Source organism: Microbispora amethystogenes (assembly GCF_016863015.1).
Classification (GTDB): Bacteria; Actinomycetota; Actinomycetes; order Streptosporangiales; family Streptosporangiaceae; genus Microbispora; species Microbispora amethystogenes.
On the sequence record NZ_BOOB01000064.1, the window covers coordinates 1 to 57,671 of the forward strand.

Annotated in this window: 45 protein-coding genes; 14 read left to right on the top strand and 31 right to left on the bottom strand. The window is 72.8% G+C overall.

Going from position 1 to position 57,671, the window contains the following annotated elements:
- Window positions 1-287: 287 nt before the first annotated feature.
- The 5 genes from Mam01_RS33580 to Mam01_RS33600 all read left to right on the top strand — a co-directional run bounded on the left by Mam01_RS33580 (window position 288) and on the right by Mam01_RS33600 (window position 5,778).
- A complete protein-coding gene (locus Mam01_RS33580) occupies window positions 288-1,199 on the top strand; it encodes an SDR family oxidoreductase (RefSeq protein WP_204289196.1) in 912 nt (303 codons plus the stop codon).
- 138 nt (window positions 1,200-1,337) lie between these two features.
- A complete protein-coding gene (locus tag Mam01_RS33585) occupies window positions 1,338-2,411 on the top strand; it encodes a GNAT family N-acetyltransferase (protein WP_204289197.1) in 1,074 nt (357 codons plus the stop codon).
- Window positions 2,411-3,682, top strand: a complete 1,272-nt coding sequence (locus Mam01_RS33590) for an MFS transporter (RefSeq protein WP_204289198.1) — start codon at window positions 2,411-2,413, stop codon at window positions 3,680-3,682. The genes Mam01_RS33585 and Mam01_RS33590 overlap by 1 nt, the downstream gene beginning before the upstream one ends.
- 61 nt (window positions 3,683-3,743) lie before the next feature.
- A complete protein-coding gene (locus Mam01_RS33595) occupies window positions 3,744-4,760 on the top strand; it encodes an aspartyl/asparaginyl beta-hydroxylase domain-containing protein (RefSeq protein ID WP_204289199.1) in 1,017 nt (338 codons plus the stop codon).
- A gap of 67 nt (window positions 4,761-4,827) precedes the next feature.
- Window positions 4,828-5,778 carry a GNAT family N-acetyltransferase gene (locus Mam01_RS33600; RefSeq protein WP_204289200.1) on the top strand — a complete coding sequence of 317 codons (951 nt, stop codon included), beginning with the start codon at window positions 4,828-4,830 and terminating at the stop codon, window positions 5,776-5,778.
- A gap of 27 nt (window positions 5,779-5,805) precedes the next feature.
- On the opposite strand, the gene Mam01_RS33605 is transcribed toward Mam01_RS33600, so the two are convergent.
- The 6 genes from Mam01_RS33605 to Mam01_RS33630 all read right to left on the bottom strand — a co-directional run bounded on the left by Mam01_RS33605 (window position 5,806) and on the right by Mam01_RS33630 (window position 11,887).
- Complete coding sequence (locus tag Mam01_RS33605) at window positions 5,806-6,582, bottom strand: cyclase family protein (RefSeq protein ID WP_204289201.1); 777 nt, start codon at window positions 6,580-6,582, stop codon at window positions 5,806-5,808.
- Between the two features lies 1 nt (window position 6,583).
- Window positions 6,584-6,991 (bottom strand): Rieske (2Fe-2S) protein, encoded by a 408-nt coding sequence (locus Mam01_RS33610; RefSeq protein ID WP_204289202.1) that lies wholly within the window; start codon window positions 6,989-6,991, stop codon window positions 6,584-6,586.
- A gap of 67 nt (window positions 6,992-7,058) precedes the next feature.
- The gene (locus Mam01_RS33615; RefSeq protein ID WP_204289203.1) at window positions 7,059-8,666 is read right to left on the bottom strand and encodes an FAD-dependent monooxygenase; all 1,608 of its coding nucleotides are present in this window, start codon (window positions 8,664-8,666) and stop codon (window positions 7,059-7,061) included.
- Window positions 8,663-10,018, bottom strand: a complete 1,356-nt coding sequence (locus Mam01_RS33620; RefSeq protein WP_204289204.1) for a tryptophan 2,3-dioxygenase — start codon at window positions 10,016-10,018, stop codon at window positions 8,663-8,665. The genes Mam01_RS33615 and Mam01_RS33620 overlap by 4 nt, the downstream gene beginning before the upstream one ends.
- Window positions 9,984-11,183, bottom strand: a complete 1,200-nt coding sequence (locus Mam01_RS33625) for an aminotransferase class V-fold PLP-dependent enzyme (RefSeq protein WP_204289205.1) — start codon at window positions 11,181-11,183, stop codon at window positions 9,984-9,986. The genes Mam01_RS33620 and Mam01_RS33625 overlap by 35 nt, the downstream gene beginning before the upstream one ends.
- A complete protein-coding gene (locus tag Mam01_RS33630) occupies window positions 11,180-11,887 on the bottom strand; it encodes a tryptophan 2,3-dioxygenase family protein (RefSeq protein ID WP_275409125.1) in 708 nt (235 codons plus the stop codon). Before Mam01_RS33630 ends, Mam01_RS33625 begins: the two co-directional genes overlap by 4 nt.
- Before the next feature lie 180 nt (window positions 11,888-12,067).
- On the opposite strand from Mam01_RS33630, the gene Mam01_RS33635 reads away from it, so the two are divergent.
- From Mam01_RS33635 to Mam01_RS33645, 3 genes are all read left to right on the top strand, one after another.
- Window positions 12,068-13,576: an alpha/beta hydrolase family protein gene (locus Mam01_RS33635; RefSeq protein ID WP_204289207.1), complete on the top strand. Its 1,509-nt coding sequence runs from the start codon at window positions 12,068-12,070 to the stop codon at window positions 13,574-13,576.
- Between the two features lie 228 nt (window positions 13,577-13,804).
- Window positions 13,805-16,540, top strand: coding sequence for an alpha/beta fold hydrolase (locus Mam01_RS33640; RefSeq protein ID WP_204289208.1), 2,736 nt, complete (start codon window positions 13,805-13,807; stop codon window positions 16,538-16,540).
- A 13-nt stretch (window positions 16,541-16,553) separates the two neighbouring features.
- Window positions 16,554-17,540: an ABC transporter permease gene (locus Mam01_RS33645; protein WP_204289209.1), complete on the top strand. Its 987-nt coding sequence runs from the start codon at window positions 16,554-16,556 to the stop codon at window positions 17,538-17,540.
- 166 nt (window positions 17,541-17,706) lie between these two features.
- On the opposite strand, the gene Mam01_RS33650 is transcribed toward Mam01_RS33645, so the two are convergent.
- Window positions 17,707-18,342 (bottom strand): flavin reductase family protein, encoded by a 636-nt coding sequence (locus Mam01_RS33650; RefSeq protein WP_204289210.1) that lies wholly within the window; start codon window positions 18,340-18,342, stop codon window positions 17,707-17,709.
- 387 nt (window positions 18,343-18,729) lie between these two features.
- On the opposite strand from Mam01_RS33650, the gene Mam01_RS33655 reads away from it, so the two are divergent.
- Window positions 18,730-19,833, top strand: a complete 1,104-nt coding sequence (locus tag Mam01_RS33655; protein WP_239101823.1) for a glycerophosphodiester phosphodiesterase — start codon at window positions 18,730-18,732, stop codon at window positions 19,831-19,833.
- Between the two features lie 393 nt (window positions 19,834-20,226).
- Here Mam01_RS33655 and Mam01_RS33660 read toward each other — a convergent pair whose 3' ends face one another.
- Entirely contained in the window at window positions 20,227-20,991 is a 765-nt protein-coding gene (locus Mam01_RS33660) for a methyltransferase domain-containing protein (RefSeq protein WP_204289211.1), read from the bottom strand.
- Window positions 20,992-21,522: 531 nt separating this feature from the next.
- Here Mam01_RS33660 and Mam01_RS33665 point away from each other — a divergent pair.
- Window positions 21,523-23,436: a helix-turn-helix domain-containing protein gene (locus Mam01_RS33665; RefSeq protein WP_204289212.1), complete on the top strand. Its 1,914-nt coding sequence runs from the start codon at window positions 21,523-21,525 to the stop codon at window positions 23,434-23,436.
- Here the strand turns inward: Mam01_RS33665 and Mam01_RS33670 are convergent.
- Complete coding sequence (locus Mam01_RS33670; protein WP_204289213.1) at window positions 23,380-24,738, bottom strand: IS701 family transposase; 1,359 nt, start codon at window positions 24,736-24,738, stop codon at window positions 23,380-23,382. The genes Mam01_RS33665 and Mam01_RS33670 overlap by 57 nt on opposite strands.
- 614 nt (window positions 24,739-25,352) lie before the next feature.
- Here Mam01_RS33670 and Mam01_RS33675 point away from each other — a divergent pair.
- Window positions 25,353-25,700 carry a chorismate mutase gene (locus tag Mam01_RS33675; RefSeq protein ID WP_204289214.1) on the top strand — a complete coding sequence of 116 codons (348 nt, stop codon included), beginning with the start codon at window positions 25,353-25,355 and terminating at the stop codon, window positions 25,698-25,700.
- Between the two features lie 52 nt (window positions 25,701-25,752).
- The gene (locus Mam01_RS33680; protein ID WP_204289215.1) at window positions 25,753-27,747 is read left to right on the top strand and encodes an AfsR/SARP family transcriptional regulator; all 1,995 of its coding nucleotides are present in this window, start codon (window positions 25,753-25,755) and stop codon (window positions 27,745-27,747) included.
- 60 nt (window positions 27,748-27,807) lie between these two features.
- Here the strand turns inward: Mam01_RS33680 and Mam01_RS33685 are convergent, their stop codons facing one another.
- The 14 genes from Mam01_RS33685 to Mam01_RS37815 form a co-directional block, all read right to left on the bottom strand.
- Window positions 27,808-28,218: an MmcQ/YjbR family DNA-binding protein gene (locus Mam01_RS33685; protein ID WP_204289216.1), complete on the bottom strand. Its 411-nt coding sequence runs from the start codon at window positions 28,216-28,218 to the stop codon at window positions 27,808-27,810.
- Entirely contained in the window at window positions 28,215-29,318 is a 1,104-nt protein-coding gene (locus tag Mam01_RS33690; protein ID WP_204289217.1) for a [LysW]-lysine hydrolase, read from the bottom strand. Before Mam01_RS33690 ends, Mam01_RS33685 begins: the two co-directional genes overlap by 4 nt.
- The gene (locus tag Mam01_RS33695) at window positions 29,315-30,142 is read right to left on the bottom strand and encodes a [LysW]-aminoadipate kinase (protein WP_204289218.1); all 828 of its coding nucleotides are present in this window, start codon (window positions 30,140-30,142) and stop codon (window positions 29,315-29,317) included. The genes Mam01_RS33690 and Mam01_RS33695 overlap by 4 nt, the downstream gene beginning before the upstream one ends.
- A 19-nt stretch (window positions 30,143-30,161) precedes the next feature.
- The gene (argC, locus tag Mam01_RS33700) at window positions 30,162-31,184 is read right to left on the bottom strand and encodes an N-acetyl-gamma-glutamyl-phosphate reductase (RefSeq protein WP_150929954.1); all 1,023 of its coding nucleotides are present in this window, start codon (window positions 31,182-31,184) and stop codon (window positions 30,162-30,164) included.
- A complete protein-coding gene (gene lysX, locus Mam01_RS33705) occupies window positions 31,181-32,050 on the bottom strand; it encodes a lysine biosynthesis protein LysX (protein WP_204289219.1) in 870 nt (289 codons plus the stop codon). The genes argC and lysX overlap by 4 nt, the downstream gene beginning before the upstream one ends.
- A gap of 3 nt (window positions 32,051-32,053) precedes the next feature.
- Window positions 32,054-32,230 carry a lysine biosynthesis protein LysW gene (locus Mam01_RS33710; protein ID WP_150929950.1) on the bottom strand — a complete coding sequence of 59 codons (177 nt, stop codon included), beginning with the start codon at window positions 32,228-32,230 and terminating at the stop codon, window positions 32,054-32,056.
- Window positions 32,227-33,240, bottom strand: coding sequence for a transketolase family protein (locus tag Mam01_RS33715; protein WP_204289220.1), 1,014 nt, complete (start codon window positions 33,238-33,240; stop codon window positions 32,227-32,229). The genes Mam01_RS33710 and Mam01_RS33715 overlap by 4 nt, the downstream gene beginning before the upstream one ends.
- The gene (locus Mam01_RS33720) at window positions 33,237-34,088 is read right to left on the bottom strand and encodes a transketolase (protein WP_204289221.1); all 852 of its coding nucleotides are present in this window, start codon (window positions 34,086-34,088) and stop codon (window positions 33,237-33,239) included. The genes Mam01_RS33715 and Mam01_RS33720 overlap by 4 nt, the downstream gene beginning before the upstream one ends.
- Complete coding sequence (locus Mam01_RS33725) at window positions 34,085-35,443, bottom strand: DegT/DnrJ/EryC1/StrS family aminotransferase (RefSeq protein WP_204289222.1); 1,359 nt, start codon at window positions 35,441-35,443, stop codon at window positions 34,085-34,087. The genes Mam01_RS33720 and Mam01_RS33725 overlap by 4 nt, the downstream gene beginning before the upstream one ends.
- Before the next feature lie 163 nt (window positions 35,444-35,606).
- Window positions 35,607-36,689 carry a thiopeptide maturation pyridine synthase gene (locus Mam01_RS33730; RefSeq protein ID WP_204289223.1) on the bottom strand — a complete coding sequence of 361 codons (1,083 nt, stop codon included), beginning with the start codon at window positions 36,687-36,689 and terminating at the stop codon, window positions 35,607-35,609.
- Complete coding sequence (locus tag Mam01_RS33735) at window positions 36,686-37,672, bottom strand: lantibiotic dehydratase C-terminal domain-containing protein (RefSeq protein ID WP_204289224.1); 987 nt, start codon at window positions 37,670-37,672, stop codon at window positions 36,686-36,688. Before Mam01_RS33735 ends, Mam01_RS33730 begins: the two co-directional genes overlap by 4 nt.
- Window positions 37,665-40,166: a lantibiotic dehydratase gene (locus Mam01_RS33740; RefSeq protein WP_204289225.1), complete on the bottom strand. Its 2,502-nt coding sequence runs from the start codon at window positions 40,164-40,166 to the stop codon at window positions 37,665-37,667. Before Mam01_RS33740 ends, Mam01_RS33735 begins: the two co-directional genes overlap by 8 nt.
- A 12-nt stretch (window positions 40,167-40,178) precedes the next feature.
- Window positions 40,179-40,355 carry a hypothetical protein gene (locus tag Mam01_RS33745; RefSeq protein WP_204289226.1) on the bottom strand — a complete coding sequence of 59 codons (177 nt, stop codon included), beginning with the start codon at window positions 40,353-40,355 and terminating at the stop codon, window positions 40,179-40,181.
- 169 nt (window positions 40,356-40,524) lie between these two features.
- Entirely contained in the window at window positions 40,525-40,770 is a 246-nt protein-coding gene (locus Mam01_RS37815; RefSeq protein WP_373868741.1) for a transposase, read from the bottom strand.
- Window positions 40,771-40,998: 228 nt separating this feature from the next.
- Here Mam01_RS37815 and Mam01_RS33755 point away from each other — a divergent pair, with 228 nt between their 5' ends.
- Window positions 40,999-42,195, top strand: coding sequence for an RNA-guided endonuclease InsQ/TnpB family protein (locus Mam01_RS33755; protein WP_204289228.1), 1,197 nt, complete (start codon window positions 40,999-41,001; stop codon window positions 42,193-42,195).
- The gene (locus tag Mam01_RS33760) at window positions 42,192-42,620 is read left to right on the top strand and encodes a TauD/TfdA dioxygenase family protein (RefSeq protein WP_204289229.1); all 429 of its coding nucleotides are present in this window, start codon (window positions 42,192-42,194) and stop codon (window positions 42,618-42,620) included. The genes Mam01_RS33755 and Mam01_RS33760 overlap by 4 nt, the downstream gene beginning before the upstream one ends.
- A gap of 27 nt (window positions 42,621-42,647) precedes the next feature.
- On the opposite strand, the gene mdlC is transcribed toward Mam01_RS33760, so the two are convergent.
- The 8 genes from mdlC to Mam01_RS33800 are packed head-to-tail and all read right to left on the bottom strand — an operon-like array spanning window position 42,648 to window position 57,485.
- On the bottom strand, window positions 42,648-44,306 hold the full coding sequence (gene mdlC / locus Mam01_RS33765; protein ID WP_204289230.1) for a benzoylformate decarboxylase: 1,659 nt from the start codon (window positions 44,304-44,306) through the stop codon (window positions 42,648-42,650).
- A 20-nt stretch (window positions 44,307-44,326) separates the two neighbouring features.
- Window positions 44,327-45,208 carry a prephenate dehydrogenase dimerization domain-containing protein gene (locus tag Mam01_RS33770; RefSeq protein WP_204289231.1) on the bottom strand — a complete coding sequence of 294 codons (882 nt, stop codon included), beginning with the start codon at window positions 45,206-45,208 and terminating at the stop codon, window positions 44,327-44,329.
- On the bottom strand, window positions 45,205-47,673 hold the full coding sequence (locus tag Mam01_RS33775) for an amino acid adenylation domain-containing protein (protein WP_204289232.1): 2,469 nt from the start codon (window positions 47,671-47,673) through the stop codon (window positions 45,205-45,207). The genes Mam01_RS33770 and Mam01_RS33775 overlap by 4 nt, the downstream gene beginning before the upstream one ends.
- Window positions 47,670-48,788, bottom strand: a complete 1,119-nt coding sequence (gene gntD, locus Mam01_RS33780; RefSeq protein WP_204289233.1) for a guanitoxin biosynthesis L-enduracididine beta-hydroxylase GntD — start codon at window positions 48,786-48,788, stop codon at window positions 47,670-47,672. The genes Mam01_RS33775 and gntD overlap by 4 nt, the downstream gene beginning before the upstream one ends.
- Window positions 48,789-48,814: 26 nt before the next feature.
- Window positions 48,815-53,275, bottom strand: a complete 4,461-nt coding sequence (locus tag Mam01_RS33785) for a non-ribosomal peptide synthetase family protein (RefSeq protein WP_204289234.1) — start codon at window positions 53,273-53,275, stop codon at window positions 48,815-48,817.
- A 35-nt stretch (window positions 53,276-53,310) separates the two neighbouring features.
- Window positions 53,311-53,511, bottom strand: a complete 201-nt coding sequence (locus Mam01_RS33790; protein ID WP_150929924.1) for an MbtH family protein — start codon at window positions 53,509-53,511, stop codon at window positions 53,311-53,313.
- 36 nt (window positions 53,512-53,547) lie between these two features.
- Window positions 53,548-56,706 (bottom strand): condensation domain-containing protein, encoded by a 3,159-nt coding sequence (locus Mam01_RS33795; RefSeq protein WP_204289235.1) that lies wholly within the window; start codon window positions 56,704-56,706, stop codon window positions 53,548-53,550.
- A complete protein-coding gene (locus Mam01_RS33800; protein WP_204289236.1) occupies window positions 56,703-57,485 on the bottom strand; it encodes a thioesterase II family protein in 783 nt (260 codons plus the stop codon). The genes Mam01_RS33795 and Mam01_RS33800 overlap by 4 nt, the downstream gene beginning before the upstream one ends.
- Between the last annotated feature and the right edge of the window lie 186 nt (window positions 57,486-57,671).

Genomic DNA, 57,671 nt, shown 5'->3' on the forward strand with positions numbered 1-57,671 from the left:
CCACGAGGCGCACGCCGACGTGAACGCGGCCAAGAACATTCTCAGGGCAGGGCTTGCCCTTCGCGACGCTGCGGAGGCGGCTTAGCGAGAAGCCGCTACCTTCAGGGAGCGGAGGAGTCACGAGGCCGAGGCTGACAGGTGCGCGCGTTGGTGGCCAATCGCCGAGACCACCCCGAGATCGGCCGGAGTCGCAGGTGAGAGGGCGTGCGGCGGGCGCCTGAACCGGACCTGACAGACTAGGGGTCATTCCCCCGTGCCCCGGCCGCCCACGTCGTACGGTGTGCTCCATGACGGGTTCCTTGACGGGCAAGGTCGCGCTGGTCGCCGGAGCGACCCGGGGCGCGGGCAGGGGAATAGCGGTCGAGCTGGGCGCCGCGGGCGCGACCGTCTACTGCACCGGACGGTCGAGCGAGTCCGGCCGCTCGGAGATGGACCGGCCGGAGACCATCGAGGAGACCGCGGCCCTGGTGGACGCGGCCGGCGGCCACGGCATCCCGGTGCGGGTGGACCACCTCGTGCCCGAGGAGGTGCGGGCGCTGGTCGCCCGGATCGAGAAGGAGCAGGGCGCCCTGCACGTCCTGGTCAACGACATCTGGGGCGCGACCAAGATGGAGTGGGACAAGCCGGTCTGGGAGTCGGACCTGGAGTACGGCCTCCACCAGCTCCGCCTGGCCGTGGACACCCACGCGATCACCAGCCACTTCGCGCTGCCTCTGCTGATCAAGAACCCGGGCGGCCTGGTGGTGGAGGTGACCGACGGCACCGACGAGTACAACGCCGCCAACTACCGGGTCTCCTTCTTCTACGACGTGGCCAAGGGCGCGGTCAGCCGCATCGCCTTCGCCCTGGCGCACGAGCTGGAGTCGTTCGGCTGCACGGCCGTGCTGCTCACCCCCGGATGGCTGCGCTCGGAGTTCATGCTGGAGCAGTTCGGCGTGAGCGAGGAGAACTGGCGCGACGCCACGAAGTTCTCCCCGCACTTCGCCATCTCCGAGACCCCCGCGTACGTGGGACGCGCTGTCGCGGCCCTCGCCGGCGACCCCGAGGTGGCGCGCTGGAACGGCCAGTCCCTCTCCAGCGGGCAGCTCGCGCGGGTCTACGACTTCACCGACGTCGACGGCAGTCAACCGGACGCGTGGCGCTATCTGGTCGAGGTGCAGGACCGCGGCCTGCCGGCCGACACGACGGGATACCGCTGAGCCGGCCGCGTGGAACGCGGGGAACGGCGGCGGCGAGATCGGGGTGAGAGCCCCTCTCGTTAGCGTGTGGCGGCGCTCCGACTCGCGGGCGTCGCCGTGGAAGACCGAACACGGCGGGGCTGAGGAGGAAGAACCGGTATGACGACGCTGACCGATGTCGCCTCCGGCTGGTCGCTGTCCGACCACGTGCCGGACCAGGTGATCGCGAGCTGCCTCTACGACACACAGGGCTGGCTGCGCGAGTGGGAGAACAATCCCATCGAGCACCGCGTGCGCCACGCCTACGTCCACACCCGGCCGGAGGGCGAGGACGGCTCGTCCGTGCTGCCGCTCTACCTCACCACCCAGTCGCCCTTCTGGCACGGGTACGAGGTGCAGGTCGGCCTGGTGGGCAGGTTCGGCAACCCGATCGTCTTCGCCGGGTCGACGTACTCGATGTACAGCAAGCGCGGGCGGGTGCCCGCCGAACTCATCCGCGGCGCGTACGACACCGCGATGGAGTGGATCGCGGACGGCGACGCGGAGACGCTGGTCGTGCCCAACCTCACCAAGGAGGGCGTGGCCGACTGGGTCGCCACCGTGGGCCCGCCGACCGGCCGGGTGCTGCTGGAGCGCACCTACTCCTGCGAGATGTCGCGCGACTACGAGGCCCACGTGCACGAGCGCCTGCCGAACAAGATCCGGCGGGACGTCGCGCGGCGGCTGCGCCGGGCGCACGAGCGCGGGCTGCGCGTCGAGATGGTCGAGGGTGACGCGGCGCACGACCTGGTTCCGGCGGCCTTCCCGCTGACGGTCGACACGAGCGACAAGAACGACTGGCCGGCGCTGTTCGACCAGGAGGCGCTGCACTCCATGCTGCGCGTGCCCGGGGCGATGATGCTCACCGCGAAGCTCGGCGACCGGCTCGTCGGCGCGTTCTTCGGGTTCCGCCGCGGCGACGAGGTCACGTACATGTGCGGCGGGGTCGAATACGCGACGCTGAACGAATACAGCACCTACATCGCGCTGATGTACGGCGGCACCCGGTGGGCCTACGAGAACGGGATGCGCCGCATCGAGTGGGGCCGGGACAACTACCGCTTCAAGGAGCGGCACGGCCTGACCGGGACCAACCTGTACGCCCTGGTCTACACGCCGCGGCCGCAGCCCGACCTCAGCGTGGACATCGCGCACATGCACTGGGTGCTGTTCGACTACATCGAGGCGCATTGATGTCACCTGCCCGGAGGCGTGCCGCGCTGCTGTTGATCGCGGTCATGAGCGTCAACGCCTCCTACACCGTGCTCATCCCGTTCGTGCCCGAGCTCCAGCAGCGCGCGGGAGCCGACCCGACGGTGATCGCGCTGACGTTCGCCCTGTTCGCCGCGGCCAAGACGCTGTCCCAGCCGCTCGGCGGGCTGTGGGTGGACCGCTGGCGGCCGGGGCACGTCGCGTTCGTCGCCCAGCTCGTCGCCGCCGTCGGCATCGTGATCACGGCGGTGGCCCGCGACCCGCAGACGCTGCTGGCGGGCCGCGTCTGCTGGGGGCTGGGGGAGGGGCTCGTGACGCCCGCCCTCTACGCGGGAATGGGCCTGCTGTGCCGCCGGTACGGCCTGTCGACCAGCCGGCTGATCGGCAACTTCGGCACCGCCGCGATGGCGGGCTTCCTCATCGGGCCGCTGGTCACCGGTGTGGCCGCGCCGCTGGGGCTGGAGGCGTTGTTCTTCGCGGGCGCGGCGGTCACGGCGGTGACCGCGTTCGGGCTGTTCCAGGCGATTCCCCGGTCCGGCGAGGAGGAGCCCGAGGAGGCCGAGGCGGACGCCGCGCCGGCCGCTGACGGCGCGGGCGCGGGCTCGGCGGGCCCCTGGTGGATGTGGGTGCTCGCGCTGGGCGCGCTGGACCTGTTCGCCAACGTGATCTACTCGGCCTTCGAGCCGATGCTGCCGCTCTACCTGAGCGCCGGCCGGGACGGCTCGGCACGCGGCACCATCTCGGTGGTCTTCGCCGTCGGCCTGGCCACCTTCGCCCTGTTCACCTGGGCACTCGGCCGCTACACCGAGCGGCTGCGGCTGATGACCCTGATCCGCGCCGGCATGGCGGCCATGGCCCTCGGCCTGGCGGGCCTGACCCTGAGCGCGGAGGTGGCGCCGGTCGCGGCGTCGTTCGTCCTGTGCATGGCCGGTTCCGCGGTGCTCTACCTGACCGCACGGCGGGGCCTCATCGAGCTGCGCTCCGCGATGAGCCGTCAGGGGAAGGCGTTCGGGCTGTTCGGTTTCATCGGCGACTCCGGCAACGTGATCGGCCCGATCATCGGTGTCGCGCTGTTCGGCTGGACCGGCGCCACCTCCTTCCTGCTGCTCGGCGTGCTCTGCGTGGTCGCGCTGGTGGGGCTGGCCGTGGCGTCCGGGCGGTTCCGCGGCGCGCGGGCGACCGATGCCACCGGGACCACCGAAACCGCCGAGGCGCAGGTGGAGGCGCAGGAGACCTCGCCAAGACCGTCCTGATATCGGCTCGGGTGACAGTGATCGTCAGACTTGTCGAGCAGAATGCGGAGAGATCGAACTCATGAGCGTCACGCACCAGCAGGTCATGGAGCCCATCGTCTGCGGGCATCCCGCGGCGGCCCGGTTGCTGCCCTCCTTCGACGTCGCGCGGCTTCTCGAGGATCTGGACCGCCTGGACGACCACCAGTGGGCGTTGCAGCAGACCTTCACCTCCGCCGGGCTGGCCGAGCGCGCCCCCTATGACTGGCGCGCGCTGCCGCTCCGCAGCCCGACGGGCCGTCCCGAGCGCACCGACCCCGGCGGCGCGGGCCTGGACGAGTTCGCCGACACGCCCTGGCTCGCCCAGGCCCCCTACTTCGCCGAGATCCTGGCGTCGATCCCGGCCCCCCTGCGCTGCGTGCGACTGCTCGCGCTCGGGCCGGGCGCCGTCGGCGAGGTCCACTTCGACACCAAGGTCGGCTTCCCGTGGGGCAACCTGCGGCTGCACGTGCCGATCACGACCAACCCCGGCGCCGCCCTGATCATCGAAGGGGTGGAGCACCGGTGGCAGCCCGGCACGTTCTGGTTCGGCGACTTCGGCCGGTGGCACCAGGTGCTCAACACCGGCCAGGACAAGCGCATCCACATGATCGTCGACACGCTGATCACACCGGAGACGCTGAGCCTGTTCCCGCCGGACTTCCTCGACACGCTGTCCGCCGACGAGGTGCTCTACGCCCGTCCCGCCGTGCCGCTGGAGGACCCCGAGCGCTACCACTGCGCGTTCGAGATCCCCGCGTCGTTCGCCGACTGGGAGGAGGCGGAGGGACAGTTCCTGCTGCCCCAGCCGAAGCTCGCGGCGACCATCGAGAGCGATGCCGACGGGAACCGCCTGGTCCTGACGCTGGACGGCGAGCCGACGTTCGGCCTCGTCCACGTCGGCGAGGGCGAGTTCCGCTTCACCGGATGGACGGAGGAGCGCACCCTCCAGGTCGTGCCCGGCGGCGCGGCGCCGGCCGTCGTCCTGCGGACCCGCAGGGGCACCGCCGAGCGCCGGCTGGAGATCCCCGCCACCCGGCGGATCCCGTCCGCGGCGTGAACCGTCGTCCCGTCCCGCCGGGCGGCGCGGCCCGGCGGGACGGTCACGACCGGCCGAGGAGGAGACAGTGAAGATCGAGACGGTGAACGGCCTGACCATCGGGCTGGTCGACGCGGACGAAGCCGAGAGCGGCGGATGGGAGCGCCACCGGGGCGAGCTGGACCTGGTCCGGGTCGTGGGCCCGCCCCCGGAGTCGTGGCCGCGGCTGCGCGCCGCGGGCTTCGCCGTCCACCCCTCGTGGATCACCTGGATGGCCCCGGTCGCCGCGTCGGAGGAGGAGTTCCTGAGCCGGCTGTCGGTGCAGGAACGGCGCAACGTGCGCCTCGGGCTGCGCTACGCGGCCGGCCGTGACGTCCGGATGGACGTGGCCGACCCGGTGGACGACCTCGTCTTCGACGACTTCCTCAAGCTGTACGAGCCGCACATCGGCGGCATGCGGCACGGCGTGCCGTACGCGAGCATGGAGCGCGAGGAGATCCTCGGCATGCGCGAGGACTACTTCGCCGTGCAGGCGTTCGAGGACGGCACGCTCGTGGGCTGCTGCATGTGCCGCAAGCGCGCCGACGCCTCGACCGTGGTGATCCGGTTCGTGACCACGACCCAGGACAGCCGGCAGCACCGCATCGTCCGCGCCATGTACATGCGGGTGTTCGCCAAGGCCCGCGAGATGGGCTACCAGAGCGTCTCGCTGGGCACCGACCCCGCGCTCTACGGCCACATCGCCAAGCCGGGGCTGTTCCGCTTCAAGAGCCGGCTGGGCTTCACCCCGATCCCGGCGCGGTTGTTCGGCACCATGGACGACCCCGACGAGGCCACCCGGGTGCTCCGCCTCGACACGCTCACCGAGCCGTCGTTGCTGATCTCGTACGCCCCGGACGCCGGAAGCGAGGAGATCACCTTCGACACCCCGCTCCACCTGGACGTGCTGACCGGCGAGGACACCGACGACCCGGAGGCGGACCTGGGGCCGTACCGGGCGCCGTTCCTCACCGGCCTCGGCGTGGTGCGGATCGGCTGAGTCCCGGCCCGGCCCCTGGCCGGGGTGTCAGGCCGAGCCCGGATGCTCCACCAGGGCGAGCGCCCTGGTGGGGCTGCCCGAGCCGCCCACGATGGGCAGCGGCCCCACCATCAGCACGGCGCCGGTGGGCGGCAGCAGGGAGAGGTTGCGCAACTGCGTGAGGCCGTACTTCCCCGCGCCGTGGAAGTACCAGTGACACGGGTAGGGCCGGTCGGCGAACTCGCCCGCGAGGCCGGCGTCGGTGCCCACGGTCTCCACGCCGATGCCGATGACCGGGGTCCGCTCGGCCAGCCAGCGCGCGCACTCCGGCGCGACGCCGGGGGTGTGCCCCTCGTTCAGGAACCGCGCCGGGTCCTCACGGCGGGCGTCCCAGCCGGTGCGGTAGAGCAGCCAGCCGCCCTCCGGAAGCTCGCCGTGGCTCTCCTGCCAGCGCTCGACGTGCTCGCGGCGCAGCAGGAAGTCGGGGTCGGCCGCCGCCTCCGCGGTGAAGTCGAGCACGACGGCCGGCCCCACGAGACGCCCGGGCGGCACCTCCGACACGTCGTGGGTGCCCTTGCCCGACAGCCAGTGCACGGGCGCGTCGAAGTGCGTGCCCGTGTGCTCCGACAGGCGGATGTTGTTCCAGTAGACGGTGGGCCCGGCGGCGTCGTAGTCGCTGATGACCTCGCGGGAGAACGGCCACGGCTGGCCGCGCTCCGGTGGAAGCTGGATGATCGGCGTCTGCTCGGAGAGCGGAGCGGTCAGGTCGACGACCTCGACGACGCCGCGGCGCATCGCGTGGACGAGGTCGGTGAGCAGGCCCACGTCAGGCCACCATGATCTCGTCGCCGGAGACCTTCAGCTTGAAGGCGGGCAGCGGCTGGTCGGCCGGGCCGAAGGTGACCGAGCCGTCGCTGATGGCGAACCTGCTGATGTGGCAGGGGCAGACGATCTCGCCGTCCGACACCTCGTCCACCCGGCAGCCCCGGTGGGTGCACAGCGCGGAGAACGCCTTGAAGGTGCCGGCCTCCGGCTGCGTCACCACGACGTCGAGGTCGGAGAGCACGTGGCCGCCGCCGACGGGCACGTCCGCGGTCCGGCCGAGGGAGGTGCCGCTCGGCGGCGCGTCCGCCGTACGGGCGACCTCGCACCCGGAGAGCGCGGCGGTCGCGGCGGCCGCGGCGGCCGCGCCCGTCCCCGCGAGTACGGCGCGTCGGCTGTAGGTGGGGCTCATCGGTTACCTCCGGAGAAGACTCCCGCCTCCGGCGGGGAGGGATCGGATCGTGATGAGAGGAGGGCGGTCAGCCCTTCGCGAGCGAGAGCTCCCCGGCGGACGCCGAGGCACGTAGAGCGGACGCGAACCGCTCGCCGGACACGCCGGTGGCGGACAGATGGCCGTCGGGCCGGGCCAGCCACCACACCGGCCGGTCCAGCCCGCCGTACGTGCTGGGCAGCGCCTGCCCGGCGGCCCGGACGAGGGTGGTCCCGGCGGGCGCCGCGGCGGCGGGGGCGTCCGGGGGGACCACGATCACGAGGCGGGCGGGAAGGTCCCACGGGCGCGACCGCGCGGCCTCGACCACCGGCAGCGCCTCGGCCACGCCGGGCGCGAAGACCAGGCCGGTGAAGCCCGCGCCGAGAAGCCGGCGCAGCCGGGTCGGCACGCCGTCCACGGTGACCTCGCCGTCGGGCGCGAACGCTCCCAGCAGCGGATGTCCCCGCTCGACGATGGGGGAGTCGGTGTAGGTGTGGGGCTCGGCCATCTTGCCGCTGTTGACGTGGCGGCGCGCGAGGCCGAGGATGCGCGACAGCCGCAGCAGCGCAGCGCGGGCCCAGCGCCTGGCCAGGTTGGGCGGCACCATGAAGCGGATGGTCGCCTCGGTGACCCGCAGGTTCTCCAGCGCGGCGGCGTACCGCTCGGTGTGGTAGCTGTCCAGCAGTTCCTCGCCGCCGCGGCCCGACAGGACGAGCGCGAGCTTCCAGGCGAGGTTGTCGGCGTCCTGGATGCCGCTGTTCATGCCGCGCGAGCCGTACGGCGGCAGCGCGTGCGCCGCGTCGCCGGCGAACAGCACCCGGCCCACCCGGAGCCGCTCGACCACCCGCTGGTGGAAGCGGTAGGTGCTGACCCAGTCCACCTCGTACGGGATGTCGCCGATGACCGCCCTGACCCGCTGGTCGAACCGGCCGTCGGCGCGCTCGGCGTCGATGTCGGCGTCCGGCGGCAACTGCCAGTCGATGCGCCAGATGTCGTGCGGCTGCGGGTGCATGACGAGCTGCCGGCCGGGGTTGAAGTGCGGGTCGTAGTGGAAGTGCCGCTCCTGCGCCAGCGGCAGCTTCGCCTTGATGTCGGTGATGAGGAACCGGTCGCGATGGGTGTAGCCGGTCCACCGGACGCCCATCAGCTCCCGGAGCCTGCTGCGCACGCCGTCACAGGCGACCAGGTAGGAGAAGGCGAGCTCCCGCTCACCCGCGCCGGTGCGCACGCGGACGGCCACACCGTCCCCGTCCTGGCGCACGTCGGTCACCTCGTGGTCCCACCGCAGGTCGCAGAGGGGTTCGGCCTCCACCGCCCGCACCAGGATCTGCTCGATGCGGTGCTGGGAGATGTTGACGAACGGCCCGAAGCCGGGGCCGCGCGGATACTCGGCCGCCCTGATCTCCCGGTTGCGCACGTAGGTCCGGGCGACGTCCCAGGTCACGCCCTCCTCGGCGATCGGGTCCGCGCAGCCGAACTTGTCCAGCACCTCCAGCACGTCGCCCTGGATCAGGCACGCCTTGGACCCCTGCTTGACCAGGTGCGGGTTCGCCTCCAGCAGCACGCACGGCACGCCCTGACCGGCCAGCCGCAGCGCCGCGACCAGTCCCACCGGCCCGGCGCCGACGATGCCGACCGGTGCCTCGACTCCGTTCACGGCGCCCTCCTCGTCTCCTTGTCGGCCTCCAGGACGGCCTCGCCGTCCGCGTGCAGGCCGTTGCCGTTGGTGTGCACGCTGTGGGGGTGCGCGCCGTTGCCGTTGGCGGGCGCGCCGTTCTGCAGGGTGGTGCGGAACACCGGCAGGTCGCGGACGGCCGCCAGATAGGGCGTGCCCTGCGTGTATCCGGTGCCGGAGGCCTCGCCCAGCATGCGCACGGCCAGCCGGTAGTGGGTCTGGCGCCAGCGGGCGAGGGTCCGCGCGAAGGACTCCATCGCCGCGCCGAGCCGGACGCGGTCCGGCTCGGGCACGCCGGAGCCGAGCAGCGCGGCGCAGGCCTCGTCCAGGGTCTCCTGACCGGCCAGCACCCGCATGCGCACGTCCGGCACCGAGAAGTAGGCCTGCGAGTCGATCCGGCCCGGGTCGGGCATGCTGCACAGCGACTCGACCAGCTTGTAGTTGCGCGACTGGATCGCGCTCGCGCCCTCGGTGAACTGGCGGAAGGTGCGGAACGCCTCGACCTGCATGGTGGCGAGCATCGAGAACAGCGGTCCCGACTCCTCCAGCGCGGCCCGGGAGCCGTCGAGGAAGTACACCGCCCGGTCCACCTCACCCTGCCGCAGCGCCGCGATCGCGCCGCGCAGGTGCGTGGACAGCAGCGCGAACGTGGTCTCGAACGCCTGGAGCACGCGCAGGAAGAGATACTCGTCGTGGATGGTGTCGACGGGCAGGATGCTCAGCTTCATGGCCCGCCGCTCGGCGAAGGACATGTCGCCGCGGACCGCCGCGCACGCCTGGCGGGCCTGGTCGGCGGGGCCCACCTCGGTCAGCCCCGAGTCGAGCGCCATCCGGCCCAGCACCGGCCGCAGCACCCGCAGCCCGTGCCGGTAGCGCTTGCCGACCAGGGCGGCGTCCGGCCGCATCCGGGGCAGCAGCGTCGTACGGCCGTCCCGGGCGGCCAGCTCGAAGGCCAGCGCGTCGGCCACGAGCTGGGCGATCAGCCGGTCGCAGCGAGGCCGCGCGAAGAGGGCCTGTTCCAGGGGATCGTCCGGCCCGGGGAGCTGGAGCAGCGAAAGCGCCAGATAGGTCGGGTAGTCGTAGCGCTGGTCGGGTTTGTCCAGGGCGGTGTCGAGGAAACTGGCGAGCGTGTGGACGTGCGGCCACGGTCCGTGCAGCGACGGCAGCAGCGTCCGCGCCTCCGCCAGCATCCGGAGCAGTTCCGGGGGCACGAAGTGCTTGCCGACGTGGTGATATTCGCGCACCACTGCGGCGTAGGGGAACTTCATGAGGTCGGGCTTGCGCAGCCAGGAGCTCAGCTCAGCTGTGGACACGGACACCACCGCACGATCCATGCTTGCTTCGGTACGCCGAGACGGCCGCGCACAGGGCCGCGACGTCGCCGGCGTCGTTGTAGAAATGACACGAGATCCGGACGTACCGGCCTCGTGGGCTCACGCTGACGCCGTGCTCGGCGAGGAACCGGGCCAGCGACTCGGGCTCGGGGTCGAAGAGGCAGACGTGCGCGCCGCGGGCCCGCCGGGGCGGCAGGACGACGTGCTCGCCCCGCTCGCGCAGGCTTCCGGCGGCCAGGTCGGTCAGGGCCAGCACGTGGTCCCGCACCTCGGCGAGGTCGAGCGGCTCGACGAGGTCGAACCCCGCGTTGGCCGCGTAGGCCGCCGGCACCGAGGGCGTCCCGGTCTCGAACCGGGTGGCCGCGGCGGGGAAGTCCAGCAGGCGCACGTCGAAGGCGAAGGGATCGACGCGCCCGAACCACCCGGTCAGCACGGGATCGAGACCGAGGGACCCCGGCGCGCGTACGTAGAGGAAGGCCAGGCCGGGCAGGCCGAGCAGATACTTCATCGTGCCGGCCACCAGGAAGTCGCAGCCGAGCTCATCCACCCGTACGGGCCGGACCCCCACGGCCTGGTAGGCGTCCACGAACACCGGGGCACCGGCGGCGTGCGCGACCGCCGCGATCTCGGCGACCGGCATGACGCGGCCCTCGGCGTAGGTCACCAGCGGCACCGACACCAGCCGGGTGCGCTCGTCGATCAGCGCGGCGTAGTCGCCGGCAGGATCGTCCGTACTGTCGGCGCCGTCGTCCACGGGTTCCCCGGGGCGGGGCGCGTGCACGACCTCGGTGCCGTCGCGTCCCTGCGCGAGCCACACGTGGGAGATCGACGGGAACTCCGCCGCGCTGCTCACGATCCGGTGGCGTCCCCGCCGGCCCAGGGTCGAGGCCACCTGGTAGGCCCCGACGGAGGCGTTGGGCACCACGGCCACGCGCTCGGTGTCCGCGCCGATGAGCCGGGCGAACCGGGCGCGCGCCCGGTCGACCTGCCGCGAGAACCGCTCCCAGGCACCGCCTCCCAGGGTCATGTCCGCCGCCATCCGCCCCAGTGACTGGTCGAGGTCGGTGGAGCGGGCGCCCAGGCTGCAACTCGACAGGTGCACCGTGCGTTCCAGCATCGGGAAGCGTCGCCGGAACGCCGCCGCGGCGCTGCTCGTGCCGCTCATAACGCGGTCTCTGCCATGGGGCCGGTGCGGGTGAGCTCGTCGCGCAGCTCCCACAGCTCGGGGAAGAACTTGTAGTTGATCAGGCTGGCCAGGACGTCCACAGGGGTCCCCTGGGTGCCCACGACCTGATGCCCGATAACCCGCGTCGCCATCTTGTAGTGCCGTACGCGCCACAGGGAGATGCGCTCGTCCCACTCGATGAGCGCCTCGGCCAGCCGGTGTTCGGGGCTGTGGAGCCCGCTCCGGTACAGCTCCGCGAGGTCGAGCCCGGTCTGGCGGACCATGGCGGCGAACGCCGCTTCGAGCCGGCGCCCGCACCGCCGGATGGCCCGCCAGCCGGGTGAGTCCGCGCCCGAGCCGTGCCCCAGCACCGTGCGGATCAGCTGGAAGTCCCAGGGCGACAGATGCCGCATCATCTCCAGCTGGCCGGTCACCAGCTCGATGCCCAGGGACGCCCGGCCGAGCAGGCCCGTGGCGCTCTCCAGCTCTCCGGCGCCGATGCGCTCGGCGGCCTCGTCGAGGTCGGCGCAGGTGAGCTTCAGCCACAGTTCGGTGGTCTGGTGCACGACCTGGAAGAGCAACTCGTCCCGGTGCACGACCTCGTCCGGGCCGCGCTGCAGGGACAGCAAGGTATCGGTCCGCATATACCTCGCGTAATCGGTGTCACCCTCGCCGGTGAGCACCTGCTTGGAGTAGTCCTTCATTAGCGAACCCCAATGTCTCACTCGTCGACATTCATGGGGCGACGGTACGAGGACGTCCTATCATCCGGGTCTCAGTGAATTGCCGGTTATGCACAGACGTACGGAGAATCGGAGACCCGGCACAGCCGGGCCGTCAATTCCTCCGCAGGGCGAATCGACAAACAATGGACGGGAGAATCCATGTTTGCTGCCCGGAAACTGCTGGGCCTTGTCGGCGTATTGCTGATGACGGCCGCGTTCACGCTCGCGCCGGGAGCGGCCGGAGCCGCCGGAGCTGCCGGAGCCGAGGAGGTGACGTTCACCAGCGACGGAACGCGATTGAACGGCACCGTTTTCGCTCCTCCCGGGACGGGCCACCGGCGCCCCGGCCTGGTGCTCGTCTCGGTGTCCGGCTGGATGCCGCGCGAGGAACTGCACAAGATGGTCGCGCCCTTCGTCGACGCGGGCGTCGTGACGTTCGTCTACGAAAAGCGGACGGCCGGATATTCGGCGACCCAGCGGTCCTATTCCCGGCTCGCCGACGACGCGCTGGCCGCGGTGCGGCTGCTGCGCGCCCGCCCGGACGTCGACCCGGACCGGGTGGGACTGTGGGGCGTCAGCGAGGGAGGCTGGGTCGCGCCGCTGGTGGCGGCGCGCTCGCCGGAGGTCGGCTTCGTGGTGCTGCTGGCGGCCAGCGGCGTGCAGCCGGCCCGGCAGACGGCCTGGCACCTGGACAACCTGCTGCGGCACGACGGCGTGTCCGGCCCGCTCGCGCTCAACGGCGTCCGGCTGGCCGAGGGGCTCGGGCAGTTTCCCGAGGCCGCCTTCGACCCCGCGTCCGCGCTGACCCGGATGCGTCAGCCGGTCTTCGCCGTGTGGGGGGCGGACGACCACACCGTCCCGCCCGCCGAGTCGATGGCGGTCGTCCGGAACGCTCTGGAGGCGGGCGGCAACCACGACTACACGATGCGGGTGGTCTCGTCGGCCACCCATCCGCTCGCCCGCGGCACGACCTGGATCGTCCCCGAGTTCTACGACCTGGTGGTGGCGTGGCTGAAGAGCCCGGAGGCGGCCGGGCGGTCCGACGCGCCGCCCGCGCAGGAGCGGACCAGCCTGCCCGTCGAGCCGCGCACCTGGTACGAGTCGGCCTGGGCGCAGGGCGGCGCGCTGGTGCTGATGGCGGTGCTGTTCTCCGCCTACCTGGGCGCCGGGCTCGCCGGGCGAAGGCGGCGGCGCAGGGCCGCGGCGGCTCAGGGATCGGCGCGAGGGCCGGAGCAGGGATCACAGCAGGGGCCGGAGCAACAGCCACAGCGAGGCTCGCAGCTGGGCTCACAGCGGGACTCGCAACCGGAGCCACGGCGGGACTCACAGCGGGATTCACAGCGGGATTCACGGCATGATCCGGGGATGCGCCGGACCGCCCGGCTCCTGGCGGTCTGCGGGCTGCTCGCCCCCCTCGGCCTCGTCTGCTACGTCGTCGCCCTCCTGCTCACCCAGCGTACGGGCGCCGTCGGCGGGGTGGTGGTGCCGTACCTGGCGCTCCGTGGGATCGTCCTGCTCGCCGTCGCCGCGATGGCCTTCGTCGCGGCCGGATGGTGGCGCGCCCGGCGGCGGATCACGCGGGCCGAGCGCGTACGGCTGGGCCTGCTCCTCGGCGGCGGCGCGGTGCTGCTGCCCTGGGCGGCCTACTGGGGCCTGCTGTTCGGTTGAACCATTCGGATGAACGTGTCCGGACGACCCTGTCCGGACGACCCTGTTCGAACGGCCCTGCTCGGACGGCCCTGCTCGGACGGCTCTGTTTGCACGGCCCTGTTTGCACGGCCCACGGCCGCGTCGATCGGGGACCGTCCAGCGAATGCCGTCTGTCGCGGGCCGGGCACGACTCGCCGGGCACGAGCGGAGACCGAGGTGATAACCCGGATGTCTAGCGTCGCAGCCGTGGCACTTCTCGGGTGGCTGAAACCGCAGCGGGCGCGATTCCAGGTCGCCGCGCTCGTCGTCGCCGCGCTCGGCGTGACCGCCCTGACCCTGCACACCCAGCGGCCCGCCGAGGTGCGCGTGGAGAGCGCCTTCGTCGAGGTTCCCGCCGGGCCCGGCGCGTCCGGGCGGGTGAGCCTGGACACCAGCCTCTACCTGCCGACGCGCACCCCCGCGCCCGCGGTCCTGCTGGCCCACGGGTTCGGCGGCGACAAGCACAGCGTGGACGCCGAGGCGTACGAACTGGCCGAGGCCGGCTTCGTCGTGCAGACCTACACGGCGCGCGGGTTCGGCCGCAGCGGCGGGCGGATCGGCCTGAACGACCCCGATCTGGAGGTCGCCGACGCGCGGCGCCTGCTCGACCGGCTGGCCCAGCGGGCCGACGTGCTCAAGGACGGCCCGGGCGACCCCAAGGTGGCGGTCTCCGGGGCGTCGTACGGCGGAGCGCTGGCGCTGCTGCTGGCCGGGCTCGACCGGCGGATCGACGCGCTCGTCCCCGTGATCACCTACAACGACCTGATGCAGGCGCTGCTGCCGAACTCGGCCGGCGGCCCGGCGGCGGTCACGCCGTCCGCGTCGGCCTTCGCCGCCGGAGGCGTCTTCAAGAGTTCGTGGGCCGGCTGGCTCTACTCGATGGGCTTCGGCAGCGACCCGGGCGGCGGGGGCGGCCAGTTCGGCGGATCCCCCCAGTGTGGCCGGTTCACGCCGGAGATCTGCCGGGCCTACACGGAACTGGCCACCACGGGCGCGCCGACCCCGGCGTTGGAGCGGCTGCTGCACCGGCTCTCGCCCACGTCGGTGACGGGCCGCATCACCGCGCCGACCCTGCTGGTGCAGGGCGAGCAGGACACGCTTTTCGGGCTCGACCACGCCGACGTCACCGCGCGCCAGATCGCCCGCGCGGGCGCCTCCGTGCAGGTGGTGTGGTACGCGGGCGGCCACGACGGCGACCGTCCCGACGCCGCGCTCCGGGCGCGCATCGCGGACTGGTTGCGCCTGCGGCTGCTCGGCCGGGGGACCGACCCGTTCGGCCCCTTCGAATACCAGGTGCAGGGCTCGATCCGGCCGGACGGCTCGGCGGCGGTGCGCACCGTGCGGGCCCGCGCCTACCCCGGGCTGCTGTCCGGCGCGACCGGAAGCTGGTCCGCCAAGCTCATCGGCGGGGAGCAGACGATCGTCAATCCGCCGGGAGGCCAGCCGGCCGCCGTGAGCGGCATCCCCGGGCTTAACGGCTACCTGTCGCGCACGCCGTGGCTCGCCTCGCTGGTCGGCATGGACCTGCCCGGGCAGTCGGCGAAGTTCTCCACCACCGCGCTGAAGGCGCCGCTGCTGGTGGCCGGCGTGCCCACCGTACGGCTGCGGGTCTCGGCGGTCGGCGCGCCGGGGGACGGCGCGCTGTTCCTCAAGCTGTACGACAAGGGCCCCGACGGCACCAGGACGCTGCCCGGCAACGGGGTCGCGGCCGTCCGGCTGCCGTCGCTGCCCGCCGACGGGTCACCGGTCGAGGTGACGGTGAGCCTGCCCGGCATCGTCCACTCGGCGGTGAGCGGACACGAGCTTGAGCTGACCGTGGCGACCACCGACCAGACCTACCGCCCGTCGTCCGCCCCGGCGGTCTATCGCGTGGCGGTGATCGGCGCGCTGCGGGCGCCCGTCGTGCCGGGCACGCCGATGGAGACGGCCTGGCCGGTCGGCAAACTCCTCGGCATCGCCGCCGTCCTCGGCGCGGGACTGCTGCTCAGCGTGATCGCGGGGATGCGGCGCCGGCAGCCCGACTTCGATCCCGCGCTGGCCGGCACCCCACTGGTGGTCGAGGGGCTGACGAAGAGCTATCCCGGCGGAGTGAAGGCGGTGGACGGGCTGTCCTTCCGCGTCGGGCGCGGGCAGGTCCTCGGCCTGCTCGGGCCGAACGGCGCGGGCAAGACGACGACCCTGCGCATGATGCTCGGGCTGGTGACGCCGACGGCGGGCACCGTGCGGGTCTTCGGCCACCGGATCACGCCGGGCGCCCCGGTGCTGTCGCGGATCGGGGCCTTCGTGGAGGGCGCCGGTTTCCTCCCGCACCTGTCGGGGTCCGAGAACCTGCGGCTCTACTGGGCGGCCACGGGCCGGCCGGCCGCCGAGGCCCGGCTGGACGACGCGCTGGAGATCGCCGGCCTGGGCGACGCCGTGGAGCGCAGGGTGGGCACCTACAGCCAGGGCATGCGGCAGCGGCTGGCCATCGCGCAGGCCATGCTGGGGCTGCCGGACCTGCTGGTGCTCGACGAGCCCACCAACGGTCTCGACCCTCCGCAGATCCACCACCTGCGCGGGGTGCTCCGGCGCTACGCCGCGACCGGCCGTACGGTGCTCGTCTCCTCGCATCTGCTCGCGGAGGTGGAGCAGACCGCGAACCGGGTGGTCGTGATCCACCGGGGCCGCGTGATCGCCGACGACGCCGTGGGCGCCATCACGGCCGGGTCGGGGGAGACCGGCTTCGCCGTGGACCGCCCGGACGTCGCCGCCGGTCTGCTCCGTGCGGTGCCCGGCGTCTCCGGCGTACGCGTCGAGGACGGCACCGTGTACGCCAACCTCGACGGCGTCGCCCGTGGGGAGACCGTGCAGCGGCTGGTTCTCGCGGGCGTGGCCGTCGACCGGGTGGGGCCGCGGCAACGGCTGGAGGAAGCCTTCCTGCGGCTCGTCCAGGAGGAATCGTGAGGAGTGTGACCCGGTGACCGCTCCGGAACGCGAGGCGACGACCACCCCCGAGCACGACTTCGGCATCTCCCGCGGCCATGACGTGAGCGACCCGCCTCGCGACGCGCCGCCGTACGAGGAAGCCGTGACGACGCCCGGCCAGAAGACGGCGGACGCCAGGACCGGCGCGGCGGCGGGATACCGGCCACGGGGCACCCTGCGCGTCCTGGTCGAGCTGCGCAGGCAGTGGCGTCGCAGACGCACCCAGCTGGTCTTCGCCCTGATCGCGCTGCTGCCGATCGTGCTGGTCGCGTCCTTCGAGATCGGCGGGCAGGACCCGGCGCGCAGCGCGGTGACCTACGCCGACCTCGCGGTCACGAGCGGCCCGAACTTCGTCGTCTTCACCCTCTATCTGGCGGGTTCGCTCCTGCTGCCGGTCGTGGTCGCGTTGTTCTTCGGCGACGCGGTCGCGAGCGAGGCCTCGTGGTCGAGCCTGAAATACCTGCTGGCGATCCCCGTGCCCCGGCTCCGGCTGCTGCGCCAGAAGGCCGTGACGGCCGCGCTGCTCTCTCTCCTCGCGCTCGGTCTGCTGCCCGCGGTGGCGCTGCTCGCCGGGGTGATCTGGTACGGCGCGGGCGACGCGACCAGCCCGGCCGGCGACGCGGTCCCCTTCGGCCGCAGTGTGATCATGCTGGCGGTCGCGGTGGGCTACACCGTGGTGCAGCTCGCCTGGGTGGGCGCCCTCGCGCTGTGGCTGTCGGTGACCGTCGACGCCCCGCTCGGCGCGGTGGGCGGCGCCGCGCTGGCGTCGGTGCTCTCCCAGATCCTGGACCAGATCACCGCACTGGGGTCGTTCCGCGACCTGCTGCCCACCCACCACGCCTGGGCGTGGATCGACCTGTTCGCCACCGACGCCGACGTGACCGGCATGGCCGACGGCCTGCTGGTCTCACTGGTGTACGCGCTGGTCTTCAGCGTGCTCGCCGCCTACCGGTTCAGCCGCAAGGACATCACGACCTGACCTCCGGGCGGGGCAGCGTCAGAGTCCCGTTCGTACTCCGGCGATGCGCGGCCGCCGGCGGAGCGGCTTGGGGGAGCAGGCGCGAGGGCGGGCGTCAGAGGAAGGCCTGGAGAACGCCTGGGGGAACCGCCGGCGGAACGGCCGGGGGGAACGTCAGGCGGGAACGTCAGGCGGTGGCGCTGAGCCCCTCGCCCAGTCCCTCGCTCAGCCCGTTGCCCAGCCCGGCGCCGATGCCGCCGCCGAAGTTCTCGCCGATGTTCTCGTTGAGGCGGCGCATCGGCGAGACGCGGGCGGCGCCACGGCGGTGCCAGACGAGCCCGCCGCCGTCGCGTCTGTCCGGGCTGACCACGCGGACGACACGGCCCAGCAGAATGGTGTGGTCGCCGCCGTCGAGTGCGCCGGCCGGCTCACAGCTCACGCGCAGCCGTACGTCGGTCAGCTCCGGCGCCGTGCCGGGGTGGACGTCCAGGCCGCGGAACCTGTCGACGGGCGAGGCGAACCGCAGGGCCAGATCCTGCTGGCCGGGTTCGAGCACGTGCAGGCACAGCTCCCGCGCGCCGACGACGGCGTCATGGCTCAGGTTGGCCCGGCTCAGGCAGACGAGCAGCATGGGCGGAGCCAGGGAGACCGAGCACACGGCGTTCACGGTCAGGCCGCACATCCGGCCGTCCGGCGCGTAGCACGTGAGCACTGTCAGCGGTGCCGCCATCTGCGCCATCGCCTCGCGGAAGGTGTCGGCGTCGACCGACGGAGCGATGTGCGGCAGGGGTGTCGTCCTCGGGTCATCCCGTCGAATGATCACCCACCGACCGTAACGCGGCGGCCTATCATCCAGCTCTCGCCACCTGGAGGAAGACGCCCTCCGCGCAGGCCGCAGGGGCCGGCGCGAGATCCCGCCCGCGATCCGCCCGTGAGCGGCCGGGCAGGCCAGGCCAGCCGCAGCGTAGGGCACGGCAGTGCAGGGCGAGATCGTCACGAGAGCATGCCGAGCGCGGGCGCTGGTGCAATTGCATCGCCGCTCCGCTCGCCGCCCGCGGGCCGGACGTGCCATCTGGAAGCGTCCAGTCGAGGAGATCGCGTCATGACATCGAACCCGCGGAGGCTTCCCGCGCCACCCGCCGCCCCACTGCCCGCGAACTCAGTGCCCGCGAGCTCAGTCCCCGGCCGGCCGTCGTCGCGCCGGGGGAGGGTGGCGCGCGCCGGCGCGGCCGTGGCGATGAGCGTGCTGGCGACGGTCGCCGTGCTGCCCGCCGCGGACGCCACCGCGCAGCGGACCGGCGCCCTGGGCGGCGAGGCGTCGGGGCCGGTGATCATCGCGCACCGGGGCGCCTCGGCGTACCGGCCCGAACACACCCTCGCGGGCTACGAACTCGCGGTGCGGATGGGGGCCGACTACATCGAGCCGGATCTCGTGCTGACCAAGGACGGCGTCCTGGTGGCCTCGCACTCGCCCGAGATCGGCTCCACGACGGACGTCGCGAACCATCCCGAGTTCGCCGGGCGCATGAAGACCAAGAACTTCGACGGCTGGGAGATGACCAGCTGGTTCGCCGAGGACTTCACGCTGGCCGAGCTGAAGACCCTGCGCTGCAGGGAGGACGAGCCGTCGATCCGCCAGCACACCACCATCTACGACGGCCGCTACCAGATCCCGACGTTCCAGGAGGTCATCGACCTGACCCGGCGGCTGTCCCGGGAGCTCGGCCGGGACGTCGGCATGTATCCGGAGACGAAGAACCCCACCTACTACCGCAAGCTCGGCATGCCCATCGAGCCCAAGCTCATCCGCGCGCTGGAGGCCAACGGGCTGAACACGCCGCGGGCCAAGGTGATCGTGCAGTCCTTCGAGGTGGGCAACCTCAAGGAGCTCCACAAGCGGCTGCGGGTGCCGTTGATCCAGTTGCTCTACAAGGACGGCGCGCCGCCCGACTTCGCCGAGTCCGGCGACCCGCGCACCTACGCCGACCTGGTCACCCCGGCCGGGCTGCGGGAGATCGCCACCTACGCCGCCGGCATCGGCCCGGACAAGGACATGGTCATCGGGCGGAACCCGGACGGCACGCTGGGCCAGGTCACGAACCTGGTCCGGGACGCCCACCGCGCGGGCCTCGTGGTGCACGCGTACACGTTCCGCGCTGAGAACGACACCCTCCCCAAGGACTTCCGGTCGTCGGACCGGGACGGCGACTACGGCGACCTGTTCGGGGAGCTGAAGAAGTTCTTCGCCGCGGGCGTCGACGGGGTCTTCACCGACAACACCGACATCGGCGTCGCGGCCCGCGCCGAACGCTGACCGCCGCACCTCCCCGCCGTCCCCCGGCCGCCCCTTCCCGCCGTACGGCGCCGCGCGAACAGCGCCGTACGGATCGGGGGAATCAGCGGAGCCGGGAAACGGGCGCCGCGGTCGCGCGGCGCTTTTCGTGTCGCGGGAGAGGTTTCGCGGGAGAGGTTCTGGGTTCGGGGGAAAAGGCGTGGCGTCCCGCATGGCTGCGAAGAACCGCGTGACGCGTCAGGGCGGTTACCCGCGCCCGCACGCGGATCGATGTGCCGAACACGCGGAATGTCGCGTTGGCCTGGGGGTCGATACGGTGTCCTGCCCAGATTCGCGAACGAGTCGCGTGGCGTGGGACGAACCGCGAAGGCGGAGGGTGATGTCTCCGATGAATCCTGAACGGACTTCAGCCGATCACGCGTGCGCGGCGGCGTCCGATCCGGCGAAGGCGAGATCCCGCCGCCGGGGAGTGCTCACCGTCACTTCGAGCAGCATGTGCTCGATGTCGAGCTCTCCTTCCCGCACCGTCCGGTCGGCCAGCAGGCGCAGGCTGCGGTCGCCGTCCCCGGCGCCCCGCAGAAGGGCCACCAGATCGCCGCGGGTGCTGAAATGAATCAGCGCGACGCCGTCCGGGGTGAGCCACTTCGGCGCTTCCTCGAGAAAGCGGCGGTGCGCGTGGTAACCCGCGTCGACGTACGCCCGGTCGTGCATGTTGGCGTATTCGAATCCGGGCGGCGCCAGCACGTAGTTCGAACTCCAGAAAACGAGGTCGAAGCGCTCGCCCTCGGCGAGCCCCTCGAACAGGTCGCTGCACCGGGCGTCCACCCGGTCGGCCACGCCGTGGCGCGAGGCGTTCATCGCCGTGTTGCGGGCCGCGTCCGGGTTGATGTCGAGCGCCACCACGTGCGCGCACCCCGCCAGCGCGGCCGACACGGAGATCAGCCCGGAACCCGATCCCATTTCCAGAAGAGAGCCCCAGCGAGGAGCGTCCGATCCTTCCGCGAGTCCCAGGAATCCCATCGCGATCTGGGTGGAAGGAGAATAGATGGGAGCGAAAACCTCGGGCAGGAGGTCCCATTCCCGGTCGTACATGCTGAACACGCTCGGGCGGTCCGTGCGTGTTCGCGAGCGTTGACTTCGTTCGAGCGAGCGTAAGTAACTCTTGGCCTCCAGGGTCACGTCGTTTGTCTCCCTCCTTGTCGGGAATAGGGCTTACGCTAACTTTCACCCGGCGAGGGAACGCCGGGAAAGGTTGCGGCACAACACACTTTCCCGTCTCGGATGGTGACGCAGCCACCGGGCGGCCCGATGGTGCGAACCCGGAGCGGGCGGGTCGGCGGCGCGTGGACAGGAGGCGGTCAGGGGTGTTCGGCGGGGTCGCGCGGCGGTCGGCGGCGCTTATGATCAACACAACCGGACGTGTCGCGGCCGTGGAAGCCGCACCTGCCGGTCAATTCGACACGGGGTGAAGGTCTGTGTCAGCTTGTCGTCTAGTTGACATGTAGACGGTAAGGACGGACATTTCGCCTATCAAGTGACGAGCCTGCATCTCGTGACCGGCCTCCAACATCCCACGAAAGGGCCCTGCTGTGCCGACGAGTCAACGGGTTATACTCGCCGTTTCGTCCCCGTGCCCGCCGCACGGGTTCCCCCGCAACCCCCGCCCCGACGGTCGCGAGCCCCGCCAGTTTCCCGATTGCGAGGCGTTGTATGGCTGACACGCTGTCCTTTCTCGAACTCCTGGCGAGGGAGGGGTCGCCGGACGAGTTCGAGATGGTCGTGGCCGTGGCGCGGAGGAACGGGGTGACCGGGGAAGGACTCGAGGAGCTGGAGCGGGCCAAGCGCCTGAGCCTCGCGGTGCACGCCCAGCTCGAACGGCACCAGCAGCGTGAGGGGACCTTCGCGACGCTCGTCGACACGGCCAGGGAGCTCGCCAAGCCGCCGGACCTCGACGTCCTGCTCAACGTGACGACCAGGCGGGCGCGGCTGCTGCTGCGCGTGGACATGGCCTACATCGGCATGCCGGACGACGACCTGAAGGAGGTGTGCATCCGCGCGGCGGACGGGCACACCTCGATGCTCAGCGTGGGGCTGCGGCTGCCGAACACCGGGGGGGTGGGGCGCAAGGTGCTCACCGACAGCCTGCCGTTCTGGACCCCCGACTACCTGGTGGACCAGCGATTCGTCCACAGCGAGCGGACCGACGAGGTCGTGCGGGCGGAGGGGCTGCACGCGATCATGGCCGCACCGCTCGTGTACGAGAAGGCGCCCTTCGGCATCCTGTACGTCGGCGACCGGAACGTCCGCCACTTCAAGGTGGACGAGATCTCGCTGCTGAGCTCGCTGGCGAGCCTCGCCAGCGCCATGATCGAGAAAGCCCGGTGGCTGGAGGTGGCCACCAGCCGGGCTGAGGCGCTGCGCATCCGGGCGGAGGAGGCGGAGACCCAGCTCGGCAGCCTGGCGGACCTCACCGAGGTGCACCAGGGGCTCATGGACATGGCGCTCTCCGGCGGGAACTTCCAGACGCTGACCGAGGAGGCCGCGCACCGCCTGCGGGCCTCGGTCCAGCTGCGCGGCGCCGACGGCACGGTCCTGGCCACGGCGGGACGGCTGCCGGAACGCGAGGACCTCGTCCTGCTGGCCCGGATGAACGCGCACGCCGCGCGGGAGCCGTTCTGCCTGGAGGGCATGTGGGCGGCGCCGGTCCTCGCCGGCGACGGACACCTCGGGACCCTGATGGTGTTCCCCACGGAGCCGCTCGACGAGTGGGCGCGGCGGTTACTCGGCATGGTCGCGCAGGTCGCCGCGGTGCTCGTGCTGCTGGACCGCAAACCGGGCATGCTCGAAGCGGGTGACCGGGGCGAACTGCTCGACGACCTTCTCGCGAACCCGCCGCGCCCGGCCCAGCGACTGCGCAAGCGGGCCCGGTGGCTCGGCATCGACCTCGACACCGACCATGTCGTCGTGCTGAGCCGTACGGACGGCGCCGCCAGGGGGAAGGCCGCGGTGTGGGCCGCGTCGTACGCCCACAGCATGGGCGGCCTGCACACGGTCAAGAACGGGTGCAACGTGCTGCTGCTCATGGGGTCCGACCCGGGGGCGGCCGCGCGGGCCGTCTCCGCCAAGCTGTCCCCCCTGCTGGACAGTCCGGTGACGGTCGCCGCGGCGGGGCCGGTCTCCGACCCCGCGTCGGTCAGGTCCGGATTCGCCGAGGCGCTGCGCTGCCTGGAGGCGATGACGACCCTCGGGGCCGGCGGCTCAGCGGCCTCGGTCGGCGATCTCGGCTTCCTGGGCGTCCTGCTGGCCGACAGCCCGGACATCGACGGATTCATCTCCGCGGCGATCGGGCCCGTGCTGGACTACGACCGGCAGCGGTCCACCGAACTGGTCCTGACGCTCGGGGCGTACTTCGAGTCGGGGAGCAGTCCCACGTACGCCGCCGAGAAGCTGCACGTCCACCCCAACACCGTGTCCCGTCGCCTGGAACGCATCGGCGAGCTGCTCGGCCCGGGCTGGCAGGACACCGAGCGGTCCCTTGACATCCAGCTGGCGCTCCGGCTCGTGCGCCTACGCCACCTGCTCGGTGGTTCCATCACACCCGGCGTCGGGAGGGAAGGCGGGTGAGCCGCGCGCCGCGGTCCTGTCCCGCTCGGTGAGGATCGAGACGGCGCAGGCGGCCGAAGCCAGCGTGGTGTGGCGGTGCCATCCGGAGAACGACCGGCCGGTGAAGTCCCGCATTCCCACGTCGTCGGAGACGTCGGCGAAGTCCTCGTCGACGAGCCGGAGCAGCCGGGTCAGCCTGACCAGTGCGGTGAGATCCGGCGTGTTCAGGTTGGTGAGCCACAGCTCGCCGGGCCGCGCCTCGCCGATTCCGGAGATCCCCATGAGGAGCAGCTCTCGGTCGGGGCCGCCCGCGTCGGCGGTCCCGGCCGACCTGCTCACGGGAGCGCCTCCCGGTCGCGCGGAACGGGGCCGTACAACCCCCGACTGTACGGCCCCGGCCAGTGCTGCCCCCGGATGCGGGGGCTCCGTATGTGAGACCTGCGGAAGACGGGGGACGGCGCCTCCGTCGTGGCGGTGCGGCGCCACGACGGAGGCCGTGGCCACCAGGCGGGTGTGCCGCCCGGAGTCGGTGTCCGGCACCTCGACGCGGCGCCGGGTGTGCCGCGCCGCCGACATGATCTGCCGGGCGGAGAGGGTCCGCGACAGGCCGGGAAGGCAGAGCTGCTGTTCGCCGTCGATCCTGGCGAGCAGCGGGACGCCGGCGTCGCCGAGCCCTCGCGCGAGAACGTGGACGTCGAGCTCCCGCGCGTCGAGCACGACCGGCCGTACGGGCAGGTCCCACGCGGACAGGTCAAGGAAGGCGTTCACCGCGCAGCCGGACGGCGTGTCGGCGGCGGCGCCCTCGGGGATGGCGGCCCGGCTGCGCCGCCGGCTGTCGTCCAGCCACGCGTCCGGCAGGTGCAGTCTCCAGTTCACCGGGCTGCACAGCTGCTCGGACGCCAGCCACACGCCCATGGCCAGCTGGGCGGTGCCCACCTGACCGAGACCCGGGAAGAAGCGCCGGTCCACGCCCACCGAGTGCTCGCCCGCCTTGGGGATGAGCACCGGCCGCACGACCCAGGCCTGTGGCGGGGCGACACCGATCACGTACTCGGCCAGCGCCTGCCGCACCGGCATCCAGTCCCAGGTCGAGTCGCAGACGAAGTGGTGCAGGCTCTGCTCGGCGGCCGGGCCGCCGATCACGCCGGCGATGTTCCTGATCGACTTGCGTCCGGTCGCGGTCAGCAGTCCGTACAGGTAGTCCATTCCCCTGCGGCGCTGGTCGCGGCGGGGGAGGGGCGCGAAGAGCGCCGCGCAGAGCTCGGCGGGCAGGATCTCGGCGGGCAGGATGCGGTCGGGATCGGCGCTGCGCGTGTCGCGCATGGTGGGTCACCCCGGGCGAATGGCGGGCGGACGTGTCGCCTCCACCATCGGCCGCGGGCGCGGCGCGCGCCTAGATGCGCTCACCCTCATGTGCCGGGCCGCGGTGGTGACGGCGCCACCCTGCGCCCCGTTCGCGCCCCCCGGTCCGCGATCTTCTCGCGCCGGTCACTCGCCCGAAGTGTGGCCGGGCCACCATGGGCGGATACCCGGCAGGCGCGGCCGTGTGGCACGGCCACCGCGCCGAGGTCCGTACGGCCCGCGGCTGTGGGAGTGGGGCGGCGGCGCGGCCTGCGGGCCGGTGCCGGCCCGACGGTGGCGGGCCGGGCGGAGACCGGCCCCTGGTCACCGTGTGCGGCGGGTCTCAAAGCTGGTCAAAATGGCGATAATCTTGAGAAATCTGCCTTACCACAGACCTGACGGATTTTGAGAATATCCGTTGACGCCCCCCCAGGCCTCCCGGACGATCCTCCACATACCGGGAAGTTGCCGCACACCGGGAGTAAGGGGGGAACGTCATGATACCGCCCTAAGAGATCAAACATCTAACTTTGCCGAGTGCGCGCCTCATTCTGCCGCGCCGCCGGCGCATCCGTTGGTTCGAAGGGACGTTTCCCGTGGCGAAACTCAACGCACTAAGAGCGCAAATAGACGGCCTCGACCGGAAATTGGCGGAAATCATCGCCGAACGTCTCGGGCTGTGTGCTCAGGTGGCTCACGTGAAGTTGGCCGAGGGGATTTCCATGATGCAGCCGGACCGCGTCACCGCAGTTCGCGAAGCCTACGCCGGCCGGGCGCGGGAGCTGGGCGTGTCACCGGACCTGCTGGTCCGGGTGGCCGTTCTCCTCATCGACGAGGCATGCCGGCTGGAAGCGGGAATCATGGGAACGTCGATCGGACCCCGCACCTCTGAACATACCCGGTCAGGCGGAGCTGGAGGCGTAGCCGATGGGACCCGAGTGTAATACCGAGACAGATGAGGGCGACGTATTCTTTCGAATTCTCGGCCCCTTTCAGGTGAGTGTGGGAAATACGGTCGTCAAGCTCGCCAAGAACAGGCAGCTGACCGTTCTCGCGCTTCTGGCGACCGAAGCGAACAAGATCGTGTCGGTGGGGAGAATCATCGACGCGGTCTGGGGGGACTCCTCGCCGATCACGGCGGACAAGCAGATCCAGACCTGTGTGTGGCGGCTGCGTTCCGTCTTCGAGGCGGCCGGCGCGCCCGCGAACATCATCGAGACCACGCAGGGGGGATACCGGCTGCGCCTGGGCGAGTCGGGCCTGGACGCGTGGCTGTTCGAGCGGGCCGTGGCCCGCGGGCGGAGCAGGGTGGAGGACGGTGATCTCGGCGGCGCGGCGGAGGAGTACCGCGCGGCCCTGTCGCTGTTCCGCGGCCAGCCGCTCGCGGAACTCGACAGCGCGGTGATCGAGGCGGTCGCCACCTACTGGGCCGAGCGCAGGCTGTCGGTGCTGGAGGAGTGCCTCGACCTCGAACTCGCCATGGGCAGGCACCGCGAGCTCGTGGGCGAGCTGCGGCTGCTCGTGGAGGAGCACCCGCTGCGCGAGCATCTGCGCGCCAAGCTCATGACGGCGCTGTACCTGTCCGACCGGCGCGCGGACGCGCTGGCGGTGTACCGCGCCGGCCGTACCGCACTGGTCAACAACCTCGGCCTCGACCCCTGCGCGCGCCTGCAGGACCTGCACCGCCGGATCATCGCCGGGCAGCCCGTCCCCTCGCCGTTCCCGCAGCGCGCCCGGCACGCGGCGAAGATCCCCGCCCAGCTGCCCGCCGGCGTCGGCGACTTCACCGGCAGGCTCGACCAGGTCGAGTGGCTGTGCCGGGAGCTCAACCAGGACCGGACCGACCGGCCGCGGGTCATCGCCCTGGTGGGCCGCGGCGGCGTGGGCAAGACGGCGCTGGCCGTCCACGCGGCGCACAAGGTGCGCGACCACTACCCGGACGGGCAGATCCACGCCAACCTGCGCGGCAGCACCGAACCCCGGCAGGCGGCCGACGTGCTCGCGGAGTTCCTGCACGCGCTGGGGGTGCCGCAGCGGAGCGTGCCGCCGGACCTGTCCGGCCGCGCGACGCTGTTCCGCAGCGTGAGCGCCGGGCGCCGCCTGCTCATCCTGCTGGACGACGTGGCCGACTACGAGCAGATCGAGCCGCTGCTGCCCGGCGACCGGGGGAGCGTGGTGCTGTGCACCAGCCAGCCCAGCATGATCCAGGCGCCCGGCGTCGCGATGCGCCGCGTCGACGGGCTCACCACCGCCGAGGGCGTGCAGCTGCTCGCCCAGCTCGTGGGGGCGGAGCGCGTCGCCCAGGAGCCGGAGAGCGCCCGGCTGGTCGTCGAACGCTGCGGGCACCTGCCGCTGGCGATCCGGGCCGCCGCCGCCCGCCTCAACGCCCGCCCGGCCTACCGGCTCGACCGGTTCGTCGACCGCCTGTCGGACGAGGACCGCAGGATCACCGAGCTGACCTACGGCTCCCTGGACACCGGCGCGCGGCTCGTCGCCTCGGCGGAACGGCTGCCCGACGTGGCCCGCACGCTGTGGCTGCTGCTGAGTGTCATGAACCTGACGCACGTGTCGGCCTGGGCGGCGGCCGCGGTCGCCGACCTGTCGGAGGACGAGGCGCAGCGGCTGCTCGACCTCCTGGTCGACCACCAGGTGCTCGACGTGGTCAGCGAGGACGGCCTTGGCGGCTCCCGCTACGAGTTCCACTCGCTGGTGCGGATCCGGGCCCGCGCGCTCGCGACCGCGGAGCTGGACGCGACGACCCGCGCCAAGGCCCGCGACCGGCTCCTCGACGTGTTCTCGTGGCTGGAGGAGCACGCGCGGGTGGCCCTCCGATCGCCCCGCAACGGGCTGACGCGCCCCGCGCCGGCCTCCGTGCTGCGCATCGGCCGGACCATCATCCGCGACATCACGCAGTACGCCGACGTGTGGCTCGCGCAGGAGCGGCCCAACCTCGCGGAGCTCCGCGAGCCGCTCGTCGCGACGAGCGTGTGATGTCACGGCCGACGACGACCCCGGCATGCCCGGCGGCAGAGCCGCCGGGGCCGGGGAGGTTCAGCGGCCGGGCGGCGGGTCCAGCCGTTCGGCCAGCCTCCTGGGCGCCAGGTGGCGGTAGCTCTCGGCGAGCAACTCCGTCACCTCGGACCAGTCCACGTCCGCCTCGACGACCATGCCGACGATGTCGGGGAACCAGGGCGGCCGGAAGAACGGATGGCCGAGGCCGCCCAGGGCGGCCAGTTCCTCCCCGGACGACCGGAACGTCAGCACGACCGCCGGCCCGGGCGTGCCGGCCGCCCGCGCGTACGCGGGCGGCCGGCCGTCCTGGACCACAAGCACGTGGGCGAAGGTCTTCTTGCCCACCCGCCACCGGGTGCCCACCCACGCCTGCTCCTCGTATGCCTCGGGCAGACGCAGGCAGGCCTCCCGGAGGCGGGCCAGGATCTCGCCGGGAACCTCCGCCGTCAACGCCACTCCGCCTGGGCGAGGATCCCGAGCGCCTCACGCAGGACCTCCACGGCCCTGCCGTACTCGACCAGGTCGATGTGCTCGCGATCGGTGTGGTCGAGGCTGGAGTCACCGGGACCGTAGACCGCCATGGGCACCTGCCAGCGGGGCTCCACGATGTTCAGGTCGGCGGTCCCGGTCTTCAGCTTGAGCTTCGGCCGCTCCCCCCGGCGCCGGATGCCGGCGCACAGCGCGCGTACGGCGGGTCCCGCGGGGTCCACCCGCACCGGCGGCGTCCGGTCGTCGACGTAGAGCGTCCCGTCGCGCGCGGCGTCCGTGACGAAGCGCTCGAAGGCCGACAGGTCGAACCCCGGCGGGGTGCGTACGGACACGGTCATCAGCGCCCGCTCGATCGTGCCGGTGATGTCGTTCAGCGTGGGGACGGGACGGTCGAAGGCCCGGTCGCCCGCCGCCACCACCTCGCAGTAGGAGTCGCAGTAGGACCGGACCCGGTCCCAGAAGAGGGCCGCGGCCTCGGTGGCCTTCTCCTCCGGGCTGGCCGTGTGCACCGCCGGCCGGCTGACGTCGTAGCGCATCATGACGCGGCCCTTGTAGCCGATGCCGACGCCCGCCCAGCCGTTGGGCTCGCCGACGACGGCGACGTCCGGCCGGAAGGTCTCGGCGAGGTGCTGCGCGCCCTTCCCGAAGGTCTCCTCCTCGACGACCCCCGCCACCACCACCTGCATGCCGCGCAGGTCGGCCGCGGCGGCGGCCGCGATCATCGTGGCGAGCGGTCCCTTGGCGTCGACGGTGCCCCGCCCGTACAGGAGGGAGCCCTCCTGCCGGACCGGGATGTCGCCGGGCACGGTGTCCATGTGGCCCATCAGCATGATCATAGGCGCGTCGGGGTCGCCCCGCCTGCCGATCACGTTGCCCACCTCGTCGATATGGCTGCGAAAGCCCCACTCGGGCAGTTCGCGGGCGAGCAGGGAGGCCAGTTCGGCCTCCTCACCCGTCGTCGAGGGCACCTCCACCATGCGGCGGAGCAGGGACTCGGCCCTGCTCGTGGTGCCGCTGTTCGCAGTACCGCTGTTCGCACCGCTGGTCACGCTGCTGGTCATGGCACTCCTTTGACGAGGGTGGTTCCTGCTCCCGCCCGCGCGGCGAGCACCGGCGAGGGACCGCGCCCGTCGCCGAGGACGACGTGCGGCACTCCCGCCAGGCACGCCTCGCCCGCGGTCCGCAGTTTGACCTTCATGCGCCCGCCGGCCAGGTCGAGATATCCGGCGAGGTCCTCGCACGGAATCTCGGCCACCAGGCTGCCGGGGTCGCCGGGGTCCCGCAGGAGCCCCGGCACGTTGGACAGGATGACGAGCCAGTCGGCCTCCAGCGCGACCGCGAGACGCGCGGCGAACCGGTCGGCGTCCACGTTGAGCAGCCCGGCGCCGGACTCCGGGTCCGCCTCCGGGTCGTACGCGGGCGGTGAGATCACCGGCACGTACCCCGCCGCGAGCAGGGTCCGCGGCAGGTGGGCGTCCACCGCCGAGATCCGCCCGGACAGGTCGTCGCGGACCACCCGCCGGACGCCGTCCACGACGACGTTCGCCGGAGGGGTCCGGCGGGCGGTGACCATCCCGCCGTCGGCTCCCGACAGGCCCACCGCGCGGACGCCGAGCCGGAGCAGCTCGGTCACCAGCGGGGGCTTCAGGCGGCCGAGCATGCCGAGGACGAGCACGTCGAGCGCCGCCGCGTCGGTGTACCGGCTGCGGCGCCCGCCGGACGCGGTCAGGTACCGCTTCGGGCGGCCGAGTTCGTCCGCGAGCCGGTCGGCCTCGGCGCCGCCGCCGTGGACCACGACGACGCTGTCGCCGCGGTCCACCAGCGCGCGGATGTCGGCGCACGCCCGGGACATGTCCGCGCCGAGCGACCCGCCGACCTTGATCACGTACCGTTCCGACCGGGTGTCAGATGGGATGGAGCCCGACGAAGTCGAGTCCTGCGGTCTCCTCCCAGTCAGCGGCGATGTTGAGGCACTGGACGGCATTTCCGGCACCTCCCTTCACCAGGTTGTCCAGTGCGGCCACCACCACCAGGTGGTCGCCGCCGGGGGCGAGGGCCAGCCCGATGTCGCAGAAGTTGCTGCCGGAGAGGATCTTCGGTTCCGGCATGCGGTGCAGCGCCGAGCGTTCCCTGATCACGCGGACGAACGGCTCCTCGCCGTACGCCTTGCGGTAGACGGCCCACAGTTCGCGTTCGGTGACCGTGCGGGAGGGGGTGACGTGGCAGGCGACCTGCACCCCGCGCACCGCCTCCACGGCGGTCACCGACATGTGGGCCGTGATCCCGCACGCCTGCTCGATCTCCGCGGTGTGGCGGTGCCCGTGGGGCTTGGCCATCCGCATCGCGCCGCTGCGCTCGGGATGGTGGCTGCCCTCGTCGGGCGTCCGTCCGCCGCCGCTGGAGCCCGTACGGGCGTCGACGACGACCGGGCCGCCGATCAGCCCCTCGGCCGCCAGCGGGTGCAGCGCGAGGATCGCCGCGTTGGCCATGCAGCCGGCCACCGCGATGTGGGTGGCGCCGCGCAGCCCGTCCCGGTTGAGCTCGGGGATGCCGGGCTGGAAGCGGGCCAGCCAGGCGGGGTCGGGCGGCGGCCCGGGGTAGAAGCGCGCCCGCCTCGCCGGGTCGTGGATCCGGAAGTCCGCGCTGAGGTCCACGACCGTCGGCGCGAGCCCCGACCAGCGTTCGACGGAGCGCATCGACGTGCCGTGCGGGGTCGCGAGGAAGACGACGTCGCAGGGCGACAGGTCCTCCTCACGGGTGAAGCACAGGTCGGTCTGGCCGCGCAGGTTCGGGTGGGAGACCCGCAGGGGGCGCCCGGCCTGCCGTTCCGAGGTGACCTGTGCCAGTTCGATGTGCGGATGACGCAGCAGCAGCCGGACGATCTCACCGCCGATGTAGCCGCTGCCGCCGACGACGGCGGCCCTCATCGTGCCAGCGCTCCGAGGACGTGGCCGACGACGAGGTCGGCCAGATCCACCTCGGTCGCCTGGATGAGCCCGTGGAACTCCATGGTGTGGTTCACCTCGGTGACGAGCAGTTCCCCGGTGGAGCGCTCGATCAGGTCCACCGCGAGCATGCCGCCGCCGACCGCCTGGGCCGCCCGCAGTGAGAGCTTCACCAGGTCGTCGGTGAGAGCGCACCGCTCCGTGGACGCGCCGCGGGCGGTGTTGGTGATCCAGTGGCCGGACCGGCGGTAGACCGCGGCCACCACCTCGTCGCCGAGCACGATCACCCTGAGGTCGCGGCCCGGCTTGTCGATGTACTCCTGCACGTAGAAGACCGAGTGCACCGGCGAGCGCAGCGACTGCTTGTGCTCGATCAGCGCCTCGGCCGCGTCGCGGTCGTTGACCTTGGCCAGCAGCCGGCCCCACGATCCGACGGCCGGTTTGACCACGGCCGGGTAGCCGATGCGTTCGATGGCCTCCAGTGCGGCGTCGGGAGTGAGCGCGACGACCGTCTCCGGTGTCGGTATCCCGGCGCCGGCCAGCGCCAGCGAGGTGAGGATCTTGTCGCCGCACGTCTCGATCACGGCGCTGGAGTTGAAGACCGGGAGGTTCCCGGCCTCGAAGAGGCGCGCCGCGTACAGACTGCGCGTGTGGGACATGCTCCGGTTGAGCACGCCCCGGTAGCGGCCCGCGACGGGCGCGCCGAGGTCGCCGATCACCCGGCGCTCGTCGATCTGCTCGTACGGCTCGCCGCGCCGTTCGAGGGCCTCGAAGATCAAGCGTTCCTCGAGGCGCGTGCGGGTGGTCAGGACGGCGAGCGGACCGTCCTGACCAGCGCTGATTGTCACGTTCTACTCCCCGAAGTCTTCCTCGATCTCCGGCGCGAGCGCGAACTCGGCGGGGTCGAGGCCGATGACCTCGAGCTCCGCCTGGCAGGCCGGGCATACGACGATGGACGTCACCCGCAGGTCCGAGGACGTGGGTACGGCCTCGGTGCAGTCGGGACAGGTGCTCACTGCGACGGTCATGGAGACTCTCCTTGTTCGGTGCTGGTGCGAACATCCGGACGACCGCGCAGGACGGACTCGGCCGCGCGGACCACGTGGTCCCGCGACACGCCGCACTGCGCGAGCTGTTCCTCGTGACTGCCGGGCCGGGAGCAGAACGCGTCGCCGACGCCCACGCGCACCACCCGCGCCGGGTGGTGCTCGGCCAGGGTTTCCGCGACCGCGCCGCCGAGCCCGCCGAGCACGGAGTGGTCCTCGACGGTCACGACGCCCGCGGTCGTCTCCGCCGCCTCCACCAGGGCGGCGACGTCGAGCGGTTTGATCGTGTGCATGTTGAGCACGCACGCCTCGATCCCCGCCGCGGCGAGCCGGCGCGCCGCGTCGAGCGCGAACCGTACGGGAAGGGCGCCCGCGGCCACGATCGTCACGTCGCCGCCCGCGCGCAGCCGTACCGCCCGGCCCACGGTGAAGCCGTCGTCGCCGGCGTGGACCGGAGGCGTCGGGTTGCGGCCGAGCCTGATGTAGACCGGCCCCGGCAGGTAGGCCGCGGCCCGGACCATGCGGACGGTCTCCGCGGGGTCCGCGGGCGTCATCACGGTCATGTTCGGCAGGCCCCGCATGATCGCGAGGTCCTGCTGGGCGTGGTGCGTGGGGCCGAGGTGGGCGGCGGACAGCCCGGAGTGCGTGCCGACGATCCGCACCGGAAGCGCGTGGTAGGCGACGTCGATCTTGACTTGTTCCAGGGCCCGCGCCGAGGCGAAGGCCGCCATCGTGTTGACGAACGGAAGGACGCCGGTGCTCGCCACCGCCGCCGCGACGGTGATCAGGTTGGCCTCGGCGATGCCCAGGTCGACGTACTGGCCCGGCAGTTCCGCCTCGAACTGCCGTTCCAGCCCGCCCATGTCGGAGTCGAGGCACCAGACGCGGCCGTCCGCCCGGGCCAGCTCCAGCAGTGTGGCCCGGTAGGCGGCGCGGTCGGAGTCGGGCGCCGGCGCCCGGGCCGGGGCGCCGCGCTCGCGCGTGGTGGTCATGCCGCGGCTCGCAGCGCGGCCAGGGCCCGCTGGTACGCGTCGGGGCCGAGCTTGGCGAAGTGACTCTGCTTGCGGTGCTCCAGGTGGCGCACCCCCCGGCCCTTCACGGTGTCGGCGATCAGCACGGCCGGGCCTCCCGGCACGGGCGGGGTGCGCAGGGCGGGCACCAGTTCGGCGAAGTCGTGCCCGTCGGCGTGCGACACCTGCCAGCCGAACGCGCGCCACCGGTCGGCCAGTGGCTCCAGCCGCATCCGGTCCTCCGTGGAGCCGTTGATCTGCAGCCGGTTGCGGTCGACCACGGCGGTGAGGTTGTCGAGCCGGTAGTGCGCCGCCGACATCGCGGCCTCCCACACCGTGCCCTCCTGCAGTTCGCCGTCGCCGAGCAGGACGAACACGCGGTTGGCGCGCCCGGCCCGCTTGGCCGCGAGCGCCAGGCCGACGGCGAGGGACAGGCCGTGGCCGAGCGACCCGGTGGCGAACTCCACCCCCGGGACCGCGGGGGTGGGGTGGGCCATGAGCCTGCCGTCCGGGTGGCCGTAGCTCGCCAGCTCCGACGGCGGGAAGAAGCCGCGCTCGGCGAGCGTGGAGTAGAGCGCGGCGCTGGCGTGGCCCTTGCTCAGCACGAAGTAGTCGCGCCCGGACCAGCCGGGCTCGTGCGGGCGCACCCGCATGACCTCGAAGTACAGCGCGACGAGGATGTCCGCGGCCGACAGCGACCCCCCTATGTGGGTGCCGACGGCCCCGGCGCCGATGGCCAGCACGTGCTCCCGCACCGCCAGGGCGGTGCGGGACAACGCGGCCGGGTCGACGGCGCCCTCAGGGCTCCGCGCGACGGTCTCGACGGTCATGCGGCCGCTCCGGCGTGCGCGCGGCCGACGCCCTTCACCGCCGCCCACGGCGGGGCGTACGGCGCGGACCGGGCGAAGCGGCCGATCACATCGAGGTTCTCCCAGACCCGCTGGAAGGCGTCGGCGTACTCCTCCAGAGCCGGCCCGGCGTCCGGGTTGAGGTGCATGCGCCGCAGGCACAGGGAGTCCTCGATGACGGCGCAGGTCACCGGGTAGTCGGCCAGGTCGTACCGCTGGGGGTTGACCCCCGGCAGCGACCAGGGGTAGCCCCGGCCGTACGCGTCCTGCTCCTGGAACACCGGCTGGCCCGGCAGCGGGATGATCTGGTAGTGCGTCAGCGGCACGCCCTCGGCCAGCAGCGCGCGGCGTAGCGCCTGCCGGAACTGGCCGGGCGTGATGCCGTCCAGCCCCGCGGCCTCCGGGTCGAAGCGGAAGCGCAGCATGTGCCACATGTGGGTGCGGTCGTCGGGCACGGAGGGCAGGACGATGCCGGGCAGTTCGGCGAGCCGGTTGAGGAACACCGGGATGTTCTGCTCACGCCGCACCTGGTAGTCCCAGAAGCGGTCGAGCTGGGCCCGGGTGAAGGCGGCGAGGACCGCGCTGAGCTTGAGGTTCGACCCCCGGGTGGCGGAGACGTAGAGGCGCTCCTCCGTGCTCAGATCCTCGCCCAGGATGCGCAGGCTGCGGCAGCGCTCGGCGACCCGCTCGTCGTCGGTGACGATCAGCCCGCCCTCGCCGCAGGTCGGGATGCTCTTCTCCACGTTGAGGCTGAAGCAGCCGACGTCACCGATCGAGCCCGCCGTACGGCCGCGGTACTTGCCGCCCTGGGCCTGGACCGCGTCCTCGATGACGTAGAGGTCGTACTTGCGCGCCAGCGCCAGGATCTCGTCCATGTCGGCCGGCAGGCCGCCGAGATGCACCGGGATGATCGCGCGTGTGCGGTTGGTGATCTTCGCCTCGATCTGCGTGACGTCGATGTTGAACGACACGGGATCGATGTCCACGAACACGGGGACGGCGAGCTGGTAGAGGGGAGCCATCGCGGTCGCGACGTAGCTCAGGGCCGGCACGATCACCTCGTCGCCGGGACCGATGCCGAGCGCGGTCAGCGCCAGCTCCAGCGCCACCGTGCCGCTGTTGACCGACACCGCGTGGCGGGTGTCGCAGAACGCGGCCCATTCGCTTTCCAGCCCGCTGATCTCGGGCTCTTCCTTCGCGCCCACGGTGAATTTCCCGTGGTCGAGCACGCGGAGTACGGCGTCTCGATCAGCCTGCGTCACCACCGGCCATTCCAGTCTGCGGTATTCCGGCCGGACCGCGGGCTTGCCGCCGAACATCGCCAGATCGGCCTTCATTTCTCTCCTTCTGCCGCACCATTTCCCTTATTCGGGCGTCAGGCGGAGACCACGCTAATCATCCGTTCTCTCGCGGCGGTATTGAAATGGCCCACCTTTTCTCTCGCCGTGGTATTGATTCGAGCTGATATTTCTCTCGGCCGAGGAAACGGCGATTGCGGAGTCAGCTACGAGCCCAGGCGAGGGCCTTCTCGACGGGTGAGATGCCGTACTCCGCCTCGACCGCGGCCGCGACCAGGTGGCAGAACAGGTACCGCTGCAGCGGCACGAGCCCGAGCCTGCCCAGGTGGGAGTAGAGCAGGTTGACGGCCAGCCGGTGCCCGAGGAACCAGTCGGAGCCGAGCACCTCGGTTCTGTACCGCCCGGTGGCCAGCAGGATCTCGTGGAAGTCGACGGTGTGCAGTTGCGGCCTCCCGGGCTCGCGCGGGCCGGCGTCGAGGTCGATCCTCCGGTCGCGGATGAGGGGCGCGGCGAGGGTCTTGGCACGCTCGACGTGGTCGAGCCACTCGCGCACGTGGGGTGGCGTCCGGCCCTCGTCCACCTCGGCCACCCGGCGGCGTACCAGGGCCCGCAACTGCCGCTCGTGCTGCCGGTACTTCGCCTCGAAGCCCGCCCGTACGCCGTCGCGGTCCACGCAGTAGGAGGCGAAGGCGTCCGCGTGGGAGCGGAAGGACATGTATCCGCGCGAGATCGGCGGCACGCTGGTGTGCGCGAAGGCGATCATCAGGTCGAGGCTGAGCTGGAAGAGCGACAGGTGGCCCCGGCGGAAGGCGGCCAGCGTCCCGAACGCGATCCGGGTGCTCTCGGCGTGGAAGTGGTCGAGCAGGTCCACGAGAGTCTGGCTGCCGAGCACGTGCCGGCGATCCTCGTACGGCTCGGTCTGGATGGTGTTGTCCGGGTACCACGGCCGGAGCGGGCCGTGCTCGTTCTCCCGCAGGGCCAGCGCCCGGTGGGCCTCCTCCAGCGCGGCCTCGTCCAGGACCTCACGGGAGGGATGCTCGGCGAGGTAGCGGCCGAGGCGTTCGGTGGCCAGCGGCAGGATCTCGTCCTGCCAGACGTCGTCGGCGGCGCGGAGGTTGAGGCGGAGGTGCGGCCCGCGCCGCCAGTGGCGCACGACGTAGGGCTGCCGCACCCGGTCGCCCAGTTCGGCCAGCAGGGGCCGTACGGCGTCGAGGATCAGCGCGTCCTTGTCCGTCTCGTAGTAGCGCACCTGGATGCTGTGCCAGGGGGTCGTGAGGTCGTTCACCGGTGCTCCAGTTCGCGGTAGGTGGTGCCGACGAGGTGACGCAGGTGCGTCTCCTGCTCGCCCGGCAGCCCGAGCCGGTTGCACAGCAGGTGGACGCAGCGGAGGAGAAGGATCAGGACGTCACCGCGCGCCTCGGTGACGCCGGGCGGCTGGAAGGAGGAGACGGCGGGTTCGGGATGGAAGCGCCCGGCCGCCTGGAGGTCCAGGGCGCGCAGGCGCAGGGTGTCGATCGAGCGCCACCACGCGCCGAGGGGATCGCGGGCGCCGGGGATCTCCGCGCCGGAGGCGATGCGGTGGCAGCGCAGAAGCTGCGCCGTGAGGGCGGCCCGCTCCCGGCCGCCCCGCGCGGCGTCTGCCGGCCGGTCGTGCGGAGCGTGATCGGGCCGCGGGTCCCAGCGTTCACGGCTCGCGTCGAGCGCGCGGGCGAGGCGGGCGGGGTCCGGTTCCCAGGCCGCCAGGGCGAGCATCAGCGCGGCGGCGGCGAAACCCCGCCTGCGTCCCGGCTCGATCCCGCCGTCGAGCAGGGCGAGCGCGATGCGGCTGGAGTCGCAGAAGTGCTCCTCCACGGCGTCGATCGCCTCCGGCCCGCCGTACGTCGCGTACTCCGGGCGGTAGGCGACGGCCTCCACCGCGTCGCGGGTGCGCACCCGCCGGTCGTAGTGGGTGAGGTTCTCGGCCCTGGCGAACCGCTCGGCCGCGGCGGCGTACTTCCCGGTGTCCCACGCGGCCTCAAGCGGGGAGGGGTACGCGGCCAGGTGCCGCTCCAGCGCGGCCCTCGCGCGTGCCTCCACCTCGTCCGGCTGGGCGGCCGGCCGGAGCCGCAGCCGCAGGTGCGGGCCGCCCTCCCAGTAACGCAGGAAGAAGTGGCGGACGAGCAGGCCGTCGGCGGTGAGCGAGCGCAGCAGCCCGCCGACCGCCTCGGTGATCAGCCGGTCGGTGCCGCCCCGATGGAAGGCGTGCAGCGAGATCCACGGCTCACTCATCGCCCACCTCCACGACGTACTCCATGACGTGGCCCGCGCCCAGCTCGGGCAGCACCTCCTGGAAGGCCGTGCAGGCGCCGTTGCCGCCGAGCTGCCGGTCGAAGCAGGCGACAAGGGAGGGGTCGGCCAGATCCAGGAACGTCGGTTTGGCCAGCTGCGCCGCACGCATCCGGTCCTGTCCCCAGGAGCCCGGGTCCAGGGAGAACACGAAGCAGCGGGACGGGATGCCGTGCGCGGCGAACCAGCGGGCCAGCGCCAGCAGGTGCCCGGCCTCGGAGGTTCCCGGACGGCGGCGCGGGACCTCCGCCGTGGCCGCGTACCAGGTGGCTCGTGCCACGACCACCCGGCCCAGCGACACTCGTGGCCTGACGACGACCTCCTCCGGCGTCCGCCGCGGCGGCTCGGCGAACAACGCCCAGAGCGGGACGCCGATGCCGGGCTGGTCGCCGAACAGGTGCAGCAGCAGCCGGGCCGTACGCGGCAGGAAGGGGGTGGCGAGCAGGCCCGTGTGGCGCATCAGCACGCGGCGGCCGTCCGCGGCGCGCACGAGTTCCAGTGCTCCGGTGGCGGGGTCGTGGCGGACGTCGAGGTCGCCCAGCGCGAGGCGTGCGGCGGGCGGGCGGGCGGAGACCGCGCCCGGATAGCCGAGCTCGTGGGTGGTCATGGGGGAACGCAGACTGATGTTGTGACCGAACAGCCCGGTGAGCTCGGCCTCGATCGGCAGCCCGTCAGCGGGGTCGGGTTCCATTGGACGGGGCTCGTGCGCCAGTCCCGCGATCGTCAGGAGGCGGTGGACGCGGCTGCGCGCGGTGCCGTGGCCGGCGGCCACGGCGTTGAGCACCAGCCGCACCGGCCCCTCTCCGTCGCCCGGCCCGGGCAGCACCTGCACGTAGCAGGCCAGCGAGCGCACCGGCCCCGCGCCTTCCGGCCGTCCCCGCAACCAGCCGGCCAGCGCCTCCGGCTCCTCGCGGAGCAGGTTCAGGGTCTGGTCGCGGTAACGCCGCAGGGCGGCCACCTCGCCAGGCACAGTCCCGAATACGGTGCCCGGCGGCTCCGCGGCCCCGCCGGGATAGAGCAGGGCGTGCAGCGCGTCGCCCTCGGGGGTGACCAGCTGCCCGGCCAGCGTCCGATGGAACCGGGCGAAGGGGACCCGTGCCCCCGTGCCGTACGCCTGGACGAAGAGGCCGGCGGCGAGCAACCGGATCTCGTTGTCGCGCTGGAAGACGCCGACCAGCGTGCGGATCAGGTGCAGGTCGTCGAGGGCCGCCCGCCATTCCGGTTCCCCCAGACGTACGGCGGGCGAGGTGAAGACGGCGTTGTCGTGGAAGAGGTTCTTGTCCGGAAGGCGTCCGTCTGGTGGCGACAGACGGCGCAACGCGGTGCGCACCTCCTGCTGGAGGGCGAGCCCTTCGACCGGTCCCCGTACGCCGGGGTGGCGGGCCAGCGCCCGGCCGAACGCGGCGAGCGCGTCGGCGGCCGGGTGCGGCGCCAGCCGTACGGCCAGATCGCTCAGATGGGAGACGGACTGGTCGGCGACCGGCGGAAGCGTCTCCAGCACCCCGGCGTCGACCAGGCGCGCGAGCGCATCGGACGGCACGAGCCGCCGCGCCTCGCCGAGCGTGGTCTCGCCGGTCAGGGCGCGCAGGAGCGCGCGCAGCGGCTCCGAGGCACGGACGCTCCGGTAGGCGTCCTCGGTCCGGCTCAGGTACCACAGGCGGCCGTCCTCCTCGGTCAGGCCGGCGTTCGGCCTGATCAGGAAGCGGGCCGCGAGGTCGTCGTCCGACGCGGCCAGATCGCTGAGCAGCCTGCGGACCAGCCACAGATCGGGCTCGGCGACGGTGCGCCAGTCCCATCCGCCTTCGACGGCGACCGGCTCGGGGCCCGGACCCCAGTGGCCGAGGCCGCTCATGGTGAACGTGGAGTGCGGGCTGGTCTTGGCCACCACCCGCGACAGGTAGCGGCTCAGCCGCAGGTCCAGCCGGCGGGACGGTGCCGTCCCGGGGGAGTCCAGCCAGCGGGCCAGCGCCCCGGCCAGCGACGGGCTCGCCTGGACGAGGCCGTGCGTGAACACGTCGGCCGACGCCCACGTGCGGAGGCTGTGGTGCCGATCCCGGCGCTCCTTCTCCAGGATCAGGGGCAGCTCGGCCTCCAGGCGCTCGCACGCGCGGGACCGCTCCGACCACCGCCGGACGCGCCGGTCCAGCTCGGCCGGTGTCTCGGCCGAGCTGGGGGGCACGGCGGGGGTCCGCCCGTTGTACAACGCCCGGCGGAGCGCGACCAGGCGGGACCTCGCCTGCCCGGAGGGAACGTCCGCGATGACCGGCTCAAGGGCGAGCGCGAGCGCGCGGCCCTCCGCGGCCAGGGCGTCCCGTTCCTTCAGGATCTCCTGTACGGCCTGCCAGGTCCGGTCACACCTCAGGTCGTCGAGGGCCGCCCCGGGGAGGGCGGCGACCCTGACCACCACGGTCTCCGGGCGCTGTGGGCGGGTCGCCATGCGGGCGGCGCGCTAGACGAGCCAGCTCGTCCTCGAGGTCCATGCTCCCGAGGCGCCGACCTCGGTGTTGCCCAGTCCCATGGTCACCGCCTCGACGAGCACGTCGGAGCCGGGAAGCTCCACGGTGGCGACGTCCAGCGAGTCCAGGTCCAGCGCATCCAGGTTGAGGGCTTCTTCGTGCATGGCCATGCTGCCTCCCGTTTCCGGTGGGGTACGGCGCGTGCCGCGATACTCTGCCAACGAAGCACGGAATGGTCTATTAGTCCATAATTCTCCATAAATAGGGCAATACGGACATTCAATCGGCCCGGATGGGCCGGGCCGATTTCGCGACGTAACGCCGAGCACAGAAAGCCGATCAGCCACCAGCCGGTTCGCCGCGTCTGGCGGGTCGGCCAGGGCGGTTACGGTGCTCTATGTACTGGTGCAGGACACTGTTAGGTGTGCCGGCAACGCTGGCGGCAAAGGAGGAGCCCGACCACAGCTTGTTCGCCCTGTAACAGTGGCGGGCCAGCGTGGGGAACTCTTGCCGCATCCGGCGGGAGAAGACGCCCGTGAGGCTGCTGACGAGCCGGGACAGGGTGACCGTGGGCGGGGTGTTCACCAGCAGGGAACGGGTTGGCCTCGCCGTTCAACTCCGCCGGTTCGCACTCGAAGTCGGCGCAGACGTCCCGGATGATCTGCTCGGTGCGCTCCAGGTGAGCGCCGGTTACTACTCGATTCCGGAACGTGATCGCGGCAACCACGTGGGCGTGCAGGATGAAAACGCGGAGAGCTTGCCAGTTCTGATATCTCCCTGTGATCAACCGTGCGCCGTCGGTAAAATCATGGTGTGCGGCTCAGGTACAACTTCCGCCTCTACCCGACGCCGGGTCAGCGTGACGCGCTGGCCCGGGCGTTCGGGTGCGCTCGGGTGGTGTTCAACGACGGGCTGCGCGCACGACAGGACGCCCGGGAACGCGGCTTGCCGTACATCTCCGATGGCGAGTTGTCCAAACGGGTCATCACCGAGGCGAAGAAGACCCCGGAACGCTCCTGGCTGGGCGAGGTCTCAGCCGTGGTCCTGCAGCAGTCGCTGGCGGACCTGAACACCGCCTACCGCAACTTCTTCGCCTCCATCACCGGTAAGCGGAAGGGGCCGAAGGCTGCTGCGCCCCGGTTCCGGTCCAAGAGGGACACCAAGCAGGCGATCCGCTTCACCAAGAACGCCCGGTTCGCGATTACGGCGGGTGGGAGGCTGCGCCTGCCGAAGATCGGTGACGTGGACGTCCGCTGGTCTCGCTGCCTGCCCGCCGAACCGTCCTCGGTGACGGTGGTCAAGGATGCGGCCGGACGCTACTTCGCGTCCTTTGTGATCGAGGTAGCTGGCCAGCCCCTGCCGCCGGTCGAGTCCGAGACGGGCATCGACCTCGGACTCACCCACTTCGCTGTTTTGTCGAATGGCCAGAAGGTCGCCACGCCGCGTTTTCTGCGCCGGGCGCACAAGAAACTCAAGAAGCTCCAGCAGGCGCTGTCCCGCACAGCCAAGGGGTCGAACAACCGGGCCAAGGCCCGCCTGAAGGTCGCCCGCCAGCACGCGAAGGTCACTGACGCGCGCCGTGAGTTCCACCACCAGCTCTCCACACAGATCATCCGTGAGACCCAAACGGTGATCGTGGAAGACCTGGCGGTCAAGGGCCTGGCACGCACGAGGCTGTCCAAGAGCGTGCACGATGCGGGCTGGTCATCCTTCGTCGGCATGCTGGAGTACAAGGCCGCCCTGTACGGGCGGGCGTTCCACCGGATCGACCGGTGGTTCCCCAGCTCGAAGCTGTGCTCATCGTGCGGCATCCTCGCCGGGTCCATGCCGCTGCGCATCCGGGAGTGGGCCTGCCCCTGCGGGGCGACCCACGATCGGGACGTGAACGCAGCGAAGAATATCCTCGCCGCTGGACGAGCGGAGAGGCTAAACGCCTGTGGAGGGCCGGTAAGACCACCGCTCACGGTGGCGCAGCCCGTCGAAGCAGGAAGCCGCAGAGGTGCCGCATGACGCGGTACCGGCTGAATCCCCGGCCTTCAGGCCGAGGAGCGCATCAATACCTCGCCCAGCGCCGGTCCGGCAGGGGCAGCGTCTGGGACGGCGAGGTCGTCACCCGCCTCGACCCTGTGGAGCACCCGGTGGTCCGCGTCCACCCCGAGACCGGTCGCAGGGGGATCTTCGTCAACCCCGGTTTCACCTCCCACATCGTGGGCGTGTCCGAGGCCGAGAGCCGGGCCATCCTGGACCTGCTCTACGCCCACCTGACCAAGCCCGAGCACATCGTGCGTCACCGCTGGAGGGCCGGCGACGTCGCCATGTGGGACAACCGGAGCACGGCCCACTACGCCAACCGGGACTACGGCGACGCCCACCGGGTGATGCACCGGATCACCCTGCGCGGCGACCGTCCCTTCGGCCCCGAGCGACGTCCCTGAGTTCAGGCTGAGCCCAGTGCATGCGGCTCAGTACATGCGCGGCGGCGCGGGGTCGGTGCGCACGTGCAGCAGATGCGGCCGGTCGTCGGCGAGCGCGGCGGCGAGCGCGCTCTTCACCTCGGCGGGCTCGGTGACGTACCGTGCCGCGCAGCCCATTCCCTGGGCCAGCGCGACGAAGTCGAGCCCGCCGAGGTCCACACCGGGGATGCCCGTGCCGCCCGCCGCTTCACCGAGCAGCCGCACCGCGGCGTACCGCGCGTTGTCGAGGATCACGAAGGTCACCGGCGTCCCCTCGCGGGCCGCGGTCCACAGGGCCTGGATGCCGAACATGGCCGACCCGTCGCCGAGCACCGCGACGACCCTGCGGCCCGGCCTGGCCAGCGCGGCGCCGACCGCGGCCGGGAGCCCGTAGCCGAGCGCGCCGCTCGCGGTGGTGAGGAACCCCGTGTCGGTCGCGGTGATCGGCAGGTGGTCGTGCAGCACGCTGCGGTGGCTGGGTGTCTCCTCCACCACGATCGCGTCGGCGGGCAGCAGTTCGGCGAGCGTGGCGTAGACCTCCGCCGCGCTGATCATCCCGTCCGCCGGTCCCGCCGGGCGGGCGAGGACGGGCGGGGCCGCCCTGCCGACCGCCCTGCCGGCCGCGCGCACCGGACGGCCCGGCGCTCCGTTCCGCGTTGCGTTCTCCGTACTGCCGAGAGCGTCGTCCAGCGCCCGCAGGGCGAGCCGCGGAGTCGCCCTGATGCCGGCGCCCGTGTCGGCCCTGGCGAGCACCTGCTCGTCGTCGCTGACCACGAACAGCGGGGGTAAGGGCACGTCGGGCTCGCCCCGGTAGACGTGGTAGGTGAAGGCCGGTGCCCCGATCACCACGACCAGGTCATGCCGGGCCAGCGCCGCGGCGGTGGCGCGTTTCTCCGCGTCCAGGAAGCCCAGGAAGAGGGGATGGTCCTCGGGGAAGGAGCACCGGGGCGAGACCGGCCCGGCCCAGACGCCCGCCCCGACGCGCTCGGCGAGGGCGACGAGGTCGGCGACCGCGCCGTCCGCGTCCACGCCGGGCCCGGCCACGATGCCCGGCCGCGCGCTGCCGTGCAGGGCCTCGGCCAGCGCCTCGAGGGCGGCGGGGTCGGGGGCGAAGCCGGGGATCGCCGGGCGCGCGGCGACCGGCGCACCCGCCTCCGCGTCCCAGTCGTCCGCCGGAACGGAGATGAAGACCGGGCCTCGCGGAGCCTGGGACGCCACGTGGTAGGCGCGGGCGATCGCCGCGGGCACGTCCTGCGCCCGGGCGGGCTCGCAACTCCACTTGACGTACGGCCGGGGGAAGGCGGTGGCGTCGGTGGCGCCGAGGAAGGGGTCGTCGCGCAGCAGCGTCCTGCTCTGCTGACCGGCCATCACGATCAGCGGGGCGTGGCCGCGCGCGGCGTTGAACACCTGCCCGAGGCCGTGGCCGAGGCCGCCCGCGCTGTGCAGGTTCACCAGCACCGGGCGTCTGGTGGCCTGGGCGTAGCCGTCGGCCATCGCGACGACCACCGATTCGTGCAGCCCGAGGACGTAGCGGAAATCGTCCGGCCAGTCGGTGAGAAAGGCGATCTCGGTGGTTCCGGGATTTCCGAAAACGGTGGTCAGGCCGAGTTGCCGGAGCAGCCGGCGGGTGGCGTCCCGGACCGTCCGGTCGCTCGCGATCGAATTCACGGGAAACGCCTCCAGAATTCTCAGGAACGGGCGGAGAGCCGCATGGTGAAAAGCCGGGCGCAATATCCCCGGAGCAGCGGCGCCCGGTCGCCGAGATGTTTCTCGACACCGTGCAGCAGCGCATTGAATCCGGCACGGTCGCCCGTGGAGGCGAGCGTGTCGATCGTGGCGACGGCCTCGCGCAGCGCCGCCCTCGCCGCGGCGGCGTGCGGGTTGGCCACCTGGATGTCCCAGTAGACCTCGGGGTTGCCGCCGGTGATCCGGGCGAGGACGGCGAGCATGGTCAGGTGCGGGGGCGGGGCCAGGGCGAGCAGCGCCTCGGTGTCCGCGCCGCCCGCGACGACCGCCTGCCCGAAGGCCAGCGCCGCGGCGTGCGTGGCCGCCTGGAGGACCGCCGTGACGCGGTCGTGCTCCCCGGCGGTCAGTTGGACGACCCTGGCTCCGGCGGCGGTGATCGAGCCGAGCAGTGCGGCGGTGCGCGGGCCGTCCGCCACGCGTACGGCGGCCACGGCGTTGTCCTGCCAGCCCAGCGCGGGCGCGAACATCGGGTTGAGCCCGCACGCCTCCGCGTCCTGGGAGGCCGCCGCCCCGGCGAGGGCGGGAGTGACGGCCTCCTTGACCGACAGGGTCTCGACCAGCAGCGCCCCCGGCCGTACGGCGGGCGCGCAGGCGGTGACGGCCGGGACGGCGACGTGCTCGGGCAGCGCGAAGACCACCGTGTCGGCCTGCGGCAGCACGCCGAGCAGGTCCGCCGACGGGCGGCAGGCGTCCGCGACGATCGCCACCGTGCCGGGGATCTCCGCCGCCCGCACGTCGGCGCACACCACCGGGCCGTCCGGGAGCAGCAGGCGGGCGAGCAGCCCGCCCACCTCACCCGCGCCGCCGACCACGACCGTCGTCATCGGGACTCCACCGGCTCGCCGGCGCGCAGCGCGGCCACGTCGATCTTCCCGTTCCGGTTGCGCGGCAGTTCGGCGAGGACGACGTACCGGTCGGGCCGCATGTACGCGGGGAGCGTGGCCGCCGCGACCGCGCGGAGCTCGTCCTCGGTGGGCGGGGCGCCGCTCGCGGCGACGAAGGCGATGACCTGCTCCGCCCCGCCCGGCGGCGTCCGCAGGGTGACGAAGCAGCCGGTGACGGACGGATGCCCCGCCACGGCCGCCTCGATCTCCCCGAGTTCCACCCGGAAGCCCCTGATCTTCACCTGGCTGTCGGTGCGGCCGGCGATGTGCAGCTCACCCGCGGGCGACCAGAACCCGCGGTCGCCGGTGCGGTAGATCCGCCCGCCGCCCCGGGGATCGGGCAGGAACCGCGCCGCGGTGAGGCCGGGACGCCGGTGATACCCCCGGGCCAGGGCCGGGCCCGCGACGCAGATCTCGCCGATCACCCCCGGAGGCGCCGGCCGGAGCCCGGCGTCCAGGACCTCGACCCGGTAGTTGGGCAGCGGCCCGCCGATAGGGATTCGCCCGTCCGCGGCGTCGGCGATGCCGCAGGGGTGGGCGGTGGCCCACACCGCGCACTCGGTCGGCCCGTAGTCGTTGAGCAGCACGGCGTCCGGGCAGGTGAGCAGGTGACGCGCGACCAGCCGGGGCGGCATCGGCTCGCCGCCCACCGAGACCAGCCGCAGCCGGCTCAGGCACTCCTCCCCGGCCGCCTCCAGGACGAGCCCGTAGTGCGACGGGACGGAGTGGATGTGGGTGATCGGCACCCTCCGCAGCAGGGCGCGCAGGGCCAGCGGGTCACGCGCCTCGCTCTCGGTCGGCAGCACCGCCGTCCCGCCGCCGGTGAGCGTCCAGTAGAGGCCGCCCGCGGCGCCGTCGAAGCACAGCGGCATGGTGACCAGGTCGCACTCGGGCGGCGGGCCGCCCACCCCGCGCGCGTGAGTGGACACCACGATCGCCCGGTGGCTCACCGCGACGCCCTTCGGCACACCGGTGGACCCGGACGTGTAGATGACGTACGCCAGGTCGGCCGTGCGCACCGGCACACCCAGGTCGTGATCGGCCTCTCCGGCCAGGTTACCGGGGTCGAGCACGCGTACGCCCGGGAACCCGGCAGAGAAGGCGCGGGGGGACTCGCCCGGAGGCTCGCCGGAGGACTCGCCCGGCGAGGTGACCACGCCCTCACCGGTGGTTCGGCCGGCCACACTGCCGACCACACTGCCGACCGCGAGCCGTACGCCGGAGTCGGCGAGGATGCGGCGGATGCGGTCGGCGGGCTGGGAGGGCTCGACCGGCACGTAGGCCGCGCCGGTCTTGAGCACGGCGAGCATCGCGACGACCGACTCGGCGGCACGGCCGGCGAACACCGCGACGAGGTCGCCGGGGCCGGCGCCGGCCGCGCGCAGGCGCCGCCCGAGCCGGTTGGCGCGGGCGTTCAGCTCGCCGTAGGTCAGCGCGACGTCACCGCAGACGAGCGCCGTACGCGCCGGCTCGGCCGCGGCCCGGCGCTCGATCAGCGTGTGCAGGCAGACGTCCTCCACCGGCTGCGCCTCGCCGCTGGACCAGGTGGCGATCGCCGCGCGCTCGGCGGTGGTGAGCGCGGCGACGTCGCGTACCGGGCGGTCCTCGGCGAGCTCCCCGAGGACCGCGAGCAGCCGGTCGGCCAGGGCGGCGACCACCTCGGGGTCGAACAGGCCGGTGTCGTGGTCGAGGCAGACCCCGCCGTCCGCCCACCGCACGACCAGTTCGTGCGGCACGGACGTGACAGCGGTGAGCAGTTCGTGCGGCACGGGCGCGACAGCGGTGAGCTCCGTCGCTTCCCGGCGCACTCCCTCTTCCCGGCGCCCTCCCGCTCCCGGATCCTCTCCAGACGCCGCGCCTCCTCGCGCGGCCGGGCCCGCGACGGCGACGCGGGCGACCACGCCCGCCGGGAGGGGAGAGGCGGTGCGCAGATCCTCCGCCACCCGGCGGACCAGGTCTCCGGCCCGTTCGCGTTCGTCGACGAGCACGGTCAGCGCGACCGGGCGGGGAGTGACGACGGCCAGGCGCACCTCGGGCTCACCCGTGTGGCGGGCGAGGAGGACCGCCACGGCCGCCGCCAGGACGGCCTCCGGCGCCGCGCCTGCTGCACCCGCGCTGCCCGGTCGTGCGCTTTCCGGTGCGGCCCCGTGCGCCCAGGTGCTCTCCGGCGCCGCGCCTGCTGGGTCTGTGCTGCCCGGCCGTGCGGGTTCCGGTGTCGCGGCTTCCGGCTGTGGGTGGTCCGGGGTCGCGCCGCCGGGGGCGGGCCATGGCCGGAACACCGTGTCCGTCGTGCCGGACGGCACGCTGCCGCAGCGGAGCCACGCCGGCAGTTCGCCGCCGTGGCGGACGCCGCCGTCGGGGTGCGGATCTCCGAGGTGGGCCGTACGGCCGGGCAGCCGGTTCACAGCAGCACGCGTTCGTGCGGAGCGGACCGGTGCGCCCGCGACTTGCGCAGGTCGCGGGTGACCAGCACCTTCTTCAGCCACCGGTCGGTGCCGTCGTATCGGGCGCGGAACGCGCTCCTGCCGTGCACGGCCCGGTAGTTGTCGACGATGAGCAGGTCGCCGGGGCCGAGCGCGACCCCGCACAGGTTGGCTTCCAGCGACCCGACCAGGGCGGCCAGCGCCTCTTCGGCCTCCCGGTCGCCCGGCAGCGCCGACATGAACACCGGGTCGATGCGCAGGTACGGCGCGTCGGGATGGCCGAACAGGACCGCGCTCGGCTCGGGCTCGTCCTGCATCCGCTGGATGCTGTGCATCCCCATGCCCATCGCCGTGCCCATCGCCGTCGCGCCCTCGGCCCGCGCCCGCAGCCGGTTGAGGTGCTCGTTGTCGGGGCGGATGAGGAAGCGCGGCTGGGCGAGCACCTCGCGGTGGGCGGGATCGATGCGCACCTCGTCGACGCCGGCCACGGTGGTGGGCACCGCGTCGTGGTTGCGCATCCCGAGCAGGAGCAGGTAGTCGCAGCGGAGGGGGTGGAAGCCGTCCTCCGTGTGCCACTCCAGCAGCACGGTGCCGTGCCCACTCTGCTCGCGCTCCTCGGTCGGCATCGGCACCACGTCGTGCACGAGCTTGCCGTTCTGCAGCGACGACCAGCCGAAGACGTCGCCGAGCAGGCTCGCGACCAGCACCAGATACACCTCGTGCGCGGTCCGCGCGGGTACGGTCGCGGGCCTCGCCTGCTCCCGCCAGTCGAGCGGGGTGGGGCCGATCTCGTCGTCGGAGACCGGCAGCCCCCGGACGACCAGCGCCGGGCTCCGCTCGAACAGCCGGAGGGAGAGCAGTTCGCCGACCAGACGTTCCGGCAGGCGGTGGGCGTACGTCGCCGCGCCGTCGAGCAACGCCGGGGCGGTGCTCGAACCGTGGCGCGCGGCGAGGGTGCGGGTGTAGGTGTCGATCTGGGCCGCGTCGGCCGGATCGAGGTCGACGTAACGGATGCTTCCCGACCCCGTGCTTTCCGGCGCGGTGCCTCCCGTCGTGGCCTCGCCGTCCGGCCGCGGCACCGTTGAGACGTCCTCCATGGTGGTCCTTTCTCGCCTCACGCCCGCTACGCCGCGGCCGCCGCGGCCCGTGCGGCCACCTCGTCGGGGGCCGGGAGGTAGCCGTTCTCCACGAGGAAGCGGAAGCAGGAGTGGGCCCACTCCTCGTTGACCGGCGGGCACTCGATGCCGGACCCGTCCAGGGCCGCGGTCAGCACCCGGCACTCGTCCATGGGGTCGACCCGCTGCTGCAGGTCGGGGTCGAGGGCGGCGTGCCGCATGGACGCCACACGCAGGATCGGCGTCAGCGGGTAGAGGATGTGGTCCTCGTCGACCGCGAGGGCCTGCCGCCTGGCCTCCTCCTCCTCGACGACGTTGAGGGCGTAGCCGAACGACCGCAGCCACTCGTAGCACTGCTGCATCGTGGTCGGTTCCCGGTTGGTGATGTTGAAGTTCCGGCCGAGGTTCTCCTCCTGCAAGGAGGTGTAGACGATCGCCTTGGCCGTGTAGTCGACGGGCACCGCGTTGATCACGTCGTTGTAGAGCGGCAGCACGCCGAGGTCCAGGAAGCCCTTGAGGTAGACGTACAGGTAGTCGGTCTCGTGGGAGGCGCCGGTCTGGGTGTGACCGGTGATCATCCACGGCCGCTGCACGGTGACCGGCACGCCGCGGTCGCGGGCGAGGGTGACGATCCGCTCGGAGACCCACTTCGTACGGGGGTAGCCGGTGGGGATCTTGGTGGGCCGGTCGGTGAGGTCCTGCTCGGTGAAGGGGCGCTCCGCGCCCGTGCCCATGAAGACGTCCACGCTGGAGATCAGGTGGAACGCCTTGAGCCGGTCGGTCGTCGCCAGCCGCAGCAGCTCCTCGGTGCCGAGGACGTTCGCGGCCTTCATCGCCTCGTAGGGGTAGGTGAAGTTGACGATCGCGCCGCTGTGGTAGATCGAGTCCAGCGACCCGGCCAGCTCGTCGTACGCCTCCTTCGACAGGCCGAGGGCCGGCTTGGCGAGGTCGCCGGTCACCACCCGCAGCCTCGACCGGTACGACTCGTCCCACGCCCGGTACTTGCGCAGCACCTCCTCCAGGCGGTCCCACGCCTCGTCCCGGCTCTGGCCGCGCACCAGGCAGTGCACGATCGCGTCGGTGCGCTCGATCAGCTCGACCGCGACGAAGGCGCCGAGGTAGCCGGTGGCGCCGGTGACCAGCACGTGCTCCGGCTCGAACCACCGGGCGTGCGGCAGGCCGTCGGGCCGTACGGCGGGGTCGAGCGTGACGTCGGCCTGCAGGTCGGCGAGCTGCTGCAGATAGAGGGCGGCGTTGTCCTGGGCGCTGCGCTCGCGCTGCTGGAGCTCGACGACCCGGGCGATGCCCTCGACGGTCGGCACGCGGAAGATGTCGTCGATCGGCAGCTCGATCGTGTGCTGCCGCGACAGCTGCGCGGCGAGCCGGGCCACCAGCAGCGAGTTGCCGCCGAGGGAGAAGAAGTCGGCCGTGACGCTGAGCCGCGGCAGGCCGAGCACCGAGGCGAAGGTCTCGGCGATCTCCGCCTCCAGTATGGTGCGCGGCTCGACGAAGTCGCCCGCGGCCACCTCCTGCGGGGTGGGCAGCGCGGCGAGGTCGATCTTGCCGTGCCGGGTCAGCGGCATCCGCTCCAGCGTGACGAAGGCGCTCGGCACCATGTAGTCGGGCACCTGCCCGAGCACGTGGTTGACCAGCGTCTCCTGGGTCAGGATGCGGCCGCTCACCGGGACCACGTACGCGACGAGGCGCGGCATGCCGGGCTGGTCCTCGCGTACGGTGACCACGGCCTCGGAGACGAGGGGGTGGCGGAGCACCACGTTCTCGACCTCGGCCGGCTCGACCCGGAACCCGCGGATCTTGACCTGGGTGTCGGCCCGGCCGAGGAACTCGATGGTGCCGTCGGGCCGGTAGCGGGCCAGGTCGCCGGTCCGGTAGAGCCGGCCCCCCGGCGCGAACGGGTCGGGCAGGAAGCGCTCCGCGGTCATCGCGGGGCGGTTGACGTAGCCGCGGGCCGTGCCCTCGCCGCCGATGTACAGCTCGCCCGGCACCCCCGGGGGCACCGGGTGGAGCCGCCGGTCGAGCAGGTGGATCCGCGCGTCCGGGATCGGGCGGCCGATCGGCACGCGGGGCGCGTCGGCGTCCGCCGGTGACACCGGGTGCACCGAGGCCCACACCGTGGCCTCTGTCGGGCCGTACTCGTTGAACAGCGCGGCGTCCGGGGAGTGGCGGAAGTGCTCGGCGACCAGGCTCGGCGGCAGCGCCTCGCCCGCGACGACGGTCGCGCGGACCGACGGGCGCGGCTCCGGGTCGGTCTCCAGCAGCAGGGCGTACTGCGAGGGCACGCCGTCGACGTGGGTGACCTCGCGGTTCCGGATGAGCCGGCCCAGCAGGCGGGGGTCGAGCACCTCCGTCTCGGTCGGCAGCACGACCGTGCCGCCGCGGGTGAGCGTCCAGTAGAGGCCGCCGCCGGCCGCGTCGAAGGTGAGCGGCGCGAGCACCAGGTAGCGCTCGGGCAGGCCCGGCCCCTCGCAGGCCGTACGGGCCTCGGTGGCGTGTGCGATCTGCCGGTGCTCGACCGCGACGCCCTTGGGCCGGCCGGTCGACCCGGAGGTGTAGATGACGTAGGCCAGGTTGGCGGGACCCGCCGCGACGACCGTACGGCCCGCGGCCTGCTCGGGGTCGGTGATGGGAACGCTGACCCGGGCCCGTCCGGCCAGCGTCACGGGCAGGGCGGCCAGGGCCTCCGCGCGTCCGACGAGCAGGCCGATCCCGGCGTCGTCGGCGATGAACGTCAGCCGGTCGGCCGGGTAGGACGGGTCGAGCGGCACGTACGCCGCCCCGGCCTTGAGCACGCCGAGCAGGGCCACCACGCTGTGCGGCGAGCGGTCGACCACGACACCCACCCGCGACTCGGGACCGGCGCCCCGCGCGACCAGCTCGGCGGCGAGCGCGTCCGCGCGGCCGTCGAGGGAGGCGTAGCTGATCTCGACGCCGCCGCCGGTGACCGCCGTACGCTCCGGGTGGGCCTGGGCCGCCCGCTCGACGAGCGCGTGCAGGGTGAGCGACCGGTCGCGGCCGGTCCGCGTGTCGTTCCACCCGGTCACGATCCGCTCGTGCTCTTCGGTGGTGAGCAGCGGGATGTCGGCGAGCGGGTGGTCGGGGCGGGCCAGCCCCTCGGTCAGCACCACCAGGACGTGGCCGAGGAACCGCTCGACCGTGCCCCGGTCGAACAGGTCGGTGTTGTACTGCGCGCGCAGGTGCAGGCCGTCGCCGCGCCGCACCGCGAACAGGTCGATGTCGTGCGGGGTCCAGGTCACCGGCAGGTCGAGGGGCCGCGCCACCGCGCCGGGCAGGGCGCGGTCCTCGGCGTCCTCCTCGAAGGCGAAGGTGGTCTGGAACAGCGGCGTGCGGCTCAGGTCGCGCTGGGGCTGCGCCGCGTCCACGATCCGGTCGAACGGGAGCCGCGCGTGCGCCAGGGCCTGCGCGCGGGCGGCGGTGACGCGCCCGGTCAGCGCGCCGAGGCCGTCGCCGGTGCGCAGTTCGACGCGCAGCGGCACGATGTTCTCCAGCGGGCCGACCGTGTTGTCCTGTGCGGTGCCGTCGGAGGCGGTCCACGATCCCGCCGCCGGGACGCCGATGGCGAGGTCGTGCTGCTGCGAGTAACGCGAGAGCACGGCGGCGTACGCGGCCAGCAGCGTCGGCCCCGGGTCCTCGCGCCAGGCGGTCAGCGCGTCGGCCAGGGAGGCGGGCACCGGAACCGTGACCGCGTCGCCGTGGATGGTCTTCAGCGGCGGGCGCGGCCGGTCGGTCGGCAGCTCCAGCGGGCTGAGCGCGGCCAGCCCGCCGCGCCAGTAGTCGACGGCCTCGCCCGCGTCGTCGCTCTCGCTCCAGGCGCGCTGGGCGTCCACCAGGGAACGGAAGTCGGCGGGCGTGCCGGTGGGCGCGGCCTCGGCCCCGCCGGACAGGGCCATGTAGCGCGACAGCACCTCGTCGACGATCAGCCGGACCGAGCGCCGGTCGGCGACCATCTGGTGCGCGGTGAGCAGGAAGACGTGGTCGTCGGGGGCGGCGCGCAGCAGCGACGCGCGGACCAGCGGCCCCCTGCCGAGGTCGAAACGGGTCGCGGTCTCGGCCGCCGCGACGCGCGCGAGCTCGCCGTCGAGGTCGGCGGGGTCGATGTCGTGGACGGGCAGCCGCAGCGTCACCGCCGCCGCGGTGGTGGCGATGACCTGGCCGTTGACCTCGCGGAAGGTGGCGCGCAGCACCTCGTGCCGCTGCACCACGGCGACGAGCGCCTGCTGCATCGCCGCCGCGTCGATCGGGCCGGACAGCCGCACCGCGGCGCTGACCTGCCAGGGTTTGGCGGAGTCCAGTTGGTGCAGCAGCCACAGTCGGCGCTGCTCGAGGAGAAGGGTGCTGGGTGTCGTCTCGACCGATCCGTCCAGGAGCTTGGCGAGCAGCGCACGCTTCTCCTCCGGGGTCATCGACTCCAATTCCGGCCGCTGGCTCATGTGTCGTACTCCTGTCGGTGGATGAGATTCGGGGTTCAGGCGGCGTGCTCGCGCAGCGACCGGGGGCGCATGTCGATCCAGACCTTCTCGATGTGGTCCAGGCACTCCTGCTTGCGGCCCGTGACGCCGACGCCGGCCCAGCCGGGCGGCACGGGCCGGTCGGCGAACCAGATGGAGTACTGCTCCTCGTCGTTCACGACGACCTGGAAGACGGTCTCGGGGTCATCGATGCCCATGGGGATCTCCTAAAGGGGGGATGGGGAAGGCCCGGCTCATCCGAGCCGGCGGAGCAACTGGTCGATGTCGGCGTCCGACAGTCCGGCGAGCTCGCCCAACGCGGCGGACGAGGCGTCGGCGGAGGCGCGGGCGCGCTCCTCCTCCAGCGCCGCGACGGCCTCGGCGAGACCGGCCACGGTCGCCCTGCGGAAGAAGTCGCGCACCGGGACGAGCACGCCGAGCTGGTCCCGCACACGGCCGATGACCTTGGCGGCGAGCACGGAGTGCCCGCCCAGGGCGAAGAAGTCGGCGTGGACGCCGAACTCCGGCACCGGCAGCACGTCCCGGAAGATGGAGATGATCGTGCGCTCCAGGCGGTTGCGCGGCGGGGTCTCGTCGATGCCCTCCCGCAGCGCGTCGGCGCACATCGCGGTGAGCGCCGCCCGGTCGACCCCGCCGTCCGGCAGCCGGGGCAGCTCGCGCAGGACGCCGAACGCGGCGGGTGTCCCGGGCTCCTCCGATCCTGTACGGACCCGGTCGCGCGCGTTCGCCAGAGCCTCCCGCACGGTGGCCACCAGGGCCTCGCGCGTCCGGGGCGTGCCGGCCGCCTGCGCGTCCACGGGCACCAGCCAGCCGACGAGCCGCGGCCCGGCCCCGGTGTCTCCGGGCACGACGGCAGCCTCGCGCACCCCTTCGACCTCGGTCAGCCGACGTTCGATCCGGTCCGGCCGTACGACGTGGTCGCCCAGGGTCAGGCGGCCGTCGGCGTAGCCCGCGAAGCGCAGCTCACCCGAGGGGGTGCACCGGTAGCGCTCACCGGTCGCCACGTGCGTGGCCGCGCCGTCCGCCAGAGCGGGACCGGACAGCCACAGCTCGCCGACGACGCCCGGGGGCACCGGCTCGCCCGTCTCGTCCAGCAACCGCCGGACGGTCCCGGCGAGCGGCGGGCCGGACCCCTCACCCAGGCGGGACAGGCTCACCGGAGCCGCCGACAGCGGCGTCCGCCTACCGAGGAAGACCGTGTTCCCGGCGGTTCTCGGGTTCCGGGCGGTTCCGGGGTTCTGGGCGGTTCCGGGGTTCCCGGAGGTCTCTGTGCTTCCGAAGCGGCCGAGCGCCTCGGCGAGGTCGTCGGAGACGAACGGGCCGACGCAGACCAGCCGGGCGTCCGGCGGCGGCACGTAGCCCTCGGTCAGCAGTCGGCGCCAGACCTGCGGCGCGGCGACGACCACGGTCCCGCTCGCCGGTGCGTCCGTGAGGACCAGGCGGGCGCCGGCGGCCAGCGGTGCGAGCAGATCGGCCAGATGCACCGGCCCGCCGTCGGAGACGAGGACGACCTCGTCGTCCGGGCCGAGCCCCAGCCTCGCTGCCACCGCCGTCGCCGCGGCGGCCAGCGCGCGATGGCAGAACACGACCGTGTCGCCGTCGTTCACCTGCCAGGCGGGCGATTCGGCCCGCGCCGGGCCGGAGGGCACCGGGTCGAAGCGGGGGCCGGTGGTGACCAGCCAGTCGTCCGCCGTGAACGTGACGAACGCACCATCACGCGGGTGGCGCGAGCCGTACGTGAGGACCGCGCCCGTCTCGAAGACGGCCAGCGCCGCGACGACGAGCGCCGCCGACGGCAGCGGCGGGGTCGCGACGACGACGCCCGGTCCGACGCCCTCGGCCCGCAGCCGGGCCGCGAGGCCGGCGGCGGCCGTACGCAGGTCGGCGTGGCTCATTTCGGCTTCGGCGGCGCGGACCGTGAAAGGCCGATCGGCGAGCAGGTCGAGGAGGGTGCCGTCCGGCAGCGCGGGAGTCTCCTCGCGCGACCGGCGCTCGGCGAGCGCGCGCTCCCCGGCGTCCGCGCGCGGCAGCGCGCCCCAGCGTACGCCGGGGTCGCGGCGGATCTCGGCCAGCACCGCGCGGTAGACGTCCAGCAGCAGCCGCGCCGAGCCCGGGTCGTAGAGGTCGCGGTCGTAGTCGAGCCGCAGCCGCAGGCCGTCGCCGTCCGGCAGGACCGTCAGCCACAGGTCGAACTTCGCCGACGTGACGGCGAGGTCGACCGGGATCATGGTCAGCTCGGGCAGCCGCGCGAGGACGCCGGGCGTGTTCTGCATGGAGAACATCACGTCGAACAGCGGGTTGCGGTCGACCACCCGCGGCAGGCGCAGCTCCTCCACCAGCCGGTCGAACGGCATCTCCTGGTGGGAGAAGGCCTCCACGCAGGTGTCGCGTACGGCGCGCACGGCGTCGGCGAACCCGGCGCCCTCCGGCAGGCGGGTGCGCAGCACGAGCGGGTTGGCGAAGAACCCGACGACGTCCTCGGCGTCGGGGTGGTGCCGTCCGGCCACCGGGGTGCCGACCGCGACGTCCGGCTGCCCCGTGACACGGGCGAGGGTCACCGCGAACGCGGCGAGCAGGACCATGAACGGGGTCGCCTCGCAGCCTCTGCCGAGGGCGTCGAGGGCCGCCGCCTCGCCGGCGGGCAGCGTCTCCTCCAGCCGGGCCGCGGCCATGCGCCGCTGCGCCTGGCGGGGGTGGTCGACCGGCAGGGGGAGCGGCTGGACCCCCGCCAGCGTTCCGCACCAGTGCGCGACCAGGTCGCGCAGCGGCTCGCCGGCGAGGGAGTCCTCCCGCCAGGCGACGTAGTCGGCGTACTGGATGGGCAGATCGGGAAGCGGGCCCTCGCCGTCGAGCAGGCGGCGGTAGCTCTCGGCCAGGTCGCGGTAGAAGACCTCGATCGACCAGCCGTCGCAGCAGATGTGGTGGATGACCACGATCAGGGTGTGCCGGTCGGCGGCCTCCCGCACCAGGAGCACCCGCAGCAGCGGCGGCTCGTCCAGGACGAACGGCAGGCTCGCCTGCTCCTCGGCCGCGCGCTGCACGTACTCCTCGGCGGCCTCGGGACCGAGGTGCGAGCAGTCGACCGTGGGCAGCGCCACCAGCGTCTCCACCGCGACGACCTGACTGGGGTCGCCGTCGACCACCCCGACCCCCGCGCGGAGGCTCTCGTGCCGGGCGACCACCTGGTTCAGCGCCCGCTGGAGCAGCACCGGGTCGAGCCGGCCGGTGAGCCGCACCGCGCTGGTGACGTTGTACGCGGCGTTGGCGGCGGGGTCCCACTGGCACAGGAACCACAGCTGCCGCTGGGACGGCGCGGCGGGCAGGATGATCATGTTGCCGTAGTCGCGTTCGGGGCCGCTGCCGACCGCGCCGACGTAGGACGAGCTCGTCATCGTTCGATTCCCCCGATGTCCCCGGTTTCCCTGGCAGGCGTCGTCGTGGTCAGGGCGTCCTCGATGAGGCGGACGATCCGGCCCTCGTGCTCCCGGACGAAGAAGTGGCCGCCGTCGAACGTCGTCACGCGGCACTCCTCGGACGTCAGTTCCGCCCACGCCCCGCTCGCGGCGACGTCCACGTCGTCGTCGCGGCCGTGCAGGACGTGGACCGGCACCGGCAGCGGCGGGAGCGGCCGGAAGCGGTAGTTCTCGACCACCGCCAGGTCGGCGCGGATCGTCGGCAGCATCAGGTCGATCAGCTCCGGATAGGCCAGCACCTCGGCGTCGAGGCCCTGGCCCTGGTGGAGCCACGCCACGAGCTCGTCGCGCGGCAGGTCGTGCGCGGGGTCGAACCGCACCAGGTGGGGCGCCTCCAGGCCCGCCACGAACAGCCCGGCGGGCAGCGGCAGACCGGCGTCGCGGATCCGCCGGGTCAGCTCGAAGGCCACCAGCGCGCCCATGCTGTGGCCGAAGAACGCGTAACGCCGCCCGGTGAGCGGGGTGACGGCGGTGAGCAGGGCGGCGGTCAGCCGGTCGATGTCCGGGATCGCCGGTTCGCTGAGGCGCACCTCCCGGCCCGGCAGGCACGCGGCGGTGACGCGCAGGCTCCGGGTGTGGCGCTGCCACCCCCGGAACACCGACCCGCTGCCGCCGGCGTACGGGAAGCACACGAGTTCGCACGCCGGATCCGGCACATCGGCGAACGAGGCCAACCAGCATGATCTCATGCGGGCCATGCACACCTCCGTGGAAATATCGGATCCCGCCGCGGGTAATTCGCGAATTCATGGCACAGCTTTGCGGAGGGGTCCGTCAAGAATTCGTTCGGAAACTGAGAGAACGCCGGTAGACGCCTGAGAACCGGGCGAGAGCGGGCCTTCTTACATTCTGATCGCAGCCTCGTCGGTAATGCCGTGCCGGGC

Coding starts and splice junctions, on each gene's coding strand:
- Mam01_RS33745 (WP_204289226.1), bottom strand. CDS start 40,355: ATGGCCATGCACGAAGAAGCCCTCAACCTGGATGCGCTGGACCTGGAC.
- Mam01_RS33740 (WP_204289225.1), bottom strand. CDS start 40,166: ATGGCGACCCGCCCACAGCGCCCGGAGACCGTGGTGGTCAGGGTCGCC.
- Mam01_RS33725 (WP_204289222.1), bottom strand. CDS start 35,443: ATGAAGGCCGATCTGGCGATGTTCGGCGGCAAGCCCGCGGTCCGGCCG.
- Mam01_RS33580 (WP_204289196.1), top strand. CDS start 288: ATGACGGGTTCCTTGACGGGCAAGGTCGCGCTGGTCGCCGGAGCGACC.
- Mam01_RS33760 (WP_204289229.1), top strand. CDS start 42,192: ATGACGCGGTACCGGCTGAATCCCCGGCCTTCAGGCCGAGGAGCGCAT.
- Mam01_RS33630 (WP_275409125.1), bottom strand. CDS start 11,887: ATGAAGGACTACTCCAAGCAGGTGCTCACCGGCGAGGGTGACACCGAT.
- Mam01_RS33770 (WP_204289231.1), bottom strand. CDS start 45,208: ATGACGACGGTCGTGGTCGGCGGCGCGGGTGAGGTGGGCGGGCTGCTC.
- Mam01_RS33625 (WP_204289205.1), bottom strand. CDS start 11,183: ATGAGCGGCACGAGCAGCGCCGCGGCGGCGTTCCGGCGACGCTTCCCG.
- Mam01_RS33715 (WP_204289220.1), bottom strand. CDS start 33,240: ATGACCACCACGCGCGAGCGCGGCGCCCCGGCCCGGGCGCCGGCGCCC.
- Mam01_RS33790 (WP_150929924.1), bottom strand. CDS start 53,511: ATGGGCATCGATGACCCCGAGACCGTCTTCCAGGTCGTCGTGAACGAC.
- gntD (WP_204289233.1), bottom strand. CDS start 48,788: ATGGAGGACGTCTCAACGGTGCCGCGGCCGGACGGCGAGGCCACGACG.
- Mam01_RS33795 (WP_204289235.1), bottom strand. CDS start 56,706: ATGACGAGCTCGTCCTACGTCGGCGCGGTCGGCAGCGGCCCCGAACGC.
- Mam01_RS33735 (WP_204289224.1), bottom strand. CDS start 37,672: ATGAGTGAGCCGTGGATCTCGCTGCACGCCTTCCATCGGGGCGGCACC.
- Mam01_RS33665 (WP_204289212.1), top strand. CDS start 21,523: ATGGCTGACACGCTGTCCTTTCTCGAACTCCTGGCGAGGGAGGGGTCG.
- Mam01_RS33800 (WP_204289236.1), bottom strand. CDS start 57,485: ATGGCCCGCATGAGATCATGCTGGTTGGCCTCGTTCGCCGATGTGCCG.
- Mam01_RS33595 (WP_204289199.1), top strand. CDS start 3,744: ATGAGCGTCACGCACCAGCAGGTCATGGAGCCCATCGTCTGCGGGCAT.
- argC (WP_150929954.1), bottom strand. CDS start 31,184: ATGAGGGCCGCCGTCGTCGGCGGCAGCGGCTACATCGGCGGTGAGATC.
- Mam01_RS33710 (WP_150929950.1), bottom strand. CDS start 32,230: ATGACCGTCGCAGTGAGCACCTGTCCCGACTGCACCGAGGCCGTACCC.
- Mam01_RS33635 (WP_204289207.1), top strand. CDS start 12,068: ATGTTTGCTGCCCGGAAACTGCTGGGCCTTGTCGGCGTATTGCTGATG.
- Mam01_RS33610 (WP_204289202.1), bottom strand. CDS start 6,991: ATGAGCCCCACCTACAGCCGACGCGCCGTACTCGCGGGGACGGGCGCG.
- Mam01_RS33585 (WP_204289197.1), top strand. CDS start 1,338: ATGACGACGCTGACCGATGTCGCCTCCGGCTGGTCGCTGTCCGACCAC.
- Mam01_RS33690 (WP_204289217.1), bottom strand. CDS start 29,318: ATGACCAGCAGCGTGACCAGCGGTGCGAACAGCGGTACTGCGAACAGC.
- Mam01_RS33785 (WP_204289234.1), bottom strand. CDS start 53,275: ATGAGCCAGCGGCCGGAATTGGAGTCGATGACCCCGGAGGAGAAGCGT.
- Mam01_RS33670 (WP_204289213.1), bottom strand. CDS start 24,738: ATGCGCGACACGCGCAGCGCCGATCCCGACCGCATCCTGCCCGCCGAG.
- Mam01_RS33720 (WP_204289221.1), bottom strand. CDS start 34,088: ATGACCGTCGAGACCGTCGCGCGGAGCCCTGAGGGCGCCGTCGACCCG.
- Mam01_RS33620 (WP_204289204.1), bottom strand. CDS start 10,018: ATGGATCGTGCGGTGGTGTCCGTGTCCACAGCTGAGCTGAGCTCCTGG.
- Mam01_RS33590 (WP_204289198.1), top strand. CDS start 2,411: ATGTCACCTGCCCGGAGGCGTGCCGCGCTGCTGTTGATCGCGGTCATG.